Annotated in this window: 43 protein-coding genes and 33 pseudogenes (1 of these 76 running past the window's edge); 38 read left to right on the top strand and 38 right to left on the bottom strand. The window is 70.7% G+C overall.

Going from position 1 to position 57,671, the window contains the following annotated elements; all coding sequences use genetic code 11:
• Positions 1-490: the 5' portion of an effector-associated domain EAD1-containing protein gene (locus tag UG55_RS08670; RefSeq protein WP_206779354.1), read on the bottom strand. Its footprint begins 539 nt before the window's first position; 490 of the gene's 1,029 nt are visible here — the first part of the coding sequence; its start codon is at positions 488-490; its stop codon lies beyond the left edge, outside the window.
• Between the two features lie 181 nt (positions 491-671).
• Here UG55_RS08670 and UG55_RS08665 point away from each other — a divergent pair, with 181 nt between their 5' ends.
• A complete protein-coding gene (locus UG55_RS08665) occupies positions 672-1,250 on the top strand; it encodes a hypothetical protein (protein ID WP_083986588.1) in 579 nt (192 codons plus the stop codon).
• Positions 1,251-1,287: 37 nt separating this feature from the next.
• Positions 1,288-1,857, top strand: a complete 570-nt coding sequence (locus tag UG55_RS08660; RefSeq protein WP_066065456.1) for a GNAT family N-acetyltransferase — start codon at positions 1,288-1,290, stop codon at positions 1,855-1,857.
• 17 nt (positions 1,858-1,874) lie between these two features.
• Here the strand turns inward: UG55_RS08660 and UG55_RS08655 are convergent, their stop codons facing one another.
• The 6 genes and pseudogenes from UG55_RS08655 to UG55_RS34100 form a co-directional block, all read right to left on the bottom strand.
• The gene (locus UG55_RS08655) at positions 1,875-2,945 is read right to left on the bottom strand and encodes an SCO2521 family protein (protein ID WP_066065452.1); all 1,071 of its coding nucleotides are present in this window, start codon (positions 2,943-2,945) and stop codon (positions 1,875-1,877) included.
• Between the two features lies 1 nt (position 2,946).
• Positions 2,947-3,243 (bottom strand): annotated as a pseudogene (locus UG55_RS34115) (hypothetical protein); the annotation flags it as partial.
• Position 3,244: 1 nt separating this feature from the next.
• The coding region (locus tag UG55_RS34110) for an SCO2522 family protein (protein WP_396230847.1) at positions 3,245-3,843 on the bottom strand (599 nt) is incomplete at its 3' end.
• 92 nt (positions 3,844-3,935) lie between these two features.
• Positions 3,936-4,856: an SCO2523 family variant P-loop protein gene (locus UG55_RS08645; protein ID WP_066065446.1), complete on the bottom strand. Its 921-nt coding sequence runs from the start codon at positions 4,854-4,856 to the stop codon at positions 3,936-3,938.
• A 14-nt stretch (positions 4,857-4,870) separates the two neighbouring features.
• A pseudogene (locus tag UG55_RS34105) lies at positions 4,871-6,563 on the bottom strand (SCO2524 family protein); the annotation flags it as partial.
• A 1-nt stretch (position 6,564) separates the two neighbouring features.
• Positions 6,565-6,703, bottom strand: a 139-nt coding sequence (locus tag UG55_RS34100) for a hypothetical protein (RefSeq protein WP_255360452.1), incomplete at its 3' end; no start/stop codon positions are given.
• 609 nt (positions 6,704-7,312) lie between these two features.
• Here UG55_RS34100 and UG55_RS08635 point away from each other — a divergent pair.
• Positions 7,313-8,236 carry a hypothetical protein gene (locus UG55_RS08635; RefSeq protein ID WP_128422906.1) on the top strand — a complete coding sequence of 308 codons (924 nt, stop codon included), beginning with the start codon at positions 7,313-7,315 and terminating at the stop codon, positions 8,234-8,236.
• A gap of 48 nt (positions 8,237-8,284) precedes the next feature.
• Here UG55_RS08635 and UG55_RS34095 read toward each other — a convergent pair.
• The 5 genes and pseudogenes from UG55_RS34095 to UG55_RS34085 all read right to left on the bottom strand — a co-directional run.
• Positions 8,285-8,683 (bottom strand): annotated as a pseudogene (locus tag UG55_RS34095) (methyltransferase); the annotation flags it as partial.
• 1 nt (position 8,684) lies between these two features.
• A pseudogene (locus UG55_RS34090) lies at positions 8,685-9,082 on the bottom strand (methyltransferase); the annotation flags it as partial.
• A gap of 231 nt (positions 9,083-9,313) precedes the next feature.
• Positions 9,314-9,811: a GNAT family N-acetyltransferase gene (locus tag UG55_RS08625; RefSeq protein ID WP_396230846.1), complete on the bottom strand. Its 498-nt coding sequence runs from the start codon at positions 9,809-9,811 to the stop codon at positions 9,314-9,316.
• A gap of 569 nt (positions 9,812-10,380) precedes the next feature.
• Positions 10,381-10,615, bottom strand: a pseudogene (locus tag UG55_RS08620) (GlsB/YeaQ/YmgE family stress response membrane protein); the annotation flags it as partial.
• 1 nt (position 10,616) lies between these two features.
• Positions 10,617-10,686 (bottom strand): annotated as a pseudogene (locus UG55_RS34085) (GlsB/YeaQ/YmgE family stress response membrane protein); the annotation flags it as partial.
• Positions 10,687-11,793: 1,107 nt separating this feature from the next.
• On the opposite strand from UG55_RS34085, the gene UG55_RS08610 reads away from it, so the two are divergent.
• The 7 genes and pseudogenes from UG55_RS08610 (at position 11,794) to UG55_RS34060 (ending at position 17,017) form a co-directional block, all read left to right on the top strand.
• Positions 11,794-13,248, top strand: coding sequence for an amidase (locus tag UG55_RS08610; RefSeq protein WP_066065434.1), 1,455 nt, complete (start codon positions 11,794-11,796; stop codon positions 13,246-13,248).
• Positions 13,249-13,332: 84 nt separating this feature from the next.
• A complete protein-coding gene (locus UG55_RS08605) occupies positions 13,333-14,463 on the top strand; it encodes a PP2C family protein-serine/threonine phosphatase (RefSeq protein WP_066065430.1) in 1,131 nt (376 codons plus the stop codon).
• A gap of 215 nt (positions 14,464-14,678) precedes the next feature.
• Positions 14,679-15,454 (top strand): annotated as a pseudogene (locus UG55_RS34080) (glutamate decarboxylase); the annotation flags it as partial.
• A gap of 1 nt (position 15,455) precedes the next feature.
• Positions 15,456-15,503: pseudogene (locus UG55_RS34075) on the top strand (hypothetical protein); the annotation flags it as partial.
• Between the two features lies 1 nt (position 15,504).
• Positions 15,505-15,808: pseudogene (locus UG55_RS34070) on the top strand (pyridoxal-dependent decarboxylase); the annotation flags it as partial.
• Positions 15,809-15,813: 5 nt separating this feature from the next.
• Positions 15,814-16,012 (top strand): annotated as a pseudogene (locus UG55_RS34065) (glutamate decarboxylase); the annotation flags it as partial.
• Positions 16,013-16,711: 699 nt separating this feature from the next.
• Positions 16,712-17,017 (top strand): hypothetical protein, encoded by a 306-nt coding sequence (locus UG55_RS34060; protein WP_242424016.1) that lies wholly within the window; start codon positions 16,712-16,714, stop codon positions 17,015-17,017.
• Positions 17,018-17,184: 167 nt separating this feature from the next.
• On the opposite strand, the gene UG55_RS08590 is transcribed toward UG55_RS34060, so the two are convergent.
• Positions 17,185-18,636, bottom strand: a complete 1,452-nt coding sequence (locus tag UG55_RS08590) for an aldehyde dehydrogenase (protein WP_066065425.1) — start codon at positions 18,634-18,636, stop codon at positions 17,185-17,187.
• Positions 18,637-19,261: 625 nt separating this feature from the next.
• Here UG55_RS08590 and UG55_RS34055 point away from each other — a divergent pair.
• The 4 genes and pseudogenes from UG55_RS34055 to UG55_RS34040 all read left to right on the top strand — a co-directional run.
• Positions 19,262-19,641, top strand: a pseudogene (locus tag UG55_RS34055) (aldolase/citrate lyase family protein); the annotation flags it as partial.
• A gap of 1 nt (position 19,642) precedes the next feature.
• A partial coding sequence (locus tag UG55_RS34050) for a CoA ester lyase (protein WP_242424015.1) occupies positions 19,643-20,146 on the top strand: 504 nt, incomplete at its 5' end.
• Between the two features lie 256 nt (positions 20,147-20,402).
• Positions 20,403-20,715: pseudogene (locus tag UG55_RS34045) on the top strand (SDR family NAD(P)-dependent oxidoreductase); the annotation flags it as partial.
• 1 nt (position 20,716) lies between these two features.
• Positions 20,717-21,173: SDR family NAD(P)-dependent oxidoreductase (locus tag UG55_RS34040; protein WP_242424014.1), on the top strand; the 457-nt coding region annotated here is incomplete at its 5' end.
• Between the two features lie 13 nt (positions 21,174-21,186).
• Here UG55_RS34040 and UG55_RS08575 read toward each other — a convergent pair.
• Positions 21,187-21,926: pseudogene (locus tag UG55_RS08575) on the bottom strand (LLM class flavin-dependent oxidoreductase); the annotation flags it as partial.
• Position 21,927: 1 nt separating this feature from the next.
• Positions 21,928-22,164 (bottom strand): LLM class flavin-dependent oxidoreductase (locus UG55_RS34035; RefSeq protein WP_242424013.1); only part of this gene is annotated, 237 nt, incomplete at its 3' end.
• 188 nt (positions 22,165-22,352) lie between these two features.
• Here UG55_RS34035 and UG55_RS08570 point away from each other — a divergent pair.
• The 8 genes and pseudogenes from UG55_RS08570 to UG55_RS08550 form a co-directional block, all read left to right on the top strand.
• Positions 22,353-23,149, top strand: a pseudogene (locus UG55_RS08570) (CaiB/BaiF CoA transferase family protein); the annotation flags it as partial.
• A 1-nt stretch (position 23,150) separates the two neighbouring features.
• Positions 23,151-23,543: CoA transferase (locus UG55_RS34030; protein WP_242424012.1), on the top strand; the 393-nt coding region annotated here is incomplete at its 5' end.
• Between the two features lie 89 nt (positions 23,544-23,632).
• Positions 23,633-24,720 (top strand): annotated as a pseudogene (locus UG55_RS08565) (Rieske 2Fe-2S domain-containing protein); the annotation flags it as partial.
• Between the two features lies 1 nt (position 24,721).
• Positions 24,722-24,928, top strand: a pseudogene (locus UG55_RS34025) (RHO alpha subunit C-terminal catalytic domain-containing protein); the annotation flags it as partial.
• A gap of 94 nt (positions 24,929-25,022) precedes the next feature.
• The coding region (locus UG55_RS34020; RefSeq protein WP_242424011.1) for a hypothetical protein at positions 25,023-25,287 on the top strand (265 nt) is incomplete at its 5' end.
• Positions 25,288-25,302: 15 nt separating this feature from the next.
• Positions 25,303-25,951: pseudogene (locus tag UG55_RS08555) on the top strand (TauD/TfdA dioxygenase family protein); the annotation flags it as partial.
• Between the two features lies 1 nt (position 25,952).
• The coding region (locus UG55_RS34015; protein ID WP_242424010.1) for a TauD/TfdA family dioxygenase at positions 25,953-26,139 on the top strand (187 nt) is incomplete at its 5' end.
• A gap of 106 nt (positions 26,140-26,245) precedes the next feature.
• Positions 26,246-26,998, top strand: coding sequence for an SDR family NAD(P)-dependent oxidoreductase (locus UG55_RS08550; protein WP_066065403.1), 753 nt, complete (start codon positions 26,246-26,248; stop codon positions 26,996-26,998).
• A gap of 77 nt (positions 26,999-27,075) precedes the next feature.
• Here UG55_RS08550 and UG55_RS08545 read toward each other — a convergent pair whose 3' ends face one another.
• Positions 27,076-28,278 (bottom strand): amidohydrolase family protein, encoded by a 1,203-nt coding sequence (locus UG55_RS08545; RefSeq protein WP_066065400.1) that lies wholly within the window; start codon positions 28,276-28,278, stop codon positions 27,076-27,078.
• A gap of 227 nt (positions 28,279-28,505) precedes the next feature.
• On the opposite strand from UG55_RS08545, the pseudogene UG55_RS34010 reads away from it, so the two are divergent.
• Together UG55_RS34010 and UG55_RS08540 are read left to right on the top strand one after the other, a co-directional pair.
• Positions 28,506-28,724 (top strand): annotated as a pseudogene (locus UG55_RS34010) (hypothetical protein); the annotation flags it as partial.
• Between the two features lies 1 nt (position 28,725).
• Positions 28,726-29,579 (top strand): phosphotransferase family protein (locus tag UG55_RS08540; protein ID WP_242424009.1); only part of this gene is annotated, 854 nt, incomplete at its 5' end.
• Between the two features lie 24 nt (positions 29,580-29,603).
• On the opposite strand, the pseudogene UG55_RS34005 reads toward UG55_RS08540, so the two are convergent.
• Together UG55_RS34005 and UG55_RS08535 are read right to left on the bottom strand one after the other, a co-directional pair.
• Positions 29,604-29,856: pseudogene (locus UG55_RS34005) on the bottom strand (acyl-CoA dehydrogenase family protein); the annotation flags it as partial.
• A gap of 1 nt (position 29,857) precedes the next feature.
• A partial coding sequence (locus UG55_RS08535) for an acyl-CoA dehydrogenase family protein (RefSeq protein ID WP_396230844.1) occupies positions 29,858-30,920 on the bottom strand: 1,063 nt, incomplete at its 3' end.
• A gap of 174 nt (positions 30,921-31,094) precedes the next feature.
• Here UG55_RS08535 and UG55_RS08530 point away from each other — a divergent pair.
• Entirely contained in the window at positions 31,095-31,865 is a 771-nt protein-coding gene (locus tag UG55_RS08530) for an enoyl-CoA hydratase/isomerase family protein (protein WP_066065390.1), read from the top strand.
• 155 nt (positions 31,866-32,020) lie between these two features.
• Here UG55_RS08530 and UG55_RS34000 read toward each other — a convergent pair.
• The 8 genes and pseudogenes from UG55_RS34000 to UG55_RS08505 all read right to left on the bottom strand — a co-directional run.
• A pseudogene (locus UG55_RS34000) lies at positions 32,021-32,677 on the bottom strand (acyl-CoA dehydrogenase family protein); the annotation flags it as partial.
• 1 nt (position 32,678) lies between these two features.
• Positions 32,679-33,121 (bottom strand): acyl-CoA dehydrogenase family protein (locus UG55_RS33995; protein WP_242424033.1); only part of this gene is annotated, 443 nt, incomplete at its 3' end.
• A 265-nt stretch (positions 33,122-33,386) separates the two neighbouring features.
• A pseudogene (locus UG55_RS46895) lies at positions 33,387-33,503 on the bottom strand (CGNR zinc finger domain-containing protein); the annotation flags it as partial.
• A gap of 100 nt (positions 33,504-33,603) precedes the next feature.
• Positions 33,604-33,706 (bottom strand): annotated as a pseudogene (locus UG55_RS33990) (SDR family oxidoreductase); the annotation flags it as partial.
• Between the two features lies 1 nt (position 33,707).
• The coding region (locus tag UG55_RS08520; RefSeq protein ID WP_396230843.1) for an SDR family NAD(P)-dependent oxidoreductase at positions 33,708-34,389 on the bottom strand (682 nt) is incomplete at its 3' end.
• Positions 34,390-34,457: 68 nt separating this feature from the next.
• Positions 34,458-35,762, bottom strand: a complete 1,305-nt coding sequence (nhaA, locus tag UG55_RS08515) for a Na+/H+ antiporter NhaA (protein ID WP_066065387.1) — start codon at positions 35,760-35,762, stop codon at positions 34,458-34,460.
• A gap of 96 nt (positions 35,763-35,858) precedes the next feature.
• Positions 35,859-37,175 (bottom strand): glucans biosynthesis protein MdoC, encoded by a 1,317-nt coding sequence (gene mdoC, locus UG55_RS08510; protein ID WP_066065384.1) that lies wholly within the window; start codon positions 37,173-37,175, stop codon positions 35,859-35,861.
• 292 nt (positions 37,176-37,467) lie between these two features.
• Positions 37,468-38,262, bottom strand: coding sequence for an enoyl-CoA hydratase/isomerase family protein (locus UG55_RS08505; protein WP_066065381.1), 795 nt, complete (start codon positions 38,260-38,262; stop codon positions 37,468-37,470).
• Between the two features lie 488 nt (positions 38,263-38,750).
• Here UG55_RS08505 and UG55_RS08500 point away from each other — a divergent pair, with 488 nt between their 5' ends.
• Positions 38,751-39,188, top strand: coding sequence for a nuclear transport factor 2 family protein (locus UG55_RS08500; protein WP_066065378.1), 438 nt, complete (start codon positions 38,751-38,753; stop codon positions 39,186-39,188).
• Positions 39,189-39,250: 62 nt separating this feature from the next.
• Here UG55_RS08500 and UG55_RS08495 read toward each other — a convergent pair whose 3' ends face one another.
• The 5 genes and pseudogenes from UG55_RS08495 to UG55_RS33985 all read right to left on the bottom strand — a co-directional run.
• Positions 39,251-40,036 (bottom strand): SRPBCC family protein, encoded by a 786-nt coding sequence (locus tag UG55_RS08495; protein WP_066065376.1) that lies wholly within the window; start codon positions 40,034-40,036, stop codon positions 39,251-39,253.
• Between the two features lie 73 nt (positions 40,037-40,109).
• A complete protein-coding gene (locus UG55_RS08490; RefSeq protein WP_066065373.1) occupies positions 40,110-40,595 on the bottom strand; it encodes a (2Fe-2S)-binding protein in 486 nt (161 codons plus the stop codon).
• Entirely contained in the window at positions 40,588-41,460 is an 873-nt protein-coding gene (locus UG55_RS08485; RefSeq protein ID WP_066065370.1) for a xanthine dehydrogenase family protein subunit M, read from the bottom strand. The genes UG55_RS08490 and UG55_RS08485 overlap by 8 nt, the downstream gene beginning before the upstream one ends.
• Positions 41,457-43,206: pseudogene (locus UG55_RS08480) on the bottom strand (xanthine dehydrogenase family protein molybdopterin-binding subunit); the annotation flags it as partial. The gene UG55_RS08485 and the pseudogene UG55_RS08480, both read right to left, overlap by 4 nt.
• 1 nt (position 43,207) lies before the next feature.
• Positions 43,208-43,820, bottom strand: a pseudogene (locus UG55_RS33985) (xanthine dehydrogenase family protein molybdopterin-binding subunit); the annotation flags it as partial.
• A gap of 275 nt (positions 43,821-44,095) precedes the next feature.
• Here UG55_RS33985 and mftA point away from each other — a divergent pair.
• From mftA to mftR, 9 genes and pseudogenes are all read left to right on the top strand, one after another.
• Positions 44,096-44,224, top strand: coding sequence for a mycofactocin precursor MftA (gene mftA, locus UG55_RS28350; RefSeq protein ID WP_066065364.1), 129 nt, complete (start codon positions 44,096-44,098; stop codon positions 44,222-44,224).
• Between the two features lie 18 nt (positions 44,225-44,242).
• Positions 44,243-44,527 (top strand): annotated as a pseudogene (gene mftB, locus UG55_RS08470) (mycofactocin biosynthesis chaperone MftB); the annotation flags it as partial.
• Positions 44,528-44,620: 93 nt separating this feature from the next.
• Positions 44,621-44,785, top strand: a pseudogene (locus tag UG55_RS33980) (radical SAM protein); the annotation flags it as partial.
• 1 nt (position 44,786) lies between these two features.
• Positions 44,787-45,792, top strand: a 1,006-nt coding sequence (gene mftC, locus UG55_RS08465) for a mycofactocin radical SAM maturase (protein ID WP_242424006.1), incomplete at its 5' end; no start/stop codon positions are given.
• 26 nt (positions 45,793-45,818) lie between these two features.
• Positions 45,819-47,045: a pre-mycofactocin synthase MftD gene (gene mftD / locus UG55_RS08460; RefSeq protein ID WP_066065357.1), complete on the top strand. Its 1,227-nt coding sequence runs from the start codon at positions 45,819-45,821 to the stop codon at positions 47,043-47,045.
• The gene (gene mftE, locus UG55_RS08455) at positions 47,042-47,818 is read left to right on the top strand and encodes a mycofactocin biosynthesis peptidyl-dipeptidase MftE (RefSeq protein ID WP_066065354.1); all 777 of its coding nucleotides are present in this window, start codon (positions 47,042-47,044) and stop codon (positions 47,816-47,818) included. The genes mftD and mftE overlap by 4 nt, the downstream gene beginning before the upstream one ends.
• Before the next feature lie 47 nt (positions 47,819-47,865).
• On the top strand, positions 47,866-48,684 hold the full coding sequence (locus tag UG55_RS08450; RefSeq protein ID WP_242424031.1) for a mycofactocin-coupled SDR family oxidoreductase: 819 nt from the start codon (positions 47,866-47,868) through the stop codon (positions 48,682-48,684).
• The gene (gene mftF / locus UG55_RS08445) at positions 48,681-50,087 is read left to right on the top strand and encodes a mycofactocin biosynthesis glycosyltransferase MftF (protein WP_066065351.1); all 1,407 of its coding nucleotides are present in this window, start codon (positions 48,681-48,683) and stop codon (positions 50,085-50,087) included. Before UG55_RS08450 ends, mftF begins: the two co-directional genes overlap by 4 nt.
• 12 nt (positions 50,088-50,099) lie before the next feature.
• Positions 50,100-50,714, top strand: coding sequence for a mycofactocin system transcriptional regulator (mftR, locus tag UG55_RS08440; RefSeq protein WP_242424005.1), 615 nt, complete (start codon positions 50,100-50,102; stop codon positions 50,712-50,714).
• Between the two features lie 19 nt (positions 50,715-50,733).
• On the opposite strand, the pseudogene UG55_RS33975 reads toward mftR, so the two are convergent.
• The 4 genes and pseudogenes from UG55_RS33975 to UG55_RS08430 form a co-directional block, all read right to left on the bottom strand.
• Positions 50,734-51,383, bottom strand: a pseudogene (locus UG55_RS33975) (ABC transporter substrate-binding protein); the annotation flags it as partial.
• A gap of 1 nt (position 51,384) precedes the next feature.
• Positions 51,385-51,473: pseudogene (locus UG55_RS33970) on the bottom strand (hypothetical protein); the annotation flags it as partial.
• A 1-nt stretch (position 51,474) separates the two neighbouring features.
• Positions 51,475-51,900, bottom strand: a pseudogene (locus tag UG55_RS33965) (branched-chain amino acid ABC transporter substrate-binding protein); the annotation flags it as partial.
• A 455-nt stretch (positions 51,901-52,355) separates the two neighbouring features.
• Positions 52,356-53,690, bottom strand: a 1,335-nt coding sequence (locus tag UG55_RS08430) for an MDR family MFS transporter (RefSeq protein WP_242424004.1), incomplete at its 3' end; no start/stop codon positions are given.
• A gap of 105 nt (positions 53,691-53,795) precedes the next feature.
• Between UG55_RS08430 and UG55_RS33960 the strand changes: the two are divergent.
• Together UG55_RS33960 and UG55_RS33950 are read left to right on the top strand one after the other, a co-directional pair.
• A pseudogene (locus tag UG55_RS33960) lies at positions 53,796-54,102 on the top strand (helix-turn-helix domain-containing protein); the annotation flags it as partial.
• 37 nt (positions 54,103-54,139) lie between these two features.
• Positions 54,140-54,351: pseudogene (locus tag UG55_RS33950) on the top strand (TetR-like C-terminal domain-containing protein); the annotation flags it as partial.
• A 27-nt stretch (positions 54,352-54,378) separates the two neighbouring features.
• On the opposite strand, the pseudogene UG55_RS08420 reads toward UG55_RS33950, so the two are convergent.
• From UG55_RS08420 to UG55_RS08415, 3 genes and pseudogenes are all read right to left on the bottom strand, one after another.
• Positions 54,379-55,971, bottom strand: a pseudogene (locus tag UG55_RS08420) (protein kinase); the annotation flags it as partial.
• 1 nt (position 55,972) lies between these two features.
• The coding region (locus tag UG55_RS33945; RefSeq protein WP_242424003.1) for a protein kinase at positions 55,973-56,184 on the bottom strand (212 nt) is incomplete at its 3' end.
• A gap of 245 nt (positions 56,185-56,429) precedes the next feature.
• Positions 56,430-57,014: an NADPH-dependent FMN reductase gene (locus UG55_RS08415; RefSeq protein WP_066065339.1), complete on the bottom strand. Its 585-nt coding sequence runs from the start codon at positions 57,012-57,014 to the stop codon at positions 56,430-56,432.
• 449 nt (positions 57,015-57,463) lie between these two features.
• On the opposite strand from UG55_RS08415, the pseudogene UG55_RS33940 reads away from it, so the two are divergent.
• Positions 57,464-57,671, top strand: a pseudogene (locus tag UG55_RS33940) (HNH endonuclease); the annotation flags it as partial.

Raw genomic sequence — 57,671 nt, 5'->3', positions numbered from 1 at the left:
CCGCCAGCGCCCTGGCGGTGACGGCACGCAGGCCCTGGCGCCACTCCAGGTGGATGAGCGCCCCGTTCTTGCTGAAGCCCACCGCGTCCACGACGATGATCGCCCCCATCACCGGGAACGCACCGGAACTCTGCGAGTCGCTCCGCGGCCGCGGGGTGCCTCCACCCGCTCCGGCGAACACCGGATTCCCCGGGTACTCCTCCCGCGCGAGCGCCAGGATCCGGCCGGCGACCTCCGGCCCCACCCTGCCGTCGGCGAGCGACTCGTCCACCGCCCGCCAGAAATCCAGGGAGGTCGAGTCGAACACCGGCTGAACATTACGAGCGATACCCGCACGGCGGAGCAGCGAGCTCGCGATGTTGCCCCGATGGTAGACCTTCGACAGTTCCCGCAGCTCGGAATCGGAAAGGAAACTCACCATGGCCCCCCTGCCCGGTGGCGGCGGGACGGCCTGCATTCGTCCCGCGGCCAGCACCGTACCAGCTTCCACGAACAGCCCGGAGCGCCCGGACCGACCGCTTCGAGCACAATGCTAGGGCGACACCCGACCCGGTACTATCCCGACCTCGGCACCCGGTTCGTCCAGCCCACCGGGCGCGACCCACACCCTGACCCGACAGGAGCCGAACTGAATGCGGCACACCACAAGAAGCCGCCAAAACACGGGATGTTTGGCCGTTCTTCTCGCCGGGCTCATGCTTTTCGCCGGCTGCGGGGAGCAGGACACCCCGCCGGCCGCCGACGGGGCCGGTATTGCGGGGGTTTCCGGCGGGCGGCCGGCGGCGGCCTCGACGACCGCGCCTTCGGCGGGTACCGGCCACAAGGGGAACACCGGCAGTACGGGTGCCCCGGCGGCGCCTGCGTCGGCGCCGGGTTCCGGCCCCGTCGTTTCCGGCGTGCTGGTGACCGGGGTCTGGCAGGGCACCTACTTCTGCTCGCAGGGGATCACCGGCCTTTCCCTGCGGATCACCGGCAGCGCTCCCGAGGCCCTCGCCGCCACCTTCGACTTCTTCCCCGTGCCGGAGAACCCGTCCGTTCCGCGCGGGTCCTTCACCATGGAGGGCGCCGTGCGGGACGGCCGGATCGCGCTCGACGGCCGCGAATGGGTGAGCCGGCCGAGCGGCTACGAGATGGTCAATCTCATCGGCACACCCCGACCCGGCACACCCGACAGCATCGACGGTGGCTTCCGCGGGCTGGCCGGATGCACGGGTTTCACCGTTCGGCGCGCCCCCGCCGCCGAGAGCTGAGGCCGCGTTACCGCACATTGACAGGCAGGATCGGCATGTGCGGACACGTCGGGCATCGGAGGACGACTGGCCGGCGATCTGGCCGCTGTGGCAGGCGGTCGTCGCCGAGGGCGAGACGTGCATGTGGGACCCGGACACCGACGAGCCTTCCGCGCGCGAGCTGTGGATGCTGCCACCGCCCGCCGCCGTGCTGGTGATGGAGGTCGACGACGGTCCGGCCGACACCCGGGTGGTCGCCACCGCCCAGCTCGTGCCCAGCCAGCCGGATCTCGGCAACCATGTGGCGCTGGCCCAGCTGCTGATCGACCCCGCCCTGGTGAACCTGGGCGGCGGCGCCTTCGGGCCCGGCGGCTACGGCTCGTCCGGCGGGCCGGGCATCGGCCGGACCGCCGGCGAGGCGATGGTCGAGCACGCCGCCGATCTCGGGTACCGGGCGATGCAGCTGAACGCGGTGGTCGCGGCGAACACCCGCCTGGTCTCCCTGTGGAGGTCGCTCGCCTTCCGCGTCGTCGGCACCCTGCCCGCCGCCTTCCGCCACCCCTGGCAGGGCGATGTGGATCTCTACGTCATGCACCGATTCCTGCCGCCGCCCACCCGCGCGCCCTGACACACCGGGCGGGTCCGTCAGTTCCGCTCCCGGAAAGCGGCGGCGGCGCGCGCCGGTCCAGCTTCCGGCTTTTCGAGGATGGCCAGCAGCAGCTGGTTCTGGATCTGTCCGCGAAGGCTCGACCACTGGTTCGAGAACCCGGGGCGGCGCTCCAGTGCGGCCCACACCTCGGCCAGGTTCTCGGCGACCTTCGCCCCTGGCATCCACAGATGGAGCAGGTGGTCGATGGCGGGCCGGACCCGCGCCACCACCTGTGCCGCCGGATCCGCGCCGATGCGGCTGTTCTCCACCAGCACGGCGACCGTGGACAGCAGCCAGTCGTGCAGGGCGAGGTCCTCGCAGGCGACCAGCACCGCGTCCGGATCGCGCATCGACGGCGGCAGCCGCAGCCGCAGCGTCCGTGCGGTCTCGTCGTGCACGATGAACTCGATGTCCAGGCCCGCCGGCTCCGGCCTGGACGGGTCCGGCGCCGGCCAGGTGACGGCGAAGCGCAGCCTCGTCCGGCGGGCCCGCAGCATGGGTACCCGGTCGATGTACGGCATACGTTGCACCCGGTCCAGAAGCCGGCTTCCCACCGAGCCCAGGTCGAGCGGGGACGGGCCCTGGCCGGTGGCGGATGCCTGGCGCGCCTTCTGGAGGAAACCCGCGGCCAGGTCGTCCTCGCCGCTGCGGCCGACCACCTCGATGACGCCGGGGTTCGCCATGTGGTGAGCCCAGGGCTGTCTGCGTTCGGCGGCCGCGCGGACGAGGCGCGCCCGGGCCGAGGCCTGCAGGACGACACCGCCGGTGATCGACGCCCGGGCGAGGACCGTCCCCACACCGTCCGCGGAGATCCCCGAGCCGGTGGCCAGCGGACAGTGCACGCCGGTCCGCGCTTCCGGTGACACCGCGTGCGCGAACGGCCGCGTCGCGGTGCGCACCCGGCTGGCCGGGTCGAGATCCAGCAGCCTCGCCACCATGTCGGTGCTGGCCTGGTGCGAGTTCTGTAGAAGGGTCGTGCGGACCTCTCCGACCAGAACATCCAGTTCGCCCGAGGGGCCCACCGCCCGGTGGGCCCGCGAGCGGGCGGAACCCGCCGACGGCGGCATCTCAGCGGCTCAGGAAAAGGTAGGAAAGGCGCTCCACCGGCTCGGTCGGCAGCTCGATCCCCTCCCGCCGGGCTCTGCGGACGGAGGAGTCCAACGCCTGCGGATCGACTCCGACCTGGCCGAGGATCACCCGCACCGCGTGCTCGACCGGCAGGTACGTCGTGTCGAGCACGGAAAACGTACGGTAAGCACAGAAGGCGGGCGCCCTCGATGACATCTGGGCGATATCCGGGAACTCCTCCCAGCGGTCCGGAAGATCCCCCGGAGAAACCACGACGGGGCTGACGACCGATTCCCCNCGCGCCCGCAGCAGACCCAGCCTCAGCAACTGCCAGATCGCCGCGAGAAAAGCACAGGACCATCTCGGGCCGGTCTCACCGGAGTCATCTCTCAGTTCTACGTCCAGGAATACCGAATGGCGCCGGGACGCATTTTCGCGCGGCGGCTTCCAGGACGTCGCGGCCCCCATCGCGGGGAGTCCGGTGGTGGCCGGCGACCGCGAACCGTTGCACAACCATCCGCTCTCGTGCACCGGCGGCCGCGACCCGTTCGTCCCATAGGGCGGATCCGGGATGAGGACCCGCTCGACCATCGGGGCGAGCGCGAACCGCCCCTCGTCCGCGCACGCGGACTCCCGCGCGATGTAGTCGATGACCAGGCCGCAGGCTTCGGCGGCGGCGAGCAGTTCCGGCACGACGGTGCTCGGCGGCGGCAGCGCCTCGCGCTCCGAGTAGTCGTCCACCAGCAGGCAGGTGCTCACTCGGAGGCCGTCGTCCCGGACGCCGCCGAGGGCGGCCAGGCGCGCCCGGTCAACCCACGGGGTGATCCGGCGGAACTGGCGAACCAGTGCCTCGGCCCCGCCCTGGAAGTCCTCCGGATAGAAATGCCCAAGCTCCACCGACAGGTGCGCCAGCGGCACCTCGACCGTGCGTTCGGCGGCGGTGGCCTCCCGGAACACCGCCCGGACGGCGGATTCAGGTTCCACGCGACTCAGAGCCCCTCCCACAGAGCGTCGTCGGTGAGCCGCCTGGCGAGCTCCTCGAACGCGTGCCCGGTCTCCTTGTTGGCGATCCGGGTGGTCGAGATGTCATCCTCGACAATGATCTGCTCGCGCCACTGCAGGACCGGATCCAGCGGAGTCGCGCCGAGCATGAGGCTGCTGCCCAGGCGCAGCTTTCCCGCGAGCTTCTGCAGATCGGTGTTGTACGCCTGGAGCCACACCGACTGCTCCGGCCGCAGGCCGGCGAGCTGGGATGAGTCGGGCTCCAGCACCGCCGTTCGCACGAAGCGGATGTTCTCCTCCAACCGCTGTCGTTTGTGCCCACAGCCTGTGCCGGTGTCCAGAATGCCCTGCGGGCCGTAGACCAGGCCCGCGGCGGCGACGATGTGCTGCCGGGTCCACCGATGGAACACCAGCCAGCGGGCGGCCTTCTCGGCGATCACCGGGTCGGCGGTGGCTCTGAGGACCATCTCGGTCGCGTAGGACCTGCCCGCGCTGAGGTCGACGAGCGTCAGCTCGAACTCCTCGTCGAGGCGCAGGAAGAGATCTCCGCAACGACGGACCATCTCCTCGTCGACCGGGAACTCACCGCCGCCGATGTCGCCGGGCAGGAGGGCGAGCCGGCCGGCACCGAGCGGTTTGGACCACCGTCCGCCGAGGCGCGACTGGGTCCACACGTCGACCTGCTCGGCCTCGGCGGCCCGGCCGGCCAGATAGCTGTGCAGCCCGCTGCCGCCGGGCGTGCCCTGGCCCACCGTCTCGACCCCGAAGATCGAGCCCGCGGTGGGTGAACCGAAGTCGAAGTCGAGGTAGCAGACATCGCTCCCCTGTATCGCCCGCCGATAGGCCACGTTGCAGCTCGTCACGGAGCGGCCGGTTCCGCCCTTGTCCGAAGTCGCGAATATGATCACGAATCACCAGCCGATCAGCCGCGCCGCGCGAGGGCGAGCGCCTCAAGATCGCGCAACGCCTCCTGAAGGATGGCCACCGCCGTCGCGGGCTGATGCTCGCGCAGATCACGCGCGCGGCGCAGGTTGGCGCCGATGCCATACAGCTGGTTCCGGGCGGGCAGGGCCGCTGTCGGCGACACCCGCAGAAGCTCGGCGGCATGCAGATGGTCGGCCTCGACCAGCATGTCCAGCGCCAGGTCCGCCAGCCGCCCGCTGTAGGGGCGCGTCGCGGAGACCGCCGCGACGGCTACCAGCGACTCCATCACCCGCTCGGTGAAGTACCAGGAAGGCTCCATGTCGAGCCGTGGCAGCCGGTAGATGGCGCTGAGGTCGTCCCACAGCATCACGCCCGGGCCGTCGAGAATCTGGCGGCGCTGCAGATGCCGCGACCAGATCTCGTCCGCGAGCGTCAGCAGCCTGTCCCGAAGGGCACTGTCCCGGGTGATGCCCGCCGTCCGGGCGACCCGCTTGAGCAACGCCGTCGAGAAGTCCGTGGCGGACCAGGCCATCGGCGGGCCGAGGTCCTCCGCGCCGGCCAGCTCGATACGGACGCCCGGCAGGTGCAGCGCGATCGCCGGCTCCCGTAGCCGGGCGCGCCGGGTGACGCGGCCCCGGGTGGCCAGCTCCTCAAGAATCCTGGCGACCCGCGCGATCTCCACATCCCGCGCACGCTCTTCGGCCAGTGCGTCGACCGTGATGGAGGTGACGAGGAGCGTGTGATGGTCCGTCTCAGGCCCTTCGTCAAGCCCGTGGCCGCCGCCCCGCCAGGGGATCTCCTCGACCGCCCAGCGGCTGCCGCCGAGGCGCGCGATCGTCGACCAGTAGTTCCGGGTCAGGTTCTGGCGCAGTTCCAGCGCCCCGACCAGCCCTTCCTGCTCCGGGGTGATGAGCCCGAGCCGGCGGGTCCGCTCCGAGAAGAGGTCCACGATGCCGTCGAGGGCGACAACGGTGAAGTAGAGCGCCGGCCTCGCCTCGGCGACGCCTTTCGCCTGGCTGATTCTCGGGGTCGCCGCATCGACCGTCGGGGCATCCCGGACGATTCCCCAGGACCAGCCGCATTCGAACAGCAGGCTGTCGTCCTCGACGAGGTCGGCGGCGGCGAACTCCACACCCATCCGCAGCTCACGCAGCGCCGTACGGGTCGGGACAAGGGCCTCGCGGAGTTCCTCGAGAACCCTTTCCTGTGGCCTTTCGTCGGTGTTGACCAGGTCGCGGAGGATCCGCCCTTCCTCGGAGTCCGCCGAGAAGGACCGCACCGTGAAGCTCCGCAGAATACCCACCATGGCGGCCGTCAGCCGATGCGACGCGGCGGTCTCCAACGCCCGCAGCTCGTCGAGCAGGCTCTGCCGGCGCACCGAGGGCCGGAACTCCTTCACGAAGCCGAGGATCCCCAGCGAGAGCGTGATGGACATCGAGAACGAGTCGACGATCTCGAGAGCCTGCTGGTCGGGGGTCAGCGTGTCGCTCTCGTCCAGCGCCCGGAGGTAGGAGCCACCCGCGAACACCGGGGAGCCCTCGTCGTCGGTGTAGCGCGTCAGATAGTCGGTCAGCGCCCGCGCCAGGACCTGCGGGATCTGGCGCGGGTCACCGAGCCGGTCGAGCGCCGCCGACACGTCCTTCGCCGTTTCATCCGGCGTGGCGAACCCCATTCCGGCTATCTGGTAGGCCNGGTACATGAGGCAGAGCAGCTGCTCGGCGTCGCTGGTGGAGTTCCGCTCGATCCGCCCACCGAACTTCCACGCGCCCTCCGCGCACGAGTATTCAGCGACGGCTCTCCACATCTCCAGGAGGAGCTGCCGCGGTCGCACTTCCAATCCTGACACCCCCTCTTCTGGATCCGCGAGCTCGGTCAAGTTTCGACGGGATCAGNGGCGGCGGTCAACGTACTGACGGACTAAGACCGTGACACCCCGTGCCGACGCGAGCTTACGCGATCAGCCAGTTTCATATCGGGAAGCTTTCGACAACAGAAACCGATATCTGTCGGGATCCCACCGGGGCAACTCCGCATATCGGCGGCACCGACACCAACGGCACGCAACACCGACAGCTGCCCATGCCGCGCCATACCTGACCCCGGTTCCCGGACCACGGCAAGGCGCCCCCGTCGAGACGCGCCCGCCGCGAGTCCGGCCGTCGCGAAGAAGACACGGTTGGCCGCGGGCGGCCCCACCCGCCATCACCGACAACAGCCGCAGCCAGCAGGACCGACGGCCCGCGGCGGGCGGCGGCCGCCGCGGGAACCACGAGTTCTGTCGGCCTTCACGCCGACGCAATCTGCTACCCACTGAATGTGCAACCGGCGACAAGCAGGCGCAAAACGTCGGGCCGTGCACGGCCTCCGCCGTGTGCCGGGTTTCCGTGATGTCCGCTGGCAACCGGTTGCGGCCGGGTTCCTCAGCCCCGAAGGGATCATCGTGACCATCCACCCGATCCTGCGCAAAATAGTCGTGTCAGTGCTTACCGGCGCGGTGTCCGTCGCGGTCGCCCGTATTTCCGACGCGTCGACCGCCGGCGCCGTGCAGATCGGCTTCTTTCTCGCCGGGGTCGTCTTCGTCGTCCAGGCGCTCGTCGAGTTCGGCGAGAAGCATGAACGGCTGGTGGGTGATCTGTCCGGGGAGATGAGGGAGCTGCGGCAGGGCGTGGACAGCCGGTTGGAGCGGGTGGACCACGCAATGCGGTTCATGGAGAGCGTGGAGGAGCTGGAAGGCAGCATAGGGGCTCCGGAACGACCGATCTCGGCTCTCCTGGAGCGTGTGACGACCCTGACCGCTCCCTCTCCCCTCGTCGGCCGGCTGGCGCTTGAGGAGGCCCGGGCCGTCACCGAACTTCTGGTCGGGCTCAGCAACGGGGTGGCGGACTACCCGGGCGAGGATCGCGACTGGCTGCTTGAGCTCACCCGCTGTGCGCGGTCACAGATCCGCGCCATCAGCACCGCCGCGGTCGATGGCGGGCCACGCAGCTTCAGCAAAGGGTTCTGGGCGAGCCAACTGGGCCGGAACTACCTCAAGGAGCAGCAGAAGGCCGTGGAGCGGCGGGTCACGGTCCGCCGGATCTTCGTCCTCCCCGCGCCGCGCGCGATCGCCCACCCGGAGTTTCTTCAAACCTGCCTGGTGCACCACCAGCATGGCATCGAGGTCCGCGTTCTCAGCGGGCCGCAGGCCATGATGGACGACTTCATCCTGTTCGACGACGAGGTCAGCTACGAGATGTCCTCCGGCGTGGACGGACTGACCACCACGCTTCGTTCGAGGCGAGACCATCTGGCCGAGCGGTCGGACCAGTTCGCCCGTCTCTGGGCGGAGGCCATGCGCCCGGACCTCACTGACCCCCGGCTGTGAGCCGCCTACCGGCGGCGGTCCGCCACGGGACCCGCCGCACCGCCCGCCTCAGGCCTTCGTCCGGGGTTCCGCCGGGTCGGCGGAATCGGCGGCCGTGTGCCCGGTGACCAGGATCATCGCCTCATAGCCCTCACGCAGCATCTCCTCGACCACGATGCGATTCGCCCGGACGCCGTGGGCCCGGCCCGCCAGGCTCCCGAGAATCTCGTCTTTGTCCAGCGACACGGCGGGGAACGCGATACCACCGACGGTGTAGCCGTGCGACTTCTCCATATAGGCCATGGCGAAGGGCGCACCGGGCACGAGTGCCGCCAGGAAGTTCTCGGAGGCCCGTTGGAACTCGGCCTGCCGCTGCGATATCGAACAGGCGACGAAGAACATCGTCCCGATCTCCCACTCGTGCCGGGGGAGGTCGAAGACACTTCCCTGTCTGACCTCGGCGCGGGCNGCCAGCTCTCGGCGGGGGTCCGGAACGGCCTCGTATGCGGGCTCCCGGCGGAGCACCGCCCAGAACTGGTCCCACGTCGGGCCGTAGGAGCTGACTTCACGGCGGAGCCAGGCGACGTTGCTCGCGGAGTAGTCGACGAGTGTGATCTGCCGACACCACGGGAGCATGGCCAGGGCCGGGTACAGGTTACTGCCGGTACCCACGTCGAGCCCGCGCAGCGGCCGGCCGGCAGCCACACGCGCGGCATTCTCCGCGAAGAAGTCCCGCACGCCCTCCAGGATTATCCGGTCGTCCTCCCGGAGAGCTCGGTAGTTGTCATTTCTGTACGATTCCGGGTCGAAATCGTCCCACTGCGGGTCAGCATTCTCGATGATCTGCGATTCCTGCTGCACCTGCATGTCTTCTCCCGCCCGGGTTGCGTACCGCTGCCACACGGCACGTCATGTTCCCCCNAGTGTAGCCTTGAAGGTCCACTCGCCCGCCCGTGGCCGCTCGAGCCCCGCGGCCCGCCGGCGCGTCGCGCCCATCAGTTGAGACGATATTTTCACTATTGTCGTCCATGCGGTGAAGGCTTGTCCCGGAGCAGGGTTCACGGCGAGGAAGGGTGCCGGGAGGTGTCAGTCGCCTGCTCATTCCCTGGCCAGCTCCGAGACACGGTGGTTCGCGGACCGCGGCGCCAGCAGGTTCAGATCGAGGACGATTCTCGGCTGGCCCTCGCCGTAATACTGCGGCTCGTACCCGGCCGGGGTGAAGCCGAGCGATAAATAGAGCTTCACGGCCACGGTGTTCGCGGCGTCCACCGCCAGGCGGACGGAGCGCACACCACGGCTGCGCAGACCGGAGAGGGTCTCCTCCGCCAGGCTCCGACCGACACCCCGGCCACGGTCCTCGGCCCGCACGCCGAGAGCCAGATAGTGCGCGAGATCGCTGGGCGAACCGGTTGACGGCACCGCAAGCGAATAGCCCAGCAGCACCCCGTGGTCGTCCGCGACGAGAATCTCCTCCTGATGCACGTCGAAGATCTGCCGAAGCACGAAGTACGGGTAGGCGAGGTCACCAAAGATGTTCCGGTCAAGGGTGCCGAGCGCCGGCAGGTCTTCCAGCCGGACGCTTCGCAGTGTGACCACGTGAATCGACCCTCCTCTGGGCTGCTCCAGCGACCTCTCNATGTCGTCATCGGCGACTCGTCCGCGGCGTTCCTGGCGGAGGTGTCAAGATCGCGGAATGGCGGAGTCCCACGGCACACCAGGCCTGCTCAGCCGACCCGAGTCGAGTCGGTGGCAGCATGGAGCCATACAGACAGGATGCCGCACGAAGGCCCTTCCGGACCCCGAACGGGAAATTTCAGCCGACATTTGCGCATTGCCGCTGGTCGTACGCCGAGAGGGGTTCGACGGCCGGCGCCGGGCCGGGCCGTCCGCCACTCACCCGGGGTCCCGCCGGAGGTTTTCCGCCCCCTGGTTACGGGTCCCCGCGGCCCGGGGCGCCGACCCGATGACGACACGTTGACCGGACCCGCCCGCCGCACCTGATTTCCGCGCCGGCCCCATCCCGCACGACAGAAAGAGCAAGGCCGCTGGTCCCGAGTACGAACTCGGGACCAGCGGCCTCGGGGTGTTTCGGTAGAAACGTGACCTTGGCGGGCAATCGTCGGCCACCTCGTGCCGAGGCGACCCGAACAGCCAGCTCAGCGCACTTACCGGCGGGCGTACCGGCGGCTGTGCGGGGTGCGGGAGAGGCCGCGGCCGTTGACGGAGCGCCAGATGGCCAGCACGATGATCGCACCGATGATGGAGCCAATCACACCGGACGGCTGCAGGGCGCCCTCACCGGGGTCCTTGCCGAAGATGAGGTAGCCGAGGAAACCCCCGACAAAGGAACCCAGAACCCCGATACCGATGGTGCCGAGGATTCCAATCGGATCCCGCCCCNGGAGAACCAGCCGCGCGACCGCGCCGGCGATAAGACCGAGCAGGATCATGACGATAATGAACGTGAGCATCAGCGGATTCTCCCTTACTGAGGTGACTTGCCTGACCTGAGCGGCTGAGGTGTTACTTCCCGAGGAATCTCCTGATAAACACTTTGATGCCGGAGCGGCCCGGCCGACTCCATTTTGTGGCGGTTTCGCGCCTGGCATGAACCCCGGCGGCGCTCCGGCGGGGCCGGCGGCCCGACGGACGCGTGTACCGACAGTCAGCCGGTGCTCGCCGCCTTCGCCGCCTTCGCCGCCTTCCGCCGGCGCAGGGTGCGGCGGAGCACCAGCAGCGCCGCCGCGCCGAACGCGGCTCCGCCAGTGGCGCCAGGATGCCGCCGGGCCTGCTCCCCCGCACTCCGGGCCGCCTTCCCGCTGGTCGCGGCGGTCCGCTCGGCCGCCGCCGCGACCTGCGGGTGCTGGTCGAGCTGCTCCCGAACGGTGCCGAGCGCCCTGTCCCTGGCCTCGACGGTCTTCTCGGTCGCGGTGGCGACGGCAGGGCTCTGGCCCACCTTCTCCCGGACCACTTCGGCCGCCTTGCCCGCCGCCTCCCGGGTCTTCTCCGAGGCCGCCGCGACGTGCGGGGCGACCCCGGCGGTGAGGTCGTTGATCTTTTGACGGAGATCCGGGCCGCCAGTGCCACCAGTGCCGTCAGTGCCGTCGGGGGCAGGGGTGGGGGTGGGGGTGGGGTGGTCGATGTGGCCGTTCGGATCCACCCGGGTGGCCGTAGCCGCGGTGACCGGGTCCGGCCTGACCGGATCCGGCCTGACCGGGTCCGGAGCGGTTGTGTCCGTGCGTCGGCTGTTCGTGCCCTCGTTCATCCTGTCGTCCTCCTCGGCGGGGTTCGCGATCGTCGCGTGCCGGAACCGACGGCGACTCCTGAGCTNTCCGCACGCGTCTGCTGCCCCGACTACCCGCGGATGTCTCGGATAACCCGACCTTTCGTGGTATAGCGACGAACCGCATGGATCTCACTGGGCCGCCCGCCCGGCCGGGCGCTGCCACCGGCCACGGCGCTACCCGACATTCGCCCCAGACATCCACAGGTCCGGCGACGGCGGGGAGCGGACCACCGGTGTCGGCTACCGTTCCTCCAGGGCTCCCGCCGCGCGTGACGCGTCCAGGAGGTAGCTGATGTCAGGTACCGCGGAACTGTGGACTGACGACGGCCGGCCCGACGGGCTTCACAGCCTGCGGGATCTCGCCCGCCGCCTGGTCGCCGGCGACATGAGCTCGCGCGAGCTCGTGGCCGCCTCCCTCGAGCGCATCCAGGACACCGCCGGCACGCTCAACGCCTTCCGGGTCCTGCGGGCCGAGCAGGCGCTGCGGGAGGCCGAGGAGGCCGACCGCCGGCTCGACGCCGGTGAGCGGCTTCCGCTGCTCGGCGTCCCGATCGCCATCAAGGACGACACCGACATCGCCGGTCTGCCGACCGCGTTCGGCGCCGCCGGCGACTTCCCACCGGCGACCGAGGACTGTGAGATGGTCCGCCGACTGCGGGCGGCCGGCGCCGTCATCGTGGGGAAGACGAACACTCCCGAGTTCGGGCAGTGGCCGTTCACCGAGGGCTCCGCCTTCGGCTGCACGCGCAATCCGTGGAATCTCGACTTCTCGCCCGGCGGGTCGTCCGGTGGCGCCGCGGCGGCGGTCGCCGCGGGGCTGGTTCCCGCGGCGATCGGGTCGGACGGCGCCGGCTCGGTCCGCATTCCAGCCGCCTGGACCCATCTCGTGGGCATAAAGCCCCAGCGCGGGCGGATCTCCAGCGCGCCCGTCCGCGAGCAGTTCAACGGGCTGACCGTCTTCGGCCCGCTCACCCGCACCGTCGCCGACGGCGCACTGCTGCTGGACCTGCTGAGCGGGAGCCTGCCGGTGGACCGGGACCAGCCGCCGCCGCCGGCGGAGTCGTTCGCGCGGTCGGCCGAGCGACCGCCGCCGCGGCTGCGGATCGGCCTGTCACTGCGGGTTCCGTACAGCGGCGTGCCGGCCACGCTGGATCCGGCCGTCCAGGCCGCCGTCGAACGGCTCGCCGAGGTGCTCGCCGGGCTCGGGCACGAGGTGGTGCCGGCCGACCCGGCCTACGGGCTGCTCGGGCTGCTTTTCCTCCCCCGGTCGATGGACGGCATCCGGGACTGGTCCCGCCGCGTCCCGGATCCCCGGCTTCTCGATCCGCGGACGCTGGCCAACGCCCGCAACGGCCGGGCACTACGGCCGCTGCTCGGGCCGGCCCGGGCGATCGAGGGCCCCGCGCGGGCCTACGTCGGCCGCATCTTCCGCAGGGTGGACGTCCTGCTCGCACCGGCGACCGCCGTACCGCCGCCGCGGATCGGGGAGCTCAACCGCGCGACGAACTGGGAGACCGACCAGGCGATTGTCGCGGCCTGCCCGTATGCCTGGCCGTGGAACGTCCTGGGCTGGCCGGCGATCAGCGTCCCGGCGGGCCTGACACCGGCGGGGCTGCCGGTCGGCGCCCAGCTGATGGGGGCAGCCGGCTGCGAGGGGCCGCTGATCTCCCTGGCCGCCGAGCTGGAGGACGTCGAACAGTGGCACACCCGGCGGCCGGGCCAGCTCACGACGTCCACATCCGTCTGAACGGTTCCACCCGCCGCCCCGTCCGGTGGCGACGAAAACGAAGGTCCCGGCCTGACAGCGCCGGTCCGCCCGGGACAATGACACATGCTCACCAGCGCGATACTCCGGATCAGGCGGTTCACCGACCCGCTCACGGCCGGCCTGCTCGTCCTCGGTGCCGGGATCGCCGTCGGCGCGGCCACGGATCTGGCCACGACCGGCTACTTCGGTCTCGGCGTCCTGGTGGCTGCCGTGACCTGTTCCCCCGTGATCACGCTGTGTTTCGGGCTGTTCTGTGAGATAATCGCGGTCGCCTCCGGGCTGTGGGACCACCGGTTCGGCGATGGGCAGCACATCGCGGCCTGTGTGCTGGTCGGCGCGCAGGCCGCGGTCGCGGTGTACCTGTCGGTCCACCGCCGGCGGCGAAGCTCGGAACTCAGGCAGGTGCGGGCGGTCGCCGAGGTCGCCCAGCGGGCGCTGCTGCCCGAGGTGCCGGCGACGCTGCACGGCGCCGGGTTCGCCGCGCGTTACCTCTCCGCCGCCAAGGAGGCGTCGGTGGGCGGTGACCTCTATGAGGTGGTGGCGACGCCGCACACGATCCGCATCATCATCGGCGACGTGCGCGGCAAGGGCCTGCCCGCCGTGCGGCTGGCGGCTGTCGTGCTCGGCGCCTTCCGGGAGGCCGCGGTCACCTGGCTGGAGCAGGAGCAGGTCGCGGCCGCCTGCGCGCGGTCGGTCAGCCGGGAGGCGGACCCGGAGGACTTCGTGACCGCGCTGATGGTCGACATCCATCCGGATGGCCGCCTCAGCCTGTGCTCGGCCGGCCACCACCCGCCGCTGCTCGTCGGCACGTCGACGGCGACCGCGCTGGCCTGCCCGTCGTCCCCGCCGCTCGGGCTCGGCGACCGGTTCGCCACCACGACCGCCGGCTGGGAGATCGGTGACCGCCTGCTGCTTTTCACCGACGGCCTGATCGAGGCGCGGGACGGCGCCCGGGCCTTCTTCCCGCTGGAGCGGCACGTCGAGCTGCTGCGCGAGATCTCGCCGGAGGTCGCACTCGACCAGCTCACCAGGGCGTTGACCGGCCACGTCGGCGGGAACCTCCACGACGATCTCGCGCTGCTGCTCGTGGAGCGGCTGGCGCCGAAGCCGCTGTCGCCCAGCCCGGGCCTGGCCGGGGCGGCGGTGCCGGTGGCGGAACCGGCCAGGCGGGCGACGGTGCTCTCGACGGACTGATCGACCGGCCCCGCGGCCGACGCCCCACCAATCATCACTCTCCATACTCGGTACGTCACCTGGCGTAATTGCTTGCCGGGTCGCAGACTCTTGGCGACACCGGAGACGGCCGGCAGGAGGGACGTCCATGGCGCTGCATGGCCAGGCAAAGGGTGAGCGGGTCGGACAGACCGTCGCGATCCGACCTCAGCTCGTGATCCCGGACGAGGCCAGCNCCGTCCCGCGCTATCGCCTGCCGCGCTCGTCGATGCCGGCGGCAACCGCCTACCAGCTCGTTCACGACGAACTGATGCTGGACGGGAACGCCCGGCTGAATCTGGCGACGTTCGTGACCACCTGGATGGACGACCACGCGAACCTGCTGATGGCCGAGTGCGCCTCGAAGAACATGATCGACAAGGACGAGTACCCGCAGACGGCCGAGCTGGAGTCCCGCTGCGTGAACATGCTCGCGGATCTCTGGCACGCCCCGGACGCCAGCAACACCATCGGGTGCTCGACCACCGGGTCATCCGAGGCCTGCATGCTTGCCGGCCTGGCCATGCTGCGGCGGTGGCGCGCCGCCCGGAAGAACGGCGGAACCCGCGGCGGCGGGGCGCCGGGCGGCGCGCCACCGGCCCCGAACATCGTCATGGGCGCGAACGTGCAGGTCTGCTGGGAGAAGTTCGCCCGCTACTGGGACGTCGAGCCCCGCCTGGTGCCACTCGCGCCGGGGCGGACCCACCTGACCCCGGAGGAGGCCGTCGCCCACTGCGACGCGAACACGATCGGCGTCGTGGCCATTCTCGGCTCCACCTTCGACGGGACCTACGAGCCGGTGGAGTTGATCGCCCAGGAGCTGGACCGGCTGGCCGAACGGGGCGGCCCGGATGTCCCGATCCACGTGGACGCCGCGTCCGGCGGGTTCATCGCGCCCTTCTGCGACCCGGACCTGCGCTGGGACTTCCGGCTGAAGCGAGTCGTCTCGATCAACACCTCGGGTCACAAGTACNGGCTGGTGTACCCCGGTGTGGGCTGGGTGGTGTGGCGGGACGTCCAGCNCCTTCCGGCCGATCTCGTCTTCGACGTCGACTATCTCGGCGGCCGGATGCCGACCTTCGCCCTGAACTTCTCCCGCCCCGGAGCACAGGTCGTGGCCCAGTACTACTCGTTGCTGCGACTCGGGCACGCCGGCTATCAGCTGAGCGCCCGCACGTGCCGTGACAACGCGCGATGGATCGCGGACGAGGTCGCCAAGCTGGGGCCGTTCGAGCTGGTGTCCGACGGCTCCGGCATCCCGGCGTTCGCGTTCACGACGAGGGACGGGGCCGGTTTCAGCGTCTTCGAGGTCTCCGAGGCCCTGCGGNCCCNAGGGTGGCTGGTGCCCGCCTACCGCTTCCCGCCGAATCTGACGGACCTGACTGTGCTGCGGATCGTCGTCCGCCCGGAGTTCAGCCGGGACCTCGCGCAGTTGCTGGTGGAGGATCTCGAACGGGTGGTCCGCCGGCTCGGGAGCCGAGGTGGCCCGCCGGCGCGGGACCCCGCGGAAGGGGCCGCCTTCCATCACTGAAGTCAGCTGCCAGCACGGACACGCTGAAGACACCCAGGCAATATGCGCAGTTCACGAACCACGTACCGACTTGCGCGGAAGGAGCCGAGATGGCGACGCAGCAGGCCGTCCAGGCGCCGCGGAGGTTTACACCCGGTGGGTGCGGGGACGCCGGAGTAACTACAGCTGTCGGCGCCCCGACAACCCGCCACGGCAGCCGAGAAATTCTTCACGGAATGAAAGGAAATTTTCAGGAAAAACCCAGGCCGCGGCCCGGTGGGGCCACCGATGACCCGGCGGTGGGCGATGGCGCCCGCCCTGGGCTCCCACCGGCTCCCACCGGCTCACCACGGGGTGAGAGCCACTGCGGGTGGGATCTGGCGGCACCTGTGGGCTCTCTCGGCCCGAGTAGCGCGGGTCACACGACTGGTCGCGGGTCACATCGTCGGCGAAGCGCTGAACAGGTCGCGATGTTACAGCGAACACACCATTCGGCAGGTTGTATTCTTGCAAACACTTAGCGTGACGCGGCGAACCTCACCATGACGGCGGCCGCAAAACTAGGCATTGTTGGAGTTAAGCGAAATCGAGAAAGGTGATGCAGTGCATTCTGTGACCTCTCCCACGGCCGCTGTCCAGGCTAAGACCCGGTTAACCAGTGATGTCCCCCGCCAGCCGCAACGCAGGTACCGGGACAAGGCGACCCGCGCCGACCGTACTGTGATCGCCGTCCGTGAGGCCCTGGCCCGGGCCGATCGCCCGGTGCGCGCCCGGGTCCTCGCGCTCGACCTCGGTCTGCCCCCCGCCGAAGTGACCGCCGGCCTGCGCCGGCTCCAGGATCTCGGCGCCGCTTCCTCACACGCTCGCCGCTGGGTCGCCGTCGACCCGGCCACCAGCCCTGCCACCGCTGCACCGGCTGCGGCCTCTGCCGCCGCGCCCACCACACCCACCGCGCCCACCACACCCACCACGCCGAGCTGCGTGCGCTCCCGGGCCGCCGAGCGCCCCGATCGCGAGCAGTCGTGAGAACGTCCCGCTGAACCGCGCGGCGACCTGGTCACCAGGACGTTGTCGCCAAGCAGCCTCATACCGGGCACCAACGCCTGCCCCGGGGCCACAGACAGCCCCAAGGCAGGCGGGTCCCCGGTGACCACCGGCGGCGGAACCGGCCGCCGTACCCGTGGCGGTCGCCGTCAGGAGGCCGGCGCCACCGAGATCGACTTCACGTCGAGATAGCTCTCGATGCCCTCACGGCCGAGTTCACGCCCGATACCGCTGGCCTTCACCCCGCCGAACGGGGCGTTCGGGTCCATGCTGTAGGCCTGGTTGACGCCGAAGGTTCCGCTGCGGACCTTGCGAGCCACCGCGAGCCCGCGCTCGACGTCCGCGGTCCACACCGATCCGGACAGCCCGTACTCGGTGTCGTCCGCGATCCGGACGGCTTCGGCATCGTCGCCGTAGGGCAGCACCGTCAGGACGGGACCGAAGATCTCCTCCTGGGCGATGCGCATACCGCTGTCGACGTCAGCGAAGACCGTCGGGCGGACGTACCAGCCGCGCTCGACCCCCGCCGGCAGCTCGCTGCCGCCCGCGACGAGGCGGGCGCCCTCCTTCTGGCCCTCCTCGATGAAACCGCGCACCCGCTCCTGCTGCCGGCGGGCCACCAACGGGCCGACCTTCGTCGCGGGATCGGACGGGTCACCGACCGGCAGCGACTCGACCATGGCCACCAGGGCGTCGAGGTACTCGGCGTAGCGCGACCGCGGGACGAGGATCCGGGTCTGCGCCACACAGGCCTGCCCGCTGTTCATCAGGCCGGCGATCTCCACACCGGCCGCGACGGCGGCCGGGTCCGCGTCGTCGAGGACCACGGCGGCGGACTTGCCACCGAGCTCCAGGCTGACCCGCTTGAGGTTCGAGCCGCAGGACGCGGCGACCAGCCGGCCCGCCGCGGTGGAGCCGGTGAACGAGACCTTGTCGACACCGGGGTGTGACACGAGGTACTCGCCCAGCTCACGATCACCGGGCAGCACGCTCACCACACCCGGCGGCAGTCCGGCCTCGGTCAGCAGGTCCGCCAGCGCGTAGGCGTCGAGCGGCGTCTCCGGCGACGGCTTGAGCACCACCGAGCACCCGGCGAGCAGCGCCGGCACCAGCTTCCCGACCGTCAGGAACAGCGGCATGTTCCACGGGACGATCGCCGCGACGACACCGATCGGCTCCTTGCGCAGGAGGATGTCCTGCCCGTAGAAGCCCTTGCGCGGCTCCTCCCAGGGCAGGTTCTCCGCGATGTCGGCGAAGGCGCCCATCATCATCCACGGCAGGGTGACGTGGGAAAGCTTCGCGAAGGAGATCGGCGCACCCATCTCAGCGCTGATCAGCTGGGCGAGCTCCTTGCGGCGCGGCTTCACCAGCGCGGCGAGACGCCGGATGACCTCGGCCCGCTCGGCCGGGGCGAGACGCGGCCAGGGCCCCTCGTCGAACGCGCGGCGAGCCGCCGCCACTGCCCGGTCGACGTCCTCGCTACCGGCCGCGGCGATGCGGGCGATGACCTGTTCGGTGTGCGGCGAGACGACCTCGATCGTGCCCGTGCCCCGCGGCGCGGCCCATTCGCCCCCGATGAACAGACGTTCTTGCTCCTGCATGAGTCCCTCCGGACACGGCCCGCGGTAGTGGTCCAGTCATTGACGAGCAACACGCTCGGACACGCCGGCAGGCGGCCTCACGAGCAGTGGCCGCCGCGCGCGCCCACCGGCGCACCCGCCGGCGCGGCGGCCGGCGCGCGCCTCGCCCGGCCGACAGTTGCGGTTGCCATGCGACAACACTAACGTTGGCAACAAAATCGAACAACCGAATCCATCTCGCCGCCGGCACGGGAAAGTGATCCACTGGAAGCGAATTCCGCCGCGCCGCCGGGCCGCCGCCGGGCCTGATCGCCCCGGCCGCCCGGTTCTCGGCCCACCCCAAGATCGAAGCAGCACCGAACATCAGGAACCCGGCCGTCCGCGACGGTGAAACCCCCGCCATCGCCAGCTGTTCGGCGGGCCTCCTCCAGCGGCTTCCAGACCCGGCACCGATCCGCCCCGCCGGGTGCCCTTCGAAGGGAATCCGCGAGGGTTCAGAGCCTTCTTGCCAATGGGTTCGGAGACTGGCTCGAACGGCCGCGAACAACACCGCTCGCCCGAATTCAACGCCGACCGCCGAAACGAAACCAGGGAGGCAGTCTTGCCCGCACAGAATGTCAGCCGTCCGCGTGCCCGCCGGTCGGAACTGGCCACCCCGGCCAGCAGCGCGCGAATGTGCGAAAAGGCGGCCTCCGCAGGCGCCGATCTGGTTTTCCTCGATCTGGAGGACGCCTGCGCGCCGGCCGCGAAGGAGTCGGCGCGGGGCATCGCCGTCGCCGCGCTCACCGATCTCGACTGGGGCCGGACGGTCCGCGCCGTCCGGGTGAACGGGCTGGACACGCCCTGGTGCCATGACGACATCATCGAGATCGTCACCGGGGCCCGGGAGGCCCTCGACGTGATCATCGTGCCCAAGGCGCGGACCGCGCGGGACGTCTGGTGGGTGGACGTCCTGCTAACCCAGCTGGAGCACAAGCTCGGCCTCACCCGGCGGATCGCGCTCGAGGTGCTGGTGGAGGAGGCCGANGGGCTGGCGAACGCGGCCGAGATCGCCCGGGCGAGCAGCCGCCTGGAGGCGATCATCTTCGGCGCGGGCGACCTTTCCGCCTCGTTGCGCGCCCGGGTCGACGGCAACTTCGACCCCGTGGGGGAGTATCCCGGCGACTTCTGGCATTTCGCGCGGGTCCAGGTGCTGGCCGCGGCGCGGGCGGCCGGCATCGACGCGATCGACGCCCCCTACCCGGCCTACCAGGATGTCGACGGTTACCGCCGCGCCGCCACCCACGCGAGCCTGTTGGGGTTCGACGGCAAGTGGGCGATCCACCCCGCGCAGATCCCGATCGCGAACGAGGTGTTCGCCCCCACCGAGCAGGAGATCGCCGAGGCGCACGACGCCGTCGCGGTCTACCGGGCCGCCGAGGCCGACGGCGTCGGCGCGATCGGCCGCGAGGGACGCCTGGTCGACGCGGCCCACATGCGCCTCGCCGCGAACGTCCTGTACAAGGCGTCCCTGGCGGGCACGGGCACCTGAGGAGCGGGTCGGGCCCGCCCCGGCGCGCCGGCCCGCCCGGCCGTGGGCCGCCGCGCCCGTGGGCCGGCGCGCCCGTGGGCCGGCGCGGCGGGCCACCCGCGGGCGGGCCGCGAAACGCGCACGCCGAATAACCGCACGGGCTTTTTCCAGTCGCGCCGCACGGTTTTCAGCACTGCTTCTCCGGAAGACGGCCAAGCCGTCAGGACTACCGCTCTGACATCTTTACCCCGAAGACATGATGTGTAGACTGACTGACATGGTCGAGCAGCAATCTGACTCCCTTCCCACGGGCCACCTCGAAGGCAAGGTCGCGGTGGTTACCGGGGCCGGCTCCGGTATCGGCCGGGCAACCGCCCTGCTTTTCGGGCAGTCCGGCGCCCGGGTCGTGTGCGCCGACATCAGCGGCCGGGAGAAGGACACGGCGGCGGCTATTGGTGAGGGTGCGGTCGCCGTCCACGCCGACGTCTCCTCCGCCACGGACGCGAAGAATATGATCGATACCGCGGAGCGCGAGTTCGGGCGGCTCGACGTGCTCTTCAACAACGCTGGTTTCGGTGGTCCGCCCAACCNGCTCGCGGAAATCGACGAAGAGACCTTTGATGTGCTGATCGCGGTCAACCTCAAGGGCGTCTTCCTCGGTATGAAGTACGGGATCACCGCTATGCTGCGCCACGGCGGCGGCTCGATCATCAACACCGCGTCCGCGGCCGGGCTGGTCGGTTGGAAGGGCAAGGCCGGGTATTCCGCCGCCAAGGGCGGCGTCATCCAGCTCACCAAGTCGGCCGCCCTGGACTACGCGGAGAGCAACATCCGGGTCAACGCCATCTGCCCGGGCATGACCTGGACCGGCCTGGCCAACGCGGCCGACGACTCGGAGCCGCCGGACGGCCGGCGGCTGCCCCAGCCCATGCGCCGCTGGGGCCGGCCGGGAGAGCTGGCGGCGGCGGCGTTGTTCCTCGCCAGCGACGAGTCGTCCTTCATCACCGGCACGGCGATCCCCGTCGACGGCGGGTACGTGGCCCGCTGAGCGCACGCCGCGCTCACCCGCCGGCCAGCCGTTCGACGACCGGGGCGAAGCTGTCGATCTCCGTTTGCTGGACGCTCACGTAGTTCACCCCGAACGCCGCCCGCCGTTCCTGGAGCCGATCGACGACCTCGTCCAGGGAGCCGACGAGCACGTTCGGGTGCTGCATCAGGCCGTCGGGGTCGACCTGCATGGTCCCCGCGACCCGGGCGACCGCGGCCGCGGCCTCGGCGGCGTCCCGGGTGACCCGGGTGAAGAACGGCGAGCTCTCGATGTCGAGGCCGGAGAACCGCTCGCCGGCCGCGTCCCGGACGTAGCCGACCCGCCGCACGGCCTCCTCGGCGGGGGTGAGCCCGTCGGAGTTCACCGGCACGAACGGCACATTGGAGATGCTGACGATGTCGGCCTCGCGGCCGGCCAGGGAAAGCACCCGCCGCCGGCCGCCGCCGATCATGATGGGCGGGTGCGGCCGCTGCACCGGCCGCGGCAGCCCCGCATAGCCGCTGACATTGACGAACTCGCCCTTCTGGTCGATGTCGTCGCCGGACCAGTGCGCCCGGAACAGCGCGATCGCCTCGGTGAGCCTCCCGATCCGCTGCCCCGGTGGCGCGAAGTCCACGCCCATGGCCCGGTACTCGGCCTCGCTCCAGCCGGCGCCGATGCCGAACTCCAGCCGGCCGTCGGAGAGCAGGTCGATCGTCGCCGCCTCCTTCGCCAGGACGGCGGGCAGGTGGTAGTCGACGCAGAAGACCCGGCNACCGACCCGCAGGGTGGTCGTCACCGCCGCCGCCGTGGCCATCGCCGCGACAGGCGCGAGGTACTGCGGTGGCCACCGGGCCTCGCGCTGCGCCGGACCCGGCCCCAGGTAGTGGTCGGCCAGGAAGAGGGTGGAGAACCCGAGTTCCTCGACCCGACGGGCAAGATCGCGCCACTCGGTCGCTGACTTCGCCTTCGTGGCCTGGACCGCGAAGCGGAAGGGTCGCTCGTTCGTCACGGGCCGGACAATAACATGCCGTCCGACTATAGGACGACCTCAGATCTCGTGGTAGCGTGATTTCCGGTGGGGAAGATCGGGGTTCTCTTCCACCATCGGAGAGGACGCACCCGTGGTCAAGGGGGCGAGCCCGGCCGGTCCGAGAACCGGCGCACCGCCCGACCGCGCAAGCACCGGGAGCTGACAACATGCACGCACTCCAGGGCCTCAGAGTTCTCGATCTGGGCACGTACCTCGCGGGGCCGTTCTGTGCCACGGTGCTGGGCGAGTTCGGTGCCGACATCATCAAGGTGGAGCGCCCTCTGACCGGCGACAACCTGCGCCGCTTCGGCACCGAGACCGACTGCGGCGACACGCTGGTCTGGCTCAGCGAGAGCCGCAACAAGCGGTCGGTGACGCTGAACCTCGGCGACCCGCGGGGCCTCGAGATCCTCCGCGACCTCATCACGACGGCCGACGTGGTGATCGAGAACTTCCGTCCCGGAGTGATGGAGCGCTGGGGCCTCGGGCCGGAGGCGATCGCCGAGCTGAACCCCCGGGTGATCGTGCTGCGGGTGTCGGCGTACGGGCAGTCCGGCCCCAACCGCGACCTCCCCGGCTTCGCCCGGATCGCGCACGCCTTCTCCGGGCTCGCCTACCTGGCCGGCGAGCCCGGCGGGCGGCCGGTGACCCCCGGTTCCACCTCCCTGGCCGACTACATGACCGGGCTGTACGGCGTGATCGGCGTGCTGATGGCGCTGCGGGCCCGGGAGAGCACCGGTAAGGGCCAGGTGGTGGACCTGGCCCTGTACGAGTCGGTCTTCCGTGCCCTCGACGAGATCGCGCCGGCCTACCAGCAGTTCGGCTTCGTGCGCGAGCGGATGGGCGCCGACACCGTCAACGTGCTCCCCCACAGCCACTACCAGACCAGGGACGACCGCTGGATCGCGATCGCCTGCTCCAACGACGACATGTTCGCCCGGCTGACCCGCGCCATGGGCCGCCCNGAGCTGGCCGACGCCGACCAGCTCGGCCCCAAGGCCAGCCGACTGGCAGCCCGTGACCTCGTCAACTCGCTGGTCAGCGAGTGGGTGGGGTCACTGACCTGCGAGGACGTGCTCGCCCGGTGCCGCGAGGCGCAGGTGCCGGCCGGGCAGCTCTACTCGATCGCCGACATCTTCGACGACCCGCAGTACCGGCACCGTCAGACGGTCAGTGTCGAGGACTCCCGGATCGGCCCGCTGGCCGTGCCCGGCGTGATCCCGGCCCTCTCCGACACCCCGGGCGAGATCCGCTGGCTGGGCCCGGAGCTCGGCGCGCACACCGACGACGTGCTCACCGAGCTGATCGGACGCACCCCGGAGGAGATCGCGCGGCTGCGTGCCGACGGGGTGATCTGAGGACATCCGAAGCAAGGCTTTTCCAACCGCCCCGGCAGTGTGGGCCCGTCGGCGGTGAACGAACTGATCCTGCGAAAGGGGTTGGGCCGATGGCCATCCAGGAACGACTTGCTACCGGGCGGGGCAAGTACACGCCGAACTACAAGGACCTCGACACCGGTCCGGTCTCCTACGAGGACTCCATCTCCGAGGAGTTCTTCCAGGCCGAGCGCGCGGCCATCTTCCGGCGGACCTGGCTGAAGGTCGGCCGGGTGGAGCAGCTGCCGCGCAACGGCACGTTCTTCACCCGTGAGCTCGTCGGCCTGGGATCCATCGTGATCACCCGGCACACCGACGGCGAGGTGTACGCGCTGCACAACATCTGCGCGCACCGCGGTAACAAGGTGGTCTGGCAGGAGCACCCGGGCAACGAGACGGCCGGCACCGCCCGGCAGTTCGCCTGCAAGTACCACGGCTGGCGGTACGGCCTCGACGGGAAGTGCTCCTACGTCACCAAGCGCGCCGAGTTCTTCGACTCGCTGCCCGACGACCAGCTGGCCATGCCACCGCTGCGCTGCGAGGTCTTCGCCGGGTTCATCTTCGTGAACTTCTCCGCGGACGCGCCGCCGCTGCGCGAGTTCCTCGGCGAGAAGCTCGTCGCCGAGCTGGAGAGCTGGCCGTTCGAGAAGTTCACCAACCACTGGTCGTTCCGGACGAAGGTAAACGGCAACTGGAAGATCGGTATCGACGCGCTGCTGGAGTGGTACCACCCGGCCTACGTCCACGGCCGGTTCCTGAACACCAACGTCGCCGAGGCGGAGAAGCTCGTCCCGCCGATGGACTCCTACCACTACGACCTGTTCACGCCGCACATGCTGACCTCGGTGCCCGGCCCGCCGCTGCTGAAGAAGAAGGACGGCTCGGCCGGCCCCGCCGCCCGCGACATGAACTGGGTCTACCGGCTGTTCCGCGCCGGCCTGTTCGGCCCGGACGACGTCCGCGAGGACCTCGGCCACCTCACCGACGCGCGTAACCCGGGGCAGATCCGCGCCTGGAGCAACGATCAGTACTGGTTGTTCCCGAACCTGTCGATCCAGCTGTGGGGCCGCGGCTACTACATCACCTACCAGTACATCCCGGAGACGGTCGGCACCCACGCCTACGAGGTGGACATCTACTTCCCGGAGCCGAAAACCGCNTCCGAGCGCCTCGCCCAGGAGCTCGTCGTCGACAGCACCATCGAGTTCGCGATGCAGGATACGAACACGGTCGAGGCCACCTGGTCGCAGCTCAACAACCGGGCACTGCAGACATTCCACCTGTCCGACATGGAGCTGATGATCCGCCAGTTCCACCAGGTCGTCCGGGACGCCGTCGCGGCGCACCAGGCCGGCAGCGAGAAGTAGAGGAGCCCGCCGCCATGACCACCACCGTGGAGACCTCCCTGCCGCAGCGGTTCAGCGCCCTGGAACCCTGGGTCGCCGACTGGGCCCTCGCCANCCGGGAAGAGCGCTATCAGAAGCGGCTGTCGAAGACCATCGACGAGCTGCAGGAGTTCTACGACGCGATCGCCCCGCACGCCGAGGACGCGATGGCCTACCTCGACACCCTCGACCTGAACGACCTGCCGGCCGACGCCACCCGGCTGCTGCACCTGCTCTATTCGATGATCATGGCGTCGTACCCGGTGAACATCTTCAAGCAGCCGCGGATCCCGGACTCCGGCGCGGCCTACTTCGACACCGCCGTCGAACCCGCACTCTGACGAGGGCCTACTGCCATGAGCATCTCCATCACGAAGCTCGGCCCGACCACCGGTGTCGCGATCAGCGGTCTGTCCGGGAGCGAGCTGGTCGACCGCCGGGTCGCGGACGACTGCCGAGCCGCACTCGCGGAAAGCGGCGTCGTCATCTACCGGGAGGTCAACGTCGACGACGACGACCTGGTGGCCTTCAGCCGGCTGCTCGGTGACGTCGTCCCGCTGCCGATGGGCGGCCACCCGGATCACCCGGAGATCCAGCGGATCACCCGCGACGCCTCGAAGAGCAAGCTGGCCGCCTACCGCGAGGCGACCTTCTTCTGGCACATCGACGGGACGACCGACGCGGTGCCGAACAGGGCGACCCTGCTGACGGCCCGGCAGGTCTCCGGTGACGGGGAGGGCGACACCGAGTTCGCCAACACCTACGCCGCCTACGACGCGCTCTCCGCCGCGGAGAAGGCCGAGCTGGAGGGGCTGCGGGTGGTGCACAGCTTCGCCGCCTCCCAGCTGCTGGTGTACCCGGACCCGTCGCCCAAGGAGCGGGCCGCCTGGGACCGCAACCCGTCCCGGGAGCACCCGCTGGTGTGGACGCGGAGCAACGGCCGCAAGTCCATGCTGCTCGGCGCGACGGCCGGCGAAGTCGCCGGGATGTCGGCCGAGGAGGGTCNGGCGCTGCTCGACCGGCTGCTGGCCTGGGCGACCCAGCCCGAGTTCGTCGTGCGCCACAGCTGGCATCCGGGCGATCTGGTCATCTGGGACAACACCGGACTTCTGCACCGGGCGCTGCCCTACGGGGAGTCATCCAGCCGGCTGATGCACCGCACATCGCTGGCCGGCGAGGAGGCTGTCGCGTAATTCTGTTCGCGTGGTGTGAGAGCGTGTGAACCGCCAGGCGGTTCGCGCGCTCTCACCTCGCCGACCGATCACCAGCGACGCAGCAACCACAGGGAGGTTCGGCACAGTGACCGAACGACGCACGGCAGTCGTCACCGGGGGTGGCTCGGGCATCGGCCGCGCCATCAGTCTCCGCCTGGCCGAGGACGGGTTCGCCACCGCGATCCTCGACCTCAACGAGGAGGCGGCGCAGCAGGTGGCCGAGGAAGCCCGCCAGAAGGGGGGCGAGGCCGCCGCGTTCGCTGTCGACGTCTCCGACCGCGCCCAGGTGAACGCCGTGCTCGACCGGGTACGGAGCACCTTCGGCCCCATCCTCGTGCTCGTCAACAACGCTGGGATCACCGGCTTCAAGGAGTTCCTGAAGATCACTGACCCGGTCTGGGACCGGATCATCGCGGTGAACCTCAGCGGCCCGCTGTACTGCACCCAGAACGTCGTGCCGGACATGATCGAGGCGGGCTGGGGGCGGATCGTCAACATCTCGTCGTCCAGTGCCCAGTCCGGGCAGCAGTACATGGTCCACTACGTGTCGACCAAGGCGGGCCTGATCGGCTTCACCAAGTCGCTCGCCCTCGAGCTCGGGCCGAAGGGGATCACCGTCAACACGATCCCGCCGGGCTTCGTCGACACCCCGATGCTGCGGGCGTCCGAGGAGCGCGGCCTGCTGGGCGGGACGGTCGACAAGCACGCCGACCTCACCCCCGTCCGGCGCCCCGGCCGGCCGGAGGACATCGCCGCGGCGGCCTCGTTCCTCATCTCCGAGGAGGCCGGCTACATCACCGGCCAGGTGATCGGCGTCAACGGCGGCCGCAACACCTAGAGGCACCGCCCGCCGCGGGACAGCCCGCCACGGGACAGCCCGGGCCGCGAAGAACGGCCCGGGCTGTCCGGCGCGAGCTAGGCGGGGACGCTCAGGCCGGCCTCCACGCCCATGAGCTGGGCGAGGTTGCCGCCCATGATCTTGCGGACGAGCTCCTCCGGCAGGTGTGCCAGATCGTCGAGGTAGCTCACCGGGCTCGCCAGGCCCTCGGGGTGGGGGTAGTCGGAGCCGAACAGCACGTGGTCCTCGCCCAGGAGCTGGGCGAGCTCACCGAGGTCGTCCTCCCAGAAGGGGCTCACGTAGATGTTCCGCTTCACCACCTCGACCGGGTTCTCCAGGAAGTCCTGCGGCATCTTCTTGTAGAGCGCCTTCATCGCCGAGAGCAGCGGGGCGACCCAGCTCATCCCGTTCTCGATGATGGCGATCTTCAGCCGCGGGAATCGGGAGAGCGCGCCATGGCAGACCAGCGCCGAGACCGCGTCCTCGATCGGCCGCCAGGACTGCAGCATGCGGAACGTGTTCGGCTGGAAGGGCAGCATCTCGGTGCTCGAGCCCATCCAGTCGCTCTGGTACCGGGAGTAGCCGCTGTCGGACGAATGCATCGCGACCAGGATTCCGGACTCCTGGACCCGCTCCCAGAACGGATCGAACTCCGGCAGCCCGAACGAACGGGGCCCGCGCAGGCCGGGAACCGGAGCCGGCCTGATCAGCACCACCCGCGCGCCGCGCTCAAGCACCCATTCGAGCTCCTCGATCGCCTTCTCCACGATCGGCAGCGTGATCACCGGGGTGGTGAAGATGCGGTCCAGGCCCTCGTAGTTGAACTGCCAGGTCTCGTAGAGCCACTCGTTCAGGGCGTGGATGACGGCGTGCACCAGGTCCACGTCATCGCGCATGCGCTCCTCGATGAGGCTGGCGAGCGTGGGGAACATCAGGGTGCGGGCGAGGCCCTGCTCGTCCAGGAGCCTGAGCCGGGCGGCGGGCTCGCGCCAGGCGTCGATGCACTTCACCGGCTTGCCGAAGATCTCCCGACGGGACAGGCCGTCGGGGTTGCCCTTCCGGTAGTAGTCCTCCTGCGCACCCGGCCGGGCCACCACGTCGAACGTGGGGTTCGGGATGTACTCGCTCACCTGGCCACGAACCATGATCTTGGTCCGGCCACGGACCTCGATGTACTCGATCGCGCCCCGGTAGCGGTCGGGCAGGAATTTGGTCAGCGCTTCCCTGGGCTCGTAAAGATGGTTGTCCGCATCGAACACAGGTATGTCGGAACGGGGCACGCGGCCCTCCAGAAGTCGGTTGTGGCCGAGCAGGCCGTGGGGGTAGTGAACGCTTCCTATCCTCACTACACGGTGCCGCCCCGACGTGCCAGCAGAGCGCCCGGCGGTCACGGGAAGCACCCGTCGACGCCGGTGACAGTAAGGTCAGATCGTCGCGGCAGTCAGCTGCGGGCAACTGGTGGGACCGCCGCCCAGCTGATCTCCGCCCCGCCGGAAGCAGGTCATGGATGGAAGTCCACGAGGTCGACGAGGCACCCGAGGCACCCGAGGTCAACCGGAATCCGCTCGGCATCGACGCCGAGGCCGTGGGGCGCTGGTTCGGGGAGCGGGTCGCGGGAGCCGAACCGCCGCTGCGCTACGACCGCGTCACCGGTGGCCACTCCTGCCTCACCTACCTCGTCACGGACGCCCGGGGCACGCGCTACGTGCTGCGCCGGCCGCCCGTCNGCGCCCTGCTGGCCACCGCGCACGACGTCACCCGGGAGGCACGGATCCTGGCCGCGCTCGCGGACTCCGAGGTCCCGGTGCCGCCCGTCCTCGGCGTATGCGACGACAGCGCGGTGACCGGCGCCCCCTTCTACGTGATGGAGCACGTGGCCGGGGTCGTGGTGCGCGAAGCGGCCGACGCCGACCGGCTCCTGCCGTCCGCCCAGGCCCGTCGCGAGGCAGGGCACTCGCTGGTCGACGCGCTGGCCGCGCTGCACGCGATCGACGTCGACGAGGTCGGCCTCGGCGGCCTCGCCCGCCGGGACGGGTACCTGGACCGGCAGCTCCGGCGCTGGTCGGCGCAGTGGGAGGCTTGCGGGCTCGGTGACCTGGGCGGCATCACCAGGCTGCGTGACTGGCTCGTCGGGCACCGCCCACCGGAGTCGGCGGCCCGGATCGTGCACGGCGACTTCCGGCTCGGCAACGCGCTGCTCGCCCCGGACGGGCGGCTGTGTGCGCTGCTCGACTGGGAGCTGTGCACTCTCGGTAACCCGCTCGCCGACCTCGCCTACCTGCTGCGCACCTGGTCGACGGTGGACGCCCGGGCCGGCCAGGGGCCGCTGACGACGTCGCTGCCCGGGTTCCCCACCGCCGACGAGCTCGCGGACCGGTACGCGCAGCGCTCCGGCCGGCCGAACGGGCAGCTCGACTACTGGCTGGCGTTCACCGCCTGGCGGGCCGCCGGCATCCTGGCCGGGGTGTACCGGCGCTACACCGACGGCAAGATGGGGGACCCGCCCGACGACCTGCCGTCCTTCCTCGTGGAGGTCGAGGCGCGCGTCCACCAGGGTCTGGGTTTCGCGCGCCTCGCCTGACGCCGAGGTCCGGCGGGCCCGCGGTCAGAGCTCGGCCGCCTCCCGCTCCAGGCGTTCGGCGAAGGTGGCGAAGGCCCGCTCACGCAGCGTGGGCAGATGCCCGGACGGGAACAGCGTCTCGACCGGCGTGTACTCCCGCAGCACCTGGCGGGCCAGGGTGACCTTGTGGACCTCGGTCGGCCCGTCGGCGATACCGAGGGCCTCGGCGGTGACCATCATGCTCACGAACGGCATCTCGTTGGAAACACCCAGTGAGCCGTGCAGGCGCAGCGCGCGCNGGGCGACGTCGTGCAGCACGCGGGGCAGCATCACCTTGACCGCCGAGATGTCCTTGCGGACCTTCCGGTAGTCCTTGTGCCTGTCGATGAGCCAGGCGGTGCGCAGCACGAGCAGCCGGAAGCACTCGATGTCGATCCAGCTGTCGGCGACCTTCTCCTGTGTCATCTGCAGCGACCCCAGCGGGCCGTTCCTGGTCTGCCGGGAGACGGCCCGCTCGCAGAGCAGGTCGAAGGCGCGCCGGGCGAGCGCCACCGTCCGCATGGCGTGGTGGACCCGCCCGCCGCCGAGCCGGGTCTGGGCGATCGCGAAGGCCTGGCCCTGACCACCGAGCAGATGGTCGGCCGGCACCCGGACGTCGTTGTAGCGCACATAGCCGTGGTCGCGCCGCACTCCCCCGAGCGTGCCCTGCTCGGGCGGCTCGGTGGCGACCGCGGGGTTGCGCACGATCTCGATCCCGGGCGTCTCGGCGGGCACGATGAACATCGACATCCCCTGGTAGGGCCCGGCCCCGGGGTCGGTGACCGCCATGACGATGAAGAAGGCCGCGTGCCGGGCGTTGGTCGAGAACCACTTCTCACCGTTGATCACCCAGCTGTCCCCGTCGCGGACGGCCCGGACCCGGAACAGGGTCGGGTCGGCGCCACCGTGCGGCTCGGTCATCGAGTAGCAGGACGCGATCTCCCCGTCGAGCAGCGGCTGAAGGTAGCGGTCCTTCTGCGCGGGCGTGCCGAAGTGCGCGAGGATCTCGGCGTTGCCGGAGTCGGGCGCCTGGCAGCCGAAGATCGACGGCGCCCACCGCGAGCGGCCGAGAATCTCGTTGAGCAGGGCGAGCCGGACCTGGCCGTAGCCCAGGCCGCCCAGCTCGGGGCCGAGGTGGCAGGCCCACAGTCCCCGGGCCCGGACCTCTTCCTTGAGCGGCCGGACGATCTCCTGCGCCCGCCGGTCCAGTTTGTCGTACGGATTGTCAAGGACGAAATCCAGCGGCTCGATGACGTCCCGTACGAAGGTGTCGACCCAGTCGAGCTGCTCCTGATAGGCCGGATCGGTCTCGAAGTCCCACACGATCGCACTCGCTCCATTCGCGGATCAGCTGCCCCGGGCGGGGCAGGATGGTGCACTGGGACCCGGTACCGCGCAAACGGCATTGCATTCTGCGAGAATGCGGTTTGCAGAGGTTGGGGACCGGGCCGGCCGCCGACAACATCGCTACCCGGATCATCGGATTGGACGTATGACGTGTACGACATGCCGGAAGAGATCGACGTTCGCGCGGACGGTTCGCTGCGGATCATCACTCTGAACCGACCCGAGGAGCTCAACGCCGTCAACGACGCGCTGCACACCGGGCTTGCACAGCTCTGGCCGCGGTTGAACGAGGACCGCTCCGCGCGGGCCGCGGTGATCACCGGCAGCGGGCGGGCCTTCTCCGCCGGCGGCGACTTCAACTACCTGGAGGAACTGTTCCAGGACAAGGAGCTGCGCGCCAAGTCGATCGCGCACGGCCGTGACATCGTCCTCAACATGGTGCGGTGCCGGATCCCGGTGGTGGCCGCGGTGAACGGCCCCGCCGTCGGCCTCGGCTGCAGCCTGGTAGCCCTCAGCGACATCGTGTACATCGGCGAGAAGGCGTTCCTCGCCGACCCGCACATCCAGGTCGGGCTGGTGGCAGCCGACGGCGGCCCACTCACCTGGCCGCTGAACACCAGCCTGCACCTGGCGAAGGAGTACGCCTTCACCGGTGCGCGCATCTCGGCCGAGCGCGCCGTCCAGATGGGCCTGGCCAACCATGTCGTCGCCGACCCGCTGGCCGAGGCGCTGGCCTGCGCGAAGCGCATCGCCGAGCTGCCGCGGCAGGCCGTGGAAAGCACCAAGCGGCTGCTGAACATTCACCAGGAACGCGCGGTGCTCGCCAGTCTGGACTACGCGAACACCGCGGAGGAGCAGTCCTTCCAGACTGATGATTTCGCCTCCATCATCGCGCGGCTCTCCGCCAAGAAGAAGAGCTGATCCGCACGGCGGTCCCGGATTCGCCGGCCGGGACCGCCGCCACCGGCTGTTCCTTTTTCGGCCGATCTCTTTGTCTGTCGGTCTCTTCGGCCGGCCTTTCCGCTTTCGCTGGCCGGATTTTCCGCGGTGGGTGCCGGGCGACCGTTCGCGGTCGGTTATTCCCGGCCGAGGTCGAGGAGCCGGCGGGCGATGATGTTCCGCTGGATCTCGGCCGTGCCGCCGTAGATGGTGGCCGCGCGGGAGTAGAGGTATTCGGAGCGCCAGCGGGGGTCGGTGAGTTCGACCGCGCCGGGGAGCAGGTCGCGGGCGGTGTCGAACAGCCGTTGTTCGGCGGTGGCGAGCAGGACCTTGTCGATGGAGGTCTCCGGGCCGAGGTGGGCGCCGGCGGCGAGGCTGCGCTGGGTGGCGTGCGAGCGGCAGCGGATCGTGTGCAGCGCCAGATAGGCCGCGCCCAGATCGGCGTCACTCTCCTCGGCCGGGACGGTCGTCTGCTCCAGCACCCGGTCCAGCCGGGTGAACAGGTGGGCCACCCGGTGCCAGAAACACGTGGACCGCTCGTGCGGCAGCAGGTCCATGGCCAGGCTCCAGCCGTCGCCGGGTCTTCCCAGCATCCGGTCGGCGGGGACGACGACGTCGTCGAAGAAGACCTCGGCGAACTCCTCGACCCCGTGCATCATCTCCAGCGGGCGGACGGTGATCCCCGGAGTGTCCATATCGACGAAGAACGCGGTGATGCCACCGTGCCCGGGCGCGGTGCGGGTGAGCAGCACACAGCGCTGGGAGTACTGCGCCAGGCTGGTCCACACCTTCTGNCCGTTGACCACCCAGCTGCCGTCTTCGCGCTGCTCGGCCCGGGTCGACAGCGATGCCAGATCACTGCCTGAACCCGGCTCCGAGAACCCCTGGCACCAGCTCTCCGCCCCGGACTGGAGCAGCGGCACCATCTCGGCGGCCAGCGCCGGCGGCGCGTACGAGATCATGGTGGGGACGAGGACCTCGATCATCGAGTAGATCCCCGGCTCCGCGAGGCCCCTGGTGGCGACCTCCTCGCCGAGCACCGCGCGCAGGACCGCCGGGCCGCCCAGCCCACCGACCTCGGCCGGCCAGCCGTAGCGCATCCAGCCGGCGTCGTACAGCGCGCGGCGCACCCGCGCGAGCTGCGCCACCTGCCCGTCGAGGGAGTGATCCGGGCCCGGGGTCAGATCGTTGTCGTCCAGCCAGGCCCGAAGAGCCGTCCGGAACTCGGCGACGTCCACGTCAGGCGACCCGGGTGTGCCGGGGGTGCCGGGGGTGCCGGTCACGGCGGGCTGCGGAATCCGCGGGCATCGACATCATGGTCCTCCCTGACCCGACGGCAGAGCTGAGATCAATTCTCTTGGAGCGAGAAGGAGATTCTTGCCAGCGAGAGGAAGCTACCACAATGTTCTTGTCTCTTTGCTTGCTTCTCGCCAGCTCGTACCCGCACCTGGCCAGCCCCCAGGCATACGAGCCCGAGCCGCCGGCGCGGTCGCAGTCCGGTCGTTGTCTGGCGTAGTGGCGGGCGACCCGGGCTCGGTTGCCACAGGCCGCAGAGCACCATTCACGGCGGGGATGGTGCTTCACGAAGAAGAGCGGGCAGCCGGGTGCCGCGCAGCTCCGGGGGGCCGCTCCTGATCCGCCGCCCAGCACCCGTACGGCGGATCGCCGCGCACTCGGCCGCTGACAGCCCGAAGGTCACCCACGAAGATCATCGCGAGGGTCACAGGGTCCGGAAAAGCCCGCCGTCGACAAGGATCTGGGCTCCGTTGACGTAGCTGGCGGCCTCGCTGGCGAGGAACACGCATACGCCGACCATGTCGGTGNGGGTGCCGATCCGCTTCATCGGGTTCATCTCGGCGGCCAGGCGCTTCGCCTCCGGCCCCCAGGCGTTGGTGATGTCGGTGTCGAACGCGCCGGGCAGGACGAGGTTCGCCCGCACCTTGGGTGCCCAGGTCCCGGCCAGGCCGAGCGTCAGGGCGTTGAGAGCGGCCTTCGCCATCGCGTAGGGCAGATCGCTGGGATTCGGGCGCAGCGAACCGGCCGTCGTGACATTGATGATCGATCCGCCGTCCCCGGCGGCCATGCGGGTGCCGAACAGGGCGCTCAGCCGGAACGGGCCGCTCGCGTTCACCGCGTGGACCTTGTCGTACAGTTCCTGACTCACTCCGGGCAGGCTGTCGTACACGGGCGACATCCCGGCGTTGTTCACCAGTACGTCGCAGCGGCCGAACTCCGCGTACACCGTCTCCACGAGGCTGTCGCAGTCGGCCCACCGGCCGACATGGCAGGCGACGGGCAGGGCCCGGCGCCCCGTCGCGGCCTCGATCTCCGTCGCCGCCGTCTTGCAGGCGTCGAACTTGCGGCTCGCGATCACCACGTCGGCGCCGGCCGCGGCGAGGCCCTCGGACACGGCCCGGCCGATCCCCCTGCTACCCCCGGTCACGACGGCTACCCGCCCGGACAGATCAAATATCTGACTCGGTGCACTTGTTTTCAGCTCGGTCACGCGTATGAGTCTCGCCGATGGACCGCGTCACGTACACGTCTTCCGACCTGGAACGCCCTGGAGCAGCCCTAGCGCTCCGGCCGCGGCGGCTGGAAGACGTCGGGGATGCCGTCCGCGTCGAGATCGAGGCTCTCCTGCTCTTCCAGCTGACGGTAGACCCGGTTGCGCAGCCGCAGCACCACCGTGGCGACCAGCGCCGACGCCACGGACCCGGCGAGGATCGCGGCCTTGACGTGATCGCCCCGCTCGGCGTCGGGGCCCGGGCCGAAGGCGAGCTCGCCGAGCAGCAGGCACACGGTGAACCCGACCCCGGCGAGCAGCGCGACGCCGAACACGTCCCACCAGGACAGCTCGGGATCCAGCTCGGCGCGGGTGAAGCGGGCCAGCAGCCAGGTCGAGCCCAGCACCCCGATGGGCTTGCCCACCAGCAGGCCCAGCGCCACCCCGATCGCGACCGGGTCGGTCAGCGCCGCGCCGACCCCGCCGTCGGCAAGGGACACCCCGGCCGCCATCAGGGCGAACAGGGGCACCGCGACCCCGGCGGAAACGGGCCGCCAGCTGTGCTCGAAGCGCTCCGACATCCCCGCCGTCTCACCAGCGCGGAGGCGGGCCGGCACGGCGAAACCCAGCAGGACTCCCGCGATGGTGGCGTGGATGCCCGAGGCGTGCATGAAACCCCAGGCCGCGACCGCCAGCGGCACCAGCACCCACCAGTGGGTCACGCCGCGGTGCGCCAGCAACCCGAACACGGTGATGAGGGCGAGGGCGGCGACGGCCGGCCCGAGGCTGAGCTGGTCGGTGAAGAAGAGCGCGATGATCGCGATCGCCAGCAGGTCGTCGACCACGGCGAGCGTCAGCAGGAAGGAACGCAGCGCCGCCGGCAGATGCGTGCTGATGATGGCGAGAACTGCCACCGCGAACGCGATGTCGGTCGCCGTGGGCACCGCCCAGCCGGTGTTCGAACCGTCACTGCCGACCGCGTTGACCAGCAGATAGATCCCGACGGGCGCCACCATTCCGCCGACGGCGGCGACCATGGGCAGCACCGCCCGGCTCGGCGAACGCAGATCGCCCAGCAGGAACTCGCGTTTGAGTTCCAGCCCCACCACAAAGAAGAAGATCGCCAACAGCCCGTCGGCGGCCCACTGCTCCAGGTCGAGATGCAGGTGCAGGGACTCGGGGCCGACGCTGGTGCCGACCATGGAGTGATATGACTCCCGCCAGGGCGAGTTCGCCCAGACCAGGGCGACCAGCGCGCCTGCCAGCAGGAGCAGGCCGCCTACCGTCTCACTGCGCAGGATGCCCGCGGCGTGCTGCGCCTGGGGCCAGCTCGGCAGACCCATCAGGGACCTGCGGGAAGGGCCTGCGGACATGGGAGTTCTCCTCGGTCGGAACGGAACGCGTGCCCGACCTTGGGGACACCACGCACAACACTGCCGACCAGACTTCCCGGCGCACCTGGTCAGAGGCTACACGCGCCCTGCGTGCCGCGCGCTGCCTCGCCGGGCTCGGGCGGCTCGGGGGGCTCGGGCGGCTCGGGGGGCTCGGGGGGCTCGGGCGGCTCGGGCGGCTCGGGCGGCTCGGGGGGGTCGGGGGGGTCGGGCGACCGCCCTCACGGGCGCAGGCGCAGGCGTAGGCGTAGGCGCGGCCGCACCGGGCCGTGGAGCCCTGGACGGGAACTTCCCATTGAGGATCTTCCGGAGCAGGGCCGACCGCCGGATCACGAAATGGTGGGTCGCGAATGTGGCCGCGTACGTCGCCACCGCGAGAACCGTCATCTGCCCGAACCCGAGGCTCGGATCCATGCCGAGCATCCGCGCGAAGAAGAAGATCCAGAAGAAATGCAGGAGATACACGCTGTAGGAGGCGTCCGACAGGTACAGGAAGACGGGGCGCGGCCGGGAGCCGAACCGGCGCGCCACCGCGAACAGCGCGGCGATCAGCGGAATCGCGACCAGCGTCTCGACCAGCACGCGGCCGGTTCCCGCCGAGAGCACATCCACCCACCCGCACCAGGACACGACCAGAAGAAGGCCGGACGCCGCCGCCAGCACCGGAGCGGGCCGCCCGAACACCGGGACCAGCCGCGCACGGTCCAGATAGAGCAGGGTCCCGAGCAGGAAGAACGGCAGGAACTCCAGGATGCGGCGCAGCAGGTCGGCATGGAATCCGGACCCCACCAGCGGCTCGAGGGCACCGGTCCAGCACGCGCGGCCCGCCGCCATGAGGCCCAGGACGGCCAGCGTGATCGTGGCCATCGCGGGCAGGCGCCCGGCGGTGGCACGCCGATAACCGCGGGTGCCGGTCAGGGCACTCACCACCCGGACGGCCGCCGGCGTCAGAAGTGCGTAGCCGAGCAGCACCAGCAGGAACCACAGGTGCAGGTACCAGTTCAGCCCTCCCGCCAGCGCGGGCCCGGCGCTGGCCCGCAGGAACTCGGCGAACGACATGTCCCGGCCGCTGTGGAACACGCCGCTCATCCACAGGGTCGGCGGGTTGAAAACCAGCAGCGTCGCCAGCAGCGGAACTCCGACGGCGGCCAGCCGGCGGCGCACCGCCCGGGCCGCGCCATAGGACGTGACGAGCATGGCGGAAAGGAAGCCGGAGATGACGAAGAATGCCTCCATGCGGAACAGGCCGGAAGCCCGGGCTATCCCGTCGAAGAACGGGTCCACGCCCAGGGTCGCCACATGAACGAGCACCCCGACCAGCATGAGGACGCCACGTAGCACGTCCAGGCCGTGGTGACGCTCACTCGCGCTGGTTCCGCCCTCCGGCTCCGCCACAGGTTCCTGCCTTCCGCTGCGCGCCCCGCGACCGATGCCTTTTCCCGAGCCGCGCGCTGCGACGCGTCGACCCGGGCACCTGCGCGATGCTACGCACCGGAAGAAGCCGCTCTCCAGGCCGCGGCGCGATTTCGGCAAATCAGGCTGATGAGATATGACACCTGCGGTATCAATGTCGTCGCAGCAGGGCGCCAAACGGCAGTTCGGGGCCNGGACGGCCTCGGGAGAAAAGCAGCCTGAAGGCCCTCCGGAAAACCTGCGGGAAGTCCCCCGACGGATCAGCTGGAGATGATCACAGCGGGCCGCCGCCGCCGAGTTCCCTGGGAACCCACTCGGGCGCGCGCTTCTCCATGAAGGCGCGCATGCCCTCCCGCGGCTCGGGAGACTGCTCCAGCGCCCACATCATCGTCTGGTAGTCGATGAGCCCGTACCGTTCGTTGAGCATCCGCTTGACGTGCATCCGGGCGAGCGGGGCGGTCTGCAGGACCTCCCGGGCCGCCTGCAGCGCGGCCTCGCGGAGCTGGTCGTGCGGGACGACCCGGCTGATGACACCGAGCCGCAGCGCCTCGGCGGCGTCGAAGCGGCGAGCCGACAGCAGCAGGTCGCGGGCCGCGGCCAGCCCGACGTGCGCGGGCAGGACGGACGCGTAGGTGGCGTCGGGGATCCCGCGCAGCAGCTCCGGGACCCGGAAGGTGGCCCGGTCGCTGGCCACCGCGATGTCGGACAGCATCGCGATCAGCAGGCCGCCGGCCTGGCAGATTCCGTTGACCGCCGAGATGACGGGCGCGCGGCTGTCCCGGACGGTGAGGAACGGCAGGATGTCCGTGCTGCCGAGGTCGCTGGGGAACGAGTCACCGGGCTCGGACCGCCCGCCCAGGTCGCCACCCGGGGCGAACACATCACCGGTACCGGTGATGATGAGCGCCGCGAGGTCGGGGTCCCGGTTGACCAGGTACACGGCCCGCTTGATGCCGAAATACATGGCCGGAGTCAGGGCGTTACGCGCCGCCGGCCGGTCGATAATGCACCAGCCGATTGCGCCGTCGCGCTCGAACCGCAGACCGGCCGCGCCCAGATCGTCTGCCATCCCACTCCTCTGTCCGGTCGCGTCGGAGCCGGCGCCGAAAATCTCGGCTATCATTTCCCGCTGCGCGACGCAACACATTCTGGAGCGACTCCGCATTACTTCCAGGTCGCTGACGCAGCCTCGCTCCGCCGGGTGGGAACTTTACGCCGATCGTCGCGCCGGACGCCAGCGGCACTATTGTCTGACAGTTCCCTGACCAGGCGGCGGTGCCGTCGCCGCCGCCCCGGCCGCCCCTTGCCGCCGCCACCCGGTCACCTTGCGAGGCGGGGTCCGCACAGCGAGCAGGCTGGTCCGCGACGACCTGGACCCGCGGTAGGCTGCACCGGCTCAGGTGCCGCCGGCCTGGTGTTGACCGCGGGTTCCGTGTTGATTGCGTTCGACCGGGCGTGATATACGGCAATTGACACCGAGTCGGACTGTCCACTTCGACGCGAGTGCGTGAATTCGCTTTTCCGCGCCTCGAATCAGTTTCCCGCGAGAGGAGCATCATGGATCTACAGGCCCTGGCCGACAAGATCGAGATTCAGGAGGTCCTGGCCAGGTATTCCCGGGGCGTGGACACCAAGGACTGGGATCTCTGGCGGACGGTGTTCACTCCGGACGCCTTCATTGACTACCGGGCGGCCAGCTCCTCGGACACGTCCTTCGGCACTCGGGACGAGATGGGTGTCTGGCTGCAGAACAGCGTCGGCACGCTTCCGATGACGCAGCACTACATCACCAACGTCGAGATCGACCTCGATGGCGACACTGCCCGGGTGCTGGCCATGTTCTTCAACCCGATGCGGCTGCCGGGCACCGCCGGCCTGAGCTACTGCGGCGGTTTCTACAACCACGAGATGGTACGCACCGACGAGGGCTGGAAGAGCCGGAAGCTCGTCGAGGAGAACGTCTGGTTCGAGGCCGCGGCCGCGGCCGCGAGTTAGCCCGGCGCGCCCGGCAACCCGGCCGGGCGGTTCCGCGGAACCGCCCGGCCGGGTTGCCGGCTTCAGCGCTTGGCGCCAGCGGCGGGAAACACCACGTTGACGACAATGGGGCGTCGCCTGCGCCGCAGCAGGAGCCCGGCCAGCAGAACCGCACCGGCGGGCGCCGCCGCGGAGCGCGCGAGCGGCGCGTACCGCGCGAGCGGCGCGAGCCGTACCAACAGCGGCGTCAGCCGCGCGAGCGCGCCCGCACCGGCCGTAGCCAGCAGGTCGAGCGGCTCGGCCACCGGTGCGTCGGACGCAGCCTCGGCGGGGGCGGCCTCGGCGGGGGCGGCCTCCGCCGGAACAGCATCGGCGGGCGCGGCGGGCGCGGCGGCGCTGTCCGCCGCGGGAGCCACCTCGGCCGGGGCGGCTGCGAGCTCGTTGGCGAGGTTCGCCGCGAACTTCCCGACCAGGGAGCCCGCGACCTCGGCCAGCACCCCACGGCCGAACTGGGCCGGCTTGCCGGTGATGTCGAGCTCGGTTTCGACCGACACGTCGGTGGAGCCGCCGGTGTCCGCCAGCCGGCAGGTGACCAGCGCCTTCGCGGTGCCGTTGCCCCGCGCTTCCCGGCCGCTGGCCTCCAGCACCGCGACCTTGGTCTGCTCGTCCTGGCTGACGAACCTGATGGTGCCGTTGTAGGTCAGGCCGACGGGCCCCACCTTGACCTTGATCTTGCCCTGATAGCTGTCGCCGTCCTTGGAGGTCAGGATCGCTCCGGGTACGCACGGCGTGATGCGTTCGACGTCCAGCAGAACCCGCCAGGCCTCGTCCGCCGGTACGGGAATGGTGAGGGTGTTCTCCAGTTTCATGCGGCTTCCTTAACGGCGGTCCGGGCGGCCCGGGCGGCGCGGGTGACTGGCGGGACAGGCGGGGTCGACGGGATCAGGAGCCACCCTCGGCCAGGGCTTCCGCCGCGGCCCGGACGGCGTTGATGATGCCCTGGTAGCCCGTGCAACGGCACAGGTTCCCGGACAACGCGTCCCGGATCTCCTCGTCCGTGGGTTTCGGGTTCTCCTCCAGGAAGGCCGTCACCGAGACGATGAATCCCGGGGTGCAGAACCCGCACTGCAGGCCATGGTGATCGCGGAACGCCTGCTGCACGACCGAGAGCTCGCCGTCGGGTTCCGCCAGCCCTTCCACGGTCGTGATCTCGGCGCCGTCGGCCTGCACGGCGAAGATCAGGCAGGCGCGGACGGCCTCGCCGTCCAGCAGGATCGAGCAGGCGCCGCAGACGCCGTGCTCGCATCCGAGGTGCGTCCCGGTCAGGCCGCAGTTGACGCGGAGAAAATCAGCGAGGACGAGCCTCGGTGGCACACTGGCCCGGTGCGGGGTCCCGTTGACCCGTACCTGGATGTCGACGTCAGTCACCGACTGCCTCCTGTAAGGCATGCCGCCAGGCCCGGGCCACCATGGCCGCGCCGACACGCCTGCGATATCTGGCCGAGCCGTGCAGGTCGGACGGGACCGAGTCGAGGCCCGCCATCGCGGACCGCCCGATCTCGTCGGGATTGCTGTCCGCCGGTGACGAGCCGATCAGCTCGCTCTCCACCGCCGTCGCGCGGCGGGCGCAGGGGCCGAGGCCGAACAGCGAGATGGCGCACCGGTCAATCCGCCCGTCGGAGCCGACACCGACGGCGACGCAGGCTCCGGCCATCGCGAAGTCGCCGTGCCGGCGGGCGAACTCCTCGACGGCGAAGCCGGTGCGGCCCTCCCAGACCGGGAAGGTGATGCCGGTCAGCAGCTCGTCGTCATCCAGCTCGGTGCTCCACGTGCCGGTGAAGAAGTCCGCGGCGGGTATGGTGCGCCGCCCGCGCGGGGACAGCGCCTCCAGCTCGACGTCCAGTGCCAGCGCCACCGCCGGGTATTCGGCGGAGGCGTCGGCGTGCGCGATGGAGCCGCCGATGGTTCCGCGGTTGCGGATCTGGAGGTGACCGATCAGCGGTGTGGCCCGGGCGAGCAGCGGGATCTGGAGACCGATCTCCTCCGAGCGCCCGATGGTGGCCTGGGTGGTGGCGGCACCGATCCACACCGATCCGTCGCGCGGCTCGATGCCGCGCAGCTCGTCGAGCCGGCGCAGGTCCACGAGGTTCTCGAAGACCGCCAGCCGCAGGGCCAGCATCGGCACCAGGCTCTGGCCGCCGGCGATGGCCTTCGCGTCGTCCAGTTCGGCGAGCAGGCCGACGGCCTCCTCGGCGCTGGTCGGGGCGTGGTACTCGAACTGCGCCGGCTTCATCCCGCCACCGCCATCCGCTGCTCCGCCATCCGCTGCTCGGCTTCCTCGATCAGGCTGACGATGCTCGCGGGCGACATCGGCAGGTGGGTGATGCGCACTCCGAACGGCGCGAGCGCGTCCGCGACCGCGTTGATCACGGCGGGCGGGGCCCCGATCGCGCCGCCCTCACCGACGCCCTTGTAGCCACCTGGGCCGATGCTGGGTGTCTCGACGTGGCCCAGTTCGATCGTGGGCACCTCCGCCGCGGTCGGCAGCAGATAATCCATGAAGGTGGTGGTGACGGGGTTCCCGTCGTCGTCGTAGGCGAGATGTTCGTACAGGGCCCCGCCGATGCCCTGTACGGTCCCGCCGAAGATCTGGCCCTCCACCACGTTGGGGTTGATCATCGGCCCGCAGTCCTCGCTGACGATGTAGCGCAGCAGCTTCACCTCGCCGGTGACGATGTCGACCTCGCAGGTGCACACATGCGTCGCGTTGGACCAGAGCATCAGGTGCTGAGCGCGGAAACGATCACTCACCTCCAGCCCGACCGCCAGGTCCGCGGGCAGCGAGCCGGACTTGAAGTAGGCGGTTTCGGCGACCTCGGCGAGCGTCACCTGCTTCTCCGGGCTGCCCTTGACCGAGGCCCGGCCGCGGACGAACTCGACGTCCTCGACCGGGGCCCCGAGCAGGTGCGCGGCCAGGGCCACGATCCGCGCCCGCAGCTGGCCGGCGGCGACGCCCACGGCGCCGGCGGTCATCGGGCCGGAGCGGCTGCCGCCCGTCCCGCCGCCGAACGGAGTGACGGCCGTGTCGCCCTGGATGGTGCTGACGTCCTCGATCGGCACGTCCAGGGCGTCGGCGGTGAGCTGGATGACCGTGGTCTCCAGGCTGTTGCCGCACGATCCGCCGGCCACGTAGACGTTGACCTTGCCGCTCGGCTCGACCCGGATCGTCGCGCCCTCGGTGCCGTAGAGCGCGCTCGACCCGGCCGTCGGCTCCACGTAGGTGCAGGTCCCGACTCCGAGGTAGCGGCCGGCGGCACGGGCCTCCTGCTGCTCGCGGCGGAACGCCTCGTAGTCGAGGATCTCGACCGCCTGCTCGAGGGTCTCCAGCGGCGTGATGTCGCTGTACGGCATGCCGTTGCAGTTCGCCGTCGGCAGTTCGTCGCGGCGCAGCATGTTCCGGCGGCGCAGGTCGATCGGGTCGATGCCGATCTCGCGGGCGGCGATGTCGAGGAGCACCTCGCGGGCCACCGACTCGAACTGCCAGGGGCCACGGTAGGCAACCCGTCCGCTGGTGTTGGAGAAGGCGAATCTGGACGCGAACGTCCCCTCCGGGATGCGGTACGGCCCGGGGAAGATCAGCCCCACCGCGATACCGCTCTGCACCGGGGAGGGCGACGGGTAGGCACCGGCGTCCTGCACGTGGTCGAGGGTGGCGGCGAGCAGCCGGCCGTCGGCGTCGAAGGCCATCCGCGCCTCGCCGTGCTCGTGGCGGGCCTGGCCGGCCGACAGCAGGTGCTCCTGCCGGTCCTCGATCCACTTCAGCGGGGCGGGCACCTTCGTCGCCGCGATCATCAGGCACATGTCCTCGCGCAGCGGCAGCACCTTCTGCCCGAAGCCACCGCCGGTGTCGCGCATGACCACCCGCACCCGGTGCTCGGGGATCCCGAGCAGGCGGGCGCAGAACATGCGCACCTCATGCGGCGACTGGGTCGCCGTCCAGATCCGCATCTCGCCGTCCGGCGCCGACCACTCGGTGACCNGCCCGCGGGTCTCCATCGGCATCGCGCAGTAGGCCTGCTGGTAGAACGTCTCGCTCACCACGTGCGGCGCGCTGTCGAAGGTGGGCGCGAGGTCCGCCATCGGCCGGCCCCCCAGCTGGCCGATCAGGTTGCCGGGGAAGGACTCGTGCACCAGCTCGGGCGAGTCGAACGCGGTGGTGTAGTCGACGACCGGGGTCAGCGGCTCGTAGTCCACGACGACCAGCTCGCAGGCGTCCTCGGCGATGTACCGGTCGTCGGCGACGACCATCGCCACCGGGTCCCCGACGAACCGCACCTCACCCTCGGCCAGTGGCGGTCGGGGGGTGTCGGGAGCGTGCCGCCCCTCCAGTGAGAACCACTGCTCGTGCACGGCCGGGTTGAGGTCGGCGGCGGTGAAGACCGCGTGCACCCCGTCCAGGGCCAGCGCCGCGGAGAAGTCGATACCGGTGATCCGTGCGCGGGCGACCGGGCTGCGCACGAAGCACACGTGCAGCATTCCGGGTCGCACCACGTCGTCGACGAAGGTGCCTCGACCAGTCAGTAATCGCGCGTCCTCCACCCGGCTGACCCGGGTGCCCGCGTATCGACTGGATGTGGTTTCAGGACCGCTCACAGGCTCTCCAGATGCCCGGCCACCCGGCACCGCTCCGGGCCGCGCGACTGCTCATGGTCGACACATGGTGCCATTCCGCCCACCGGGCCCCGTCGATCAGCTTCCGGACGTGGCGTGCGCACCCCGCTCGTACCTCTCCCTCGAACCGCCCCAGGGCGGACGGGTCCGCCCTGGTCCGTCCATACAACTTTATTTTCGCCCCAAGTGCCATTAATCTTCTGGCACGCCATGGACCGCGGCCCCCGGACAGCCGGGTCGCGGCGAGAGGAGACATCATGCGAGGACCCACAGCACACGCCGAGGCGGCGCCGGCCGAGGCCCCCGACGCGGTCGCCGAGCAGCCGGTCGTCGAGGAACTCCTGATCGAAGAGGTCTCGATCGACGGGATGTGCGGTGTCTACTGACCCCGCCGTCCACCGGTCATGACCGGGACCGACCCCGGCATCCTCGACGAGGCCTGGGAGCTGTCCCGGTCGGTGGCGCTGCGCCCCGAGCCGTTCGGGGCGCTGGCGTACCACTTCGGCAACCGCCGGTTGATCTTCCTCAAGCGCCCTGAGCTGGTCGAGGTGGTCCGGAACCTGGGCGGATCACCCGACGTCCGCACCGCCCTGCGCCAGGCGGGCGTTCCGGCCGGGCAGTGGGCCGCCTATGCCGTGGCGCTGCGCGGGCTGGCCGACGCGGACGTGATCCGGCACCGAGACCCCGTGCGCCGAGACCCCGTGGGAGAACCGTTATGACCGCCGTGTCGCTGGTGCAGCGGTTCGAGCGCGGGCTGACCGCGCCGATCTGCCTGACCTGGNAACTCACCTACGCCTGCAACCTGTCCTGCGTGCACTGTCTGTCGGCCTCGGGCCGGCGCGACCCGCGGGAGCTGAGCACCGCGCAGTGCGAGTCGATCATCGACGAGCTGCAGGCGATGCAGGTCTTCTACGTCAACGTCGGCGGTGGCGAGCCGACGGTCCGCCNCGACTTCTGGCACCTGCTGGAGTACGCCGTCGACCACCAGGTCGGGGTCAAGTTCTCCACCAACGGGGTGCGCATCGACCAGGCGCGGGCCCGCTACCTGGCCTCGACCGACTACGTCGACGTGCAGGTCTCCCTGGACGGAGCCACCGCGGCGGTCAACGACCAGGTGCGCGGCGAGGGCTCCTTCGACATGGCCCTGCGCGCGCTGGACAACCTGGCCACGGCCGGCTTCCGGGACGCGAAGGTCTCGGTGGTCGTCACCCGCCACAACGCGGGCCAGCTCGACGAGTTCAAGCGCATCGCCGACGACCACGGCGCGACGCTGCGGCTGACCAGGCTGCGCCCGTCGGGGCGCGGCGCTGACGTGTGGGACGAGCTGCATCCGACCCACGAGCAGCAGCGCGACCTCTACGAATGGCTGGTGCGGGCCGGCGAGAAGGTCCTCACCGGGGACTCCTTCTTCCACCTCGCCGGCTTCGGCGAAAAGCTGCCCGGGCTGAACCTGTGCGGGGCGGGCCGGGTGGTCTGCCTCATCGATCCGGTCGGCGACGTCTACGCCTGCCCGTTCACGATCCACGAATCGTTCCGGGCCGGGAACATCGTCTCCGACGGTGGTTTCGCGCAGGTGTGGCAGACCAGTGAGTTGTTCGGCCGGCTGCGGGAACCGCAGGGCGGCGGGGCCTGCTCGGCGTGCCAGTTCTACGACTCGTGCCGCGGCGGGTGCATGGCGGCCAAGTTCTTCACCGGCCTGCCACTGGACGGGCCGGACCCGGAATGCGTCCAGGGTTACGGGCAGTCCGCGCTGGCCGACCCGAACCGGACCGTGCCGGCGCTGAGCCTCGACCACTCCCACCGGCGGGAACCGGTGCTGCTCCGGATCGGAACCCGGCCGGCCACCCCCGCCGCAGCCGCCGCAGCCGCCACGCCCGTCACGCCCGCCCCCGCGGCACCGCCGGTATCCGCGTGCGCCGAGAGCCCGCTGGCCGGATTCACACCCGCGGGCTGAACCCGCGGGGCCTTGAAAGGTGAAACATGGGTAACGCATGGTTCGAATCGGTCGCCGAGGCGCAGCGGCGGGCGCGCCGGCGACTCCCGAAATCGGTGTACAGCGCACTGCTGGCCGGTTCGGAGGCGGGTGTTTCCTACCGGGACAACACCGCCGCGTTCGACGAGCTCGGTTTCGCCCCGCACGTGGCGGGCCTGAAGGAGAAGCGCGACCTGGCGACGACGGTCCTGGGCCAGGAGGTGGCGCTGCCGGTCATCATCTCCCCGACCGGCGTCCAGGCCGTGCACCCCGACGGCGAGGTGGCGGTCGCCCGGGCCGCCGCCGCCCGCGGCACCGCCCTCGGCCTCAGCTCCTTCGCCAGCAAGCCGATCGAGGAGGTCATCGCCGCCAACCCGCGCACCTTCTTCCAGATCTACTGGATGGGCACCCGGGACTGGATGGTCCGGCGGCTCGAACACGCCCGGGATGCCGGCGCGGTGGGCCTGATCGTCACCCTCGACTGGTCGTTCTCGCACAGCCGCGACTGGGGCAGCCCCTGGATCCCCGAGCGGCTCGACCTGAAAACCATGGTGAAGCTGGCGCCGCAGGGGCTGTCCCGGCCCGGCTGGCTGGCGACCTATCTGCGCACCGGCAAGCTGCCCGACCTCAGCGTGCCGAATCTGGCCGAGCCGGGCGAGGACGCCCCCACCTTCTTCGGCGCCTACGGCACCTGGATGCAGACACCCCCACCGAGCTGGGAGGACATCGCCTGGCTGCGGCAGCAGTGGGACGGGCCGTTCATGCTCAAGGGCGTCAGCCGGGTCGATGACGCCCGGCGCGCCCGCGACGCCGGAGTCAGCGCGATCTCGGTCTCGAACCACGGCGGCAACAACCTCGACAGCACCCCGGCCCCGATCCGCTCCCTGCGCGCTGTCGTCGACGCCGTCGGGGACGACGTCGAGGTACTGATGGACGGCGGGATCCGCCGCGGCGGCGACGTGGTGAAGGCGCTGGCGTTCGGCGCGCGGGCGGTCATGATCGGCCGCGCCTACCTGTGGGGCCTGGCCGCCGGCGGGCAGGCCGGCGTGGAGAACGTGCTGGACGTGCTGCGCAACGGGATCGACTCGGCCCTGCTCGCGCTCGGCCACTCGTCGATCCACGACCTGACCCCGCAGGACGTCCTGGTACCCCGGGACTTCCCGCGGACCCTGGGCGGCACGCCAGCACCGACGTCACTGCCAGCACCGACGTCACTGCCAGCACCGACGCCATGACGCTGGCGGGGCGGTCGTGGACCGGGGTGCCGCGCTCGCCCCTGGTGCTGGTTCCGGTGGGGTCCTGCGAGCAGCACGGCCCGCACCTGCCGCTGACCACCGACACCACGATCGCGGTGGCGGTGGCCGACGGGGTGGCCGAGCGCCTGCTGCGGGACAACCCCGCCGCGCCGGTGCTGGTGGCCCCGCCGATAACCCACACCGCCAGCGGCGAGCACCAGGGTTTTCCGGGGACGATGTCGATCGGCGCGCCGGTCCTGCGGCTGGTGCTGGTGGAGCTGGTCCGCTCGATGGCCGGCTGGTGCGGCAGGGTCGTGTTCGTGAACGGGCACGGTGGCAACCTGCGCAGCCTCGCCGAGGCCGTCACCCAGCTGCGCGAGGAACGCCACGACGTGGCCTGGGTGCCGTGCGAGCCATCGAGCGGGGGCGAAGGTGAGGGCGCCGACGGCCCCACCGACGGGCCGGCCGACGCGCACGCCGGGTTCACCGAGACGTCCCTCATGCTGCACCTGGCGCCGCGGGCGGTGGACATGGACCGGGCTGTGGTCGGCAACACCGCTCCACTCGCCGAGCTGCTGCCCGCCATCGTGGCCGGTGGGGTCGCGGCCGTCGCGCCGTCCGGCGTGCTCGGGGACCCGACCGCGGCCAACGCGCCGGCCGGCGAACGCATCCTGCACCGGATGATCGGGGAGATCTCCCAGCTCATCGAAGGCGGCACCGCGGACGCCCACGGACGGCTGCGGGGCGCCGTCACCGCCGGGAGTGCGCCTTGACCNCGTCGTCGGCACCGTCATCGACCTCGTCGCCGGAGGCCGGGCGGGTGGCGCTGGTGACCGGGGCGGCCCGCGGCATGGGCGCCGCCACCGTGCGGGAGCTGTGCCGGCGCGGCTACCGGGTCGTCGCGGCAGACCTGTGCGCCGGTGACCTGGGCGCCGGCGAAGCGCGTGCGGGAGAAGGGGCGGCGGACCTCCCCGGAGTCGACTATCCGCTGGCGAGCCGGGAACAGCTCGCCGCCCTGCGCGACGAACACCCCGACCAGGTGCACACCATGGTGGTGGACGTGCGTGACCGCGCCGCTCTGGACGCGGCCGCGGCCACCGCGGTGGAGCGGTTCGGCCGCCTCGACGCCGCCGTCGCCGCCGCCGCCGTGATCATCGGGGGGCGCCCGCTGTGGGAGACCCCGGTCGAGCACGTCCACACGCTGTGGGACGTCGACGTCCTGGGAGTCTGGAACACCGCCGCCGCCAGTGTGCCGCACATGCTGCGCGGCCCCGACCCGGGCGGCTGCCGGTTCGTCGCCGTCGCCTCGGCCGCCGGCTCCCGCGGGCTGTTCAACCTCGCCGGCTACGGCGTCGCCAAGCACGCGGTCATCGGCCTGGTCCGTGGGCTCGCCGCCGACCTGACCGGGACGGGGGTCACCGCCGTCGCGGTCTCCCCCGGCTCCACCCGCACTCCGATGCTCACGGCCACCGCCGCCCTGTACGGCCTGGACGACGTCGAGTCCTTCGCCGCCTCGCAGCTCACCGGCCGGCTGATCGAGCCGGAAGAGATCGCCCAGACCATCGCCTTCTGCTGCTCCCCCGCCGGCGGTGTCCTGACCGGCTCGGTCGTCAGCGCCGAAGGCGGGTTCCGCGGATGACCCGCGGGCCCGGGCTGCCCCACGGCCTCGTCGTCGAACTCGGCCGGGAGGTCCGCGTCGAGGACGACGGCCGGACGCTGGTGGGTGGCGCGCCGACCCGGCTGCTGCGGCTCAGCGAGCGCGGGGCGCGCTGCCTGGACGGACGCCGGCTCGTGGTGGTCGACGCGACCTCCGAGCGGCTCGCCGACCTGCTCCTCACCCGCGGCGCCGCGGCGCCGGTGCTCGACGGACTGCCGCCCGCGGAGCTGTCGCAGGTGACGGTCGTCGTTCCCGTCCGTGACCGGGCCGGCCCGCTCGACCGGCTGCTCACTGGGCTCGGCGGGCAGGTGCGGGTCGTCGTCGTGGACGACTGCTCGCGTGACCCGGAGTCGACCGTGCGGGTGGCGGCGCGCCACGGCGCCGAGCTGGTCGCGCTGGCCCGGAACGTGGGCCCGGCGTCGGCGCGCAACGCCGGGCTGGCCCGGGTGACCACGCCCTTCGTCGCCTTCGTGGACTCCGACATCGTGGTCGAGCCCGCCACCCTCGCGGCGCTGGCCCGCCACTTCCACCAGCCGCGGGTCGCCGCCGTCGCGCCGCGGATCCGCGGGCTGCCGAAGACCGCCCGGCCGAACTGGATCTCGCGCTACGAGAACGCCCGGTCGTCGCTCGACCTGGGCCCGACCGCGGCCCTGGTGCACCCGCGCTCGCCGGTCGGCTGGCTGCCGGGTGCCTGCCTGGTGGCCAGGGTCGCCGCCCTCGGCGACGGCTTCACCGACGGCCTGCGGGTCGCTGAGGACGTCGACCTGGTGTGGCGGCTGGCGGCGCAGGGCTGGCAGGTCCGGCATGAACCCGCCGCGACCGCCTGGCATGACCATCGGATCCGGCTGACCGCCTGGCTTGGCCGCAAGGCCTACTACGGCACCGGCGCCGCCGTCCTCGCCGAGCGGCACCGCGGCGCCGCGGCACCCGCCGTCCTCACCCCCTGGAGTGCGGGCGTCGCCGTCGCGCTGCTGGCCCAGCGGCGCTGGTCGCTGCCGGTCGCCGCGGCCATGTTCGCGGTCCTGTCCACCCGCCTGGCGCGGCGGCTGCCCGACGAACCGCGCCGGGCCCGGCTGGCGGCCGATCTCGTCGGCCGCGGGCTCGTCTCGACCGCCGGGCAGACCAGCGCGCTGATGCTTCGGCACTGGTGGCCGCTGAGCCTGGCGGGTTGCCTGATCTCCCGCCGTGCCCGCCGCGCGGTGCTGGTCGCCGCGCTCGCGGACGGGCTGGTCGACCACCGCCGGCATGCCCCCCGGCTGGACCCGGCGCGCTTCCTGCTGGCCCGCCGCCTCGACGACCTCGCCTACGGCGCCGGGCTGTGGACGGGCGCGCTGCGTGCCCGCTCACTGCGGCCGCTGCTCCCGCAACGATCGGACCGCCGGTAGATTTCCTTCTCCGTGGACACCACTGCGCGCAGACCGAAGGGCCGTCCACCTGTCACCGATCACGCCTCGATCGAGCGGGCGGCCTTCGCGGTGTTCACCGAGCGGGGTTTCGACGCGACCACCCTGGACGCGATCGCCGAGGCGGCGGGCGTCGGCCGCCGGACGTTGCTGCGCTACTACCCGTCCAAGAACGACATCCCCTGGGGTCAGTTCGACGAGAGCCTCGTCGAACTGCAGAAGTCCCTGGCCGCGATGCCGCCCGGCATTCCTCTCCATGAGGCGGTGCACCGGGCGGTACTCGCGTTCAACCGGGTCGACCCCGCCGCCGTGGCCCAGCACCGGCAGCGGATGAGCCTGCTGTTGCGAACGCCGACACTGCTGGCGCACTCGGCGTTGAAGTACCGGCAGTGGCGCCGGGTCATCGCCTCCTACGTCGCCGAGCGATCCGGGCTGAGCCCCGACGACCTGCTGCCGCGCACCGTGGGCCACGTGGCCCTGGCGATCGCCGTCTCCGCCTACGAGCAGTGGTTGGACGACGAGAGCCGAACGATCGAGGAGATCCTCGACGAGGCACTCGACGCGCTGCGGACCTACCTCGCCCAACCACCGGACGCCTCGGCCAGCTGAAGTCGGCAGTTGAAGTCGGTCAGCTGAAGTCGGTCGGCACCGGCTCGGACCAGTCGCGGTTCCGGTTGGACCAGCAGGCGAACGGCTTCTCGGCCGTTGCTCCGACGATCTGGAACTTCCCTCCCTTGACCTGGACGAAGCTGGCGCATTCCTGGGCGGCACCGTGCGTGGTCGGGTCGTCCTGAGTCGCGCTCTCGTGCATGCGGGTCCAGTCGATCGGCGGGACCAGGCCGTCAGCGGTGTAGTCGGTGATCTTGTTCGTCGCGGCGGTCACGCTTTCCCGCGTGAAGGACGGGCCGGCCGCGAGGATTCCCTGGTAGGCGATGTCCGCGTCGATCCAGCCGATCATGGCCGTCTCGGTGATCTCGGCGTCGGTCTCGGCCATCCACTTCCGGAAGTCCGCCAGGCCGCTGCCGGCCGCGTCCGCCTCGAAGGGCCGGAACGACACCTGCACGATGTCACCCTCGAACAGGTCACCCGCGTCCCGCACGAACTTCTGGTCGTAGGTGTTCGGGTGGAGGATCTTCACGTCCGCCATTCCCTGCCGCTGCAGTTCCTGCGCGAGCGTCTTCTGGCCGTTCAGGTCGAAACAGCTCACGATCGCCTCGACACCCGCGCGCTTCATCGCGGTGACCTCGGGGCCGATGCCGTTGGGCAGGCCGAAGGCCANGGAGTCGTTGAAGTAGGCGGCTTCCTGGCCGGTGTCGGGCCCGTAGAGCCGGATCGAGTCCCGGACGGACTGCGCGCACTTCCTCGAGCNGTCGGAGACGCCGTAACCGAGGGCCGCGACCTTCTTCGCGCCCACGAGCTTCGCCCCGTACGCATAGAAACGGGCCGTGCAGTCCAGGCAGGTGATTCCGGAGTTGCCCCAGATGTTGTCGTGCCCGATCATCGCCGCCGGCTGGATGGCCCACACGTACTGCGGGACTCCCGCCTTCGCCAGGGTCGCCCACCCGGTCGGGAGCTGGGCCGCGCTGAAGGTGCCGAACGTGTTGTCCGCGGTGACGATCTGCAGCGCGCCCTGCTGGTTCTGGCCGAGCTGGTCATCGATCTTCGTTGTCAGTTTCAGCTGTCTGCCGTGGACGCCGCCCTCGCTGTTGCGGAAGGCGAAGTACGCCTCGATCCCGTCCGCGAAACAGTCGTGGATGCAGGCCCCGGTGGGGTTGTTCGTCTTCGTCGCGAGCATCGAGAAGTTGATCGAGTCCGCGGTGACCCCCGGAGCCCCGTTCGCCGGTGCGGACCCGGNGCCCGCGCCGACACCCGCACCGCCGTCACCGTCGGCGTCCGATCCGTTCGAGTTCGAGCACGCGGCCAGCGCGAGAAGGAGCCCGACCACGACCACCGACAGCCGACGTAAGTGAGATTTCGATCTCTTCAGTGACAACGCGGTAGCCCTTCACCTTGAGGCGCCGCATAATCCCGCCGCCGGCGCCGTGTGTGGTGGATTGTCAGGCCAACGGCGCCACACGTCCAGCCAAACGCCGGTTCCGGCTACGCGGACACAGCGGCTTCCTCCTCGACGTCGACGGGCCCGGGAACCGCAGGTGAGGTGGCCCGACCAGGCAGAAAAAGGCAGAGCGGGACGGCGACGGCGGTGAACGCGACGGACCACCCGAAGGCATCACCGAAGGCACCGGCGANGGCGTCCGGAGTGTGCGCGCCGGCGATGGCGTGCTGGAGGACCACGGCGATGACGGCGGTACCCATCGAGCCGCCGACCTGCTGGGCGATGCGGGTGATGATGCTCGCGTGCGGAATCTCCTCGCGGTCCAGGCCGACGTAGGCGGCGCTGGCGAGCGGGATGGTCGCGGCGCCCAGACCGAGGCCCCGCGCGAGCAGCGCCGCCAGCAGCAACACGTTGCTCGTGTCGGCGGTGACGAAGGCGAACGGCACGGTGGCCGCGCAGGCGATGGCGAAGCCGGTGAGGGCGACCCAGCGCGGCCCGTGCCGGTCGGTGTACTTGCCGGCGAGGGTCCGGGAGAGGAGCGTGCCCACGCCCTGCGGGATGAGCAGGAGCCCGGCGCCGAGGGCATCCTCGCCACGGACCTGCTGCCAGTACAACGGCAGCAGGAGCATGGAGCCGTAGAGGGTCGCGCCGAGCACGAAACCGACGGCGGCGGATGACGTCGTCGAACGGTGGCGGAACAGGCGCAGGTCGACCAGCGCGCCCGCGGCACGGGGCAGCGCCCAGCCGACGAAGGCCCCGATCAGCGCGAGGCCGACGAGCAGCGGGAGCAGGACCGCGACGCTCGTGAAGCCCGCGTTGCCCTCGACCCGGGAAAGGCCGTAGATGACGGCGGCCACGCCGGGCGAGAGCAGCAGCATGCCGACGACGTCGAGGCGGGTGCGGCCGCCGGCCTGGGGCCTGTCGTCCGGCAGGTTGCGCAGGGCGAGCCAGGCACCGACGGCACAGAAGGGGACGTTGACCAGGAACAGCCAGCGCCAGTTCCCCAGGTGCAGGATGACGCCGCCCAGCACGGGGCCGAGAATCGGGCCGACCGCGACGGGCAGCGAGATCGTCGCCATCACCCTGCCCAGGTTGTGGCCGCGGGCGGCCTGCATGATCAGCGTGATCATGAGGGGCATCATGATGCCGCCACCGACACCCTGGACCACACGGAAGACGATGAGGCTGTGCGCGTTCCACGCGGCCGCGCACAGGACCGAGCCGAGCAGGAAGATCCCGAGGGAGCCGATCCACAGCCGTTTGCCGCCGAACACGGACTGGGCCCAGCCGGCGACCGGGATAGTGACGAACATGGCCAGCAGATAGCCGGTGCTCACCCACTGGATCGTGGCGAGCGAGGCGCCGAGCTCCTCGGCGAGATCGTTGATCGCAACGCTGACGATCGTGGTGTCGAAGACGACGGCCAGCGTGCCGACGATCACGGTGAACGCCATCCGCCACACCGCGGGGTCGACCCGGTCGGGATCCGCCTGGGCAGGCGGTGCTTCGGCGCTGCCTGAGGTGCTCATGGACCGCCCATCGAAGATACATGCATGTTTCTTAACGGCGTCGAGCGTAGGCGCCCCGAAGTAAGATACGCAAGCGTGTCCTCAATGAGATGGGGGGTGAGAGAGGTGTCAGAGCGGCGTCGCGGAGCAGTGCTGGAGGCGGCACTGCTCGATGCGGCCTGGGAGGAACTGGAGGAGAACGGCTACGCCAGCTTCACCATGGACGCCGTCGTCCAGCGCGCCGGAACCAGCCGCCCCGTCCTGTACCGCCGGTGGTCCGACCGGCACGAACTCATCCGTGCCACGATCACCCACGTACTTGAACGCAGCCGCATCGACATTCCCAACACCGGCAGCCTGCGCGGCGACGTCCTCGCTCTCATGCGCGAGATCAACGCCACCCGCGTCCAGCTCGCCACCGTCCTGAGCGTCCNCCTCGCCGGCTACTACCAGGAGACCGGCACCAGCCNCGCCGACCTGCGCAAGATCGTCGCGAAGGGCCGGGCCAGCGCGGTCGACGTCGTGTTCACCCGGGCCGCCGAACGGGGCGAGGTCAGGCCCGAGCACCTCACCGACCGGGTGAGGTCACTCCCCTTCGACCTGCTGCGCCACGAGTTCCTCATGACCTTCGCCCCCGTGCCCGACGACGTCCTCGAAGAGATCGTCGACACGGTCTTCCTCCNCCTCGCGCGCGGCCGCTGACCCGCGGTCAGCCAGGAGTAACCGTTCCCTGGGTGTCAATGAACCTCTGCGAGCATTTCCCGCTGCCCGGTGCGCTTTCATTCCAGATGCAGATCTGCACGGAATACTTATAGTAACCGAGGCCGGCGGCGATGGCCGGCCGGGAATTCTTCGTCGAATACCCGGACGCCGTGAGATGCGCGGTCGCGGGGGCGGCGCCGTAGGCAAGGTCAACGGTTCTGACGTCGGCGGCGCAGGACGCGGCACCGGCGGAGAGCGTTCCGTAGAGAACGCCGGAGAAACTCAGCCAGCCCGTGCAGCCGGAAACACCGACCTCTGAGCCCGCGCGATATTTCGGGTCACTGCTCGGGCCAGCGGGCCCGGCCTGGGCCGCGCTGGCGGGTGGGCTGGCCGCAGCCGTCGCGGCCGGTGGTCTGTCACCCGAGGAGGCACGAACCTGCGGCGCGACGGACGAGCGAGAAGAGGACCCTGCGTCGGCCGCGGTTGACGCCGCGGTCGGCGCGATGGGGGGCGCCGTGGTCGACGCCGCGGTCGGGGAAGTCGTGGGCATGTCGGTCGCCGGGGAGGAAGGCTGCGTGGTCCCGGAGACGCGCGCCGTCACCAAACCGGACGGTTGCCCGTTCCCCGCGGCGCCCGCCTCGGCTTTCGGCGTGGCCGGCCGGTCGACGAACGGAATCCCGAGATCGAACAGCCCCAGCGGTATCACCAGGACGGCCGCCACAACCGCGCAGACCGACGCCAGCCGCACCACTCGACGCCGCGGCCCCACGGCCGCTCTGCGCCGCCGACCGGTACTGCCCCCACCACCACCGTGGCCACTGTCGACACCGCGAGCACTGTCGACACCGCCAGCACTGTCGACACCGCCAGTATCTTCATCCCTTCCCCGGTCTGATTCCGTTTTCGGGTCGGGGCTGGAAGAAGTCGCGGTGATGTCGAGGGCGGCGCGCCGCACGTCATCAGGAATGTGCAGCGGAAATCCGGCCCGGTCGACCCAGCCAGACCCGAATGCCTGGGTCGCGGCCTGGGCGAGGTCGAGCGCGAACGCGGCAGCGTCCTGGTGACGATCGCCGGGATCCTTGGCCAACGCGCGTAACACGACCGCGGCCAGCGGAGGCTCCACGCCGGTCATCGGAGGTGGCGGATCGGTCAGATGCTGGTACCACAGCGCCTGCGGCGGCTGCTTCGGGTCGAACGGCGGCCGTCCGGCCAGCAGCCGGTAAAGCACCATCCCCAGCGCGTACAGGTCGGTGCTCGGCCCAAGACGGCCGCGCTGAATCTGCTCCGGTGCCATGTAAAGGGGCGTGCCCGCCACCACGCTGGCAGTCGCCGCCGAACCCTCGAACAGTTTCGCCAGCCCGAAATCACTGACCTTGGGCGTCCCGTCGAGCGCGAACAGGATGTTGTCGGGCTTGATATCGCGGTGCAGCACCCCCTGGTCGTGCGCATGCCCCAGCGCCGCCGCAACCGCCAGCCCGACCGCACACGCCCGTTCCGGCCCGGCATCAGCCCGGCGAGTCAGCGTGCCCCCGGCCAGCAGTTCCATCACCACCAGGCACAGGCCCTCGGCCTCGACATAGTCGTACGCACGCAGGATATGNGGATGATCCAGCCCCGCGAGCACCCGCGCCTCAGCGGCAAAGCCGTCCGCGACGCCCTCTGCGCCTTCGGCGTCCATCACCTTGATCGCCACGCGGCGACCCATCCGCCGATGCTCGCCGGCCAGAACCAGGCCGAACGCCCCCGATCCCAACCGCTCGGCCACCTGGTAGCCAGGCAGAGCCTTCTGCACCCGTTCCAGGTCAATAATCATCGATGAGCCCGGCCGCCTGTCCTGCCGCCCGCCACGGCGGAGGTCAGTCTATACATCAAACTCTTTTGGATCACACAGAACCGCGGGGCGGGCGAATCCGTCCAAGGGGCATGTTGCGGGCGGCGACTGCGGCAACCGGCCCCGCCTGCTCCTCGTCAACACCGCTGTTCTTCGGCCGCGGCACCGACCCGACAGCCACCTGACCACCACGAGTGCGGCACCGCGGTTCCGCGGCACCGCGCGGGCTAGGCCTGGTCGCGCGGTTCCTGCAACGGGATCAGCGGGGTGCCCACCGTCACCAGCTCGTCCAGCATCTTCTTGGCGGACGCGTCGAGCGTCTCGTCGCTGCGGAAGGCGCCGGAGGCATCCATCCGGGTGGCCACGAAGGGCACCGAGACGGCGTCGGTCACAGGCACCAGGCGAAGCGCCCCGACGACCGGCTTGAGCTGGCCGACCGCGCGCAGGCCGGCGGAGATGCCACCGTAGGAGACGAAGCCGACCGCCTTGTACCGCCACTCCCGGCTCAGATAATCCAGTGCGTTCTTCAGCGAGGCCGGGAAACTGTGGTTGTACTCCGGCGTGACGATGACGAAGGCCTGTGCGCGGGCGACCGTGGCGCTCCAGGCCTTCGTGTGCTCGTGGACGTAGTTGCCGGTCGTCGGGTGGTTCGGCTCGTCGAAGATCGGCAGGTTGACTTCGGCCAGGTCGACGACCTCGACGTCGAACCCACCCTGCGCCCGGGCCAGGTCGGCGATCCACGCGCCCACCCCCGCACCGACCCGGGTCGGTCGGGTGCTGGCGACGATGATCTGCAGCAGGGGCTTGGACATGGAGTCTTCTCCGTCTCTCGATTGACCGTTCAGGCACTTCGTCGACTGTTCAACGGTTCCGCCCCCCGGATCTTCCGGCTACGGGCCCACCGAGCGACGAATGTGTCCGGTCACTCAGGCCGCACCGGTGACCCCGCCCACGAGTGCGGATGCGGGCCGCGGTGCACCTACGTCGGCGGCTTCACCGTCAGGGCGCATGCCCACGAACGACGGCTCCGCGGAACCGGCACCAACGCGGCATCGATGTCGGCATCGATGCCGATGTCACCATCGGTCATTCGATGTGTTCTCCCTGGGCTCTGGTAGCGAAACTGTCGGTGGTTGGTGTGACGATGCCGGTGTCCGACTCCGACGACACCCCTGGCCTGGTGATCCTCATGCCCGACCCTGTGACACCCGACCCTGTGACGCCCGAGTCTGTGACACCCGACCNTGTGACACCCGAGTCTGTGGGTGCGGGTTTCCCGGAGGATCCGGATGCTGTGTCGTTGGAGGGGTTGGAGACCGCGATCTGTCAGTGGGCCGGCCGGCTGGCCGCCGCGACGTGCTCGTGGCTGCTGCTCCTCGCCGCGTTCGACCGCCGCCGTGGCTGGAACGGCCTCGGGATGACGTCCTGCGCGCACTGGCTGTCCTGGCGCTGCGGGATCAGCCCCCGCA

The sequence above is a fragment of the Frankia sp. EI5c genome (assembly GCF_001636565.1).
Lineage (GTDB): Bacteria > Actinomycetota > Actinomycetes > Frankiales > Frankiaceae > Parafrankia.
The sequence above is the reverse complement of the archived record's forward strand: the minus strand, read 5'-3'. Positions and strand labels throughout refer to the sequence as shown.

Coding starts and splice junctions, on each gene's coding strand:
- mftE (WP_066065354.1), top strand. CDS start 47,042: ATGACGCTGGCGGGGCGGTCGTGGACCGGGGTGCCGCGCTCGCCCCTG.
- UG55_RS08655 (WP_066065452.1), bottom strand. CDS start 2,945: ATGCCGCCGTCGGCGGGTTCCGCCCGCTCGCGGGCCCACCGGGCGGTG.
- UG55_RS08590 (WP_066065425.1), bottom strand. CDS start 18,636: ATGCAGGAGCAAGAACGTCTGTTCATCGGGGGCGAATGGGCCGCGCCG.
- UG55_RS08415 (WP_066065339.1), bottom strand. CDS start 57,014: ATGTCCAAGCCCCTGCTGCAGATCATCGTCGCCAGCACCCGACCGACC.
- UG55_RS08605 (WP_066065430.1), top strand. CDS start 13,333: ATGCTCACCAGCGCGATACTCCGGATCAGGCGGTTCACCGACCCGCTC.
- UG55_RS08610 (WP_066065434.1), top strand. CDS start 11,794: ATGTCAGGTACCGCGGAACTGTGGACTGACGACGGCCGGCCCGACGGG.
- mftD (WP_066065357.1), top strand. CDS start 45,819: ATGGGTAACGCATGGTTCGAATCGGTCGCCGAGGCGCAGCGGCGGGCG.
- UG55_RS08505 (WP_066065381.1), bottom strand. CDS start 38,262: ATGGCAGACGATCTGGGCGCGGCCGGTCTGCGGTTCGAGCGCGACGGC.
- UG55_RS08485 (WP_066065370.1), bottom strand. CDS start 41,460: ATGAAGCCGGCGCAGTTCGAGTACCACGCCCCGACCAGCGCCGAGGAG.
- UG55_RS08500 (WP_066065378.1), top strand. CDS start 38,751: ATGGATCTACAGGCCCTGGCCGACAAGATCGAGATTCAGGAGGTCCTG.
- nhaA (WP_066065387.1), bottom strand. CDS start 35,762: ATGTCCGCAGGCCCTTCCCGCAGGTCCCTGATGGGTCTGCCGAGCTGG.
- mftA (WP_066065364.1), top strand. CDS start 44,096: ATGCGAGGACCCACAGCACACGCCGAGGCGGCGCCGGCCGAGGCCCCC.
- UG55_RS08495 (WP_066065376.1), bottom strand. CDS start 40,036: ATGAAACTGGAGAACACCCTCACCATTCCCGTACCGGCGGACGAGGCC.
- mftF (WP_066065351.1), top strand. CDS start 48,681: ATGACCCGCGGGCCCGGGCTGCCCCACGGCCTCGTCGTCGAACTCGGC.